Annotated in this window: 47 protein-coding genes and 1 pseudogene (1 of these 48 only partly in view); 16 read left to right on the forward strand and 32 right to left on the reverse strand. The window is 62.4% G+C overall.

Going from position 1 to position 57671, the window contains the following annotated elements:
* The first annotated feature begins 39 nt into the window (after positions 1-39).
* Both AKL29_RS36465 and epsC read left to right on the forward strand, forming a co-directional pair.
* A complete protein-coding gene (locus AKL29_RS36465; protein WP_050387590.1) occupies positions 40-612 on the forward strand; it encodes a flavin reductase family protein in 573 nt (190 codons plus the stop codon).
* Between the two features lie 117 nt (positions 613-729).
* A complete protein-coding gene (gene epsC, locus AKL29_RS36470; protein WP_050387476.1) occupies positions 730-1683 on the forward strand; it encodes a serine O-acetyltransferase EpsC in 954 nt (317 codons plus the stop codon).
* 9 nt (positions 1684-1692) lie between these two features.
* Here the strand turns inward: epsC and AKL29_RS36475 are convergent, their stop codons facing one another.
* The 5 genes and pseudogenes from AKL29_RS36475 to AKL29_RS36495 all read right to left on the reverse strand — a co-directional run bounded on the left by AKL29_RS36475 (position 1693) and on the right by AKL29_RS36495 (position 6907).
* Positions 1693-2562, reverse strand: a complete 870-nt coding sequence (locus AKL29_RS36475) for an ABC transporter permease (RefSeq protein ID WP_193395277.1) — start codon at positions 2560-2562, stop codon at positions 1693-1695.
* Positions 2555-3337, reverse strand: a pseudogene (locus AKL29_RS36480) (ABC transporter ATP-binding protein); the annotation flags it as partial. The gene AKL29_RS36475 and the pseudogene AKL29_RS36480, both read right to left, overlap by 8 nt.
* 25 nt (positions 3338-3362) lie before the next feature.
* Positions 3363-4418, reverse strand: coding sequence for an ABC transporter substrate-binding protein (locus AKL29_RS36485; protein WP_050387478.1), 1056 nt, complete (start codon positions 4416-4418; stop codon positions 3363-3365).
* A 25-nt stretch (positions 4419-4443) separates the two neighbouring features.
* Positions 4444-5373, reverse strand: coding sequence for a TauD/TfdA dioxygenase family protein (locus AKL29_RS36490; RefSeq protein ID WP_050387591.1), 930 nt, complete (start codon positions 5371-5373; stop codon positions 4444-4446).
* A gap of 97 nt (positions 5374-5470) precedes the next feature.
* The gene (locus AKL29_RS36495; RefSeq protein WP_050387592.1) at positions 5471-6907 is read right to left on the reverse strand and encodes an FAD-dependent oxidoreductase; all 1437 of its coding nucleotides are present in this window, start codon (positions 6905-6907) and stop codon (positions 5471-5473) included.
* 388 nt (positions 6908-7295) lie between these two features.
* Between AKL29_RS36495 and AKL29_RS36500 the strand changes: the two genes are divergently transcribed.
* The 3 genes from AKL29_RS36500 (at position 7296) to AKL29_RS36510 (ending at position 10120) form a co-directional block, all read left to right on the forward strand.
* Positions 7296-7859: a class I SAM-dependent methyltransferase gene (locus AKL29_RS36500; RefSeq protein WP_050387479.1), complete on the forward strand. Its 564-nt coding sequence runs from the start codon at positions 7296-7298 to the stop codon at positions 7857-7859.
* A 27-nt stretch (positions 7860-7886) separates the two neighbouring features.
* The gene (locus AKL29_RS36505; protein WP_050387480.1) at positions 7887-9227 is read left to right on the forward strand and encodes an LLM class flavin-dependent oxidoreductase; all 1341 of its coding nucleotides are present in this window, start codon (positions 7887-7889) and stop codon (positions 9225-9227) included.
* A 71-nt stretch (positions 9228-9298) separates the two neighbouring features.
* Complete coding sequence (locus AKL29_RS36510; protein WP_050387481.1) at positions 9299-10120, forward strand: MetQ/NlpA family ABC transporter substrate-binding protein; 822 nt, start codon at positions 9299-9301, stop codon at positions 10118-10120.
* On the opposite strand, the gene AKL29_RS36515 is transcribed toward AKL29_RS36510, so the two are convergent.
* Positions 10117-10875, reverse strand: a complete 759-nt coding sequence (locus AKL29_RS36515; protein WP_028333369.1) for an SDR family NAD(P)-dependent oxidoreductase — start codon at positions 10873-10875, stop codon at positions 10117-10119. The two genes, AKL29_RS36510 and AKL29_RS36515, sit on opposite strands and share 4 nt — an antisense overlap.
* Before the next feature lie 81 nt (positions 10876-10956).
* Positions 10957-12222 (reverse strand): ROK family protein, encoded by a 1266-nt coding sequence (locus tag AKL29_RS36520; protein ID WP_050387482.1) that lies wholly within the window; start codon positions 12220-12222, stop codon positions 10957-10959.
* Positions 12223-12463: 241 nt separating this feature from the next.
* Between AKL29_RS36520 and AKL29_RS36525 the strand changes: the two genes are divergently transcribed.
* From AKL29_RS36525 to AKL29_RS36540, 4 genes are all read left to right on the forward strand, one after another.
* Positions 12464-13429 carry a sugar-binding protein gene (locus AKL29_RS36525; protein WP_082190794.1) on the forward strand — a complete coding sequence of 322 codons (966 nt, stop codon included), beginning with the start codon at positions 12464-12466 and terminating at the stop codon, positions 13427-13429.
* A gap of 64 nt (positions 13430-13493) precedes the next feature.
* Positions 13494-15020: a sugar ABC transporter ATP-binding protein gene (locus tag AKL29_RS36530; RefSeq protein ID WP_050387483.1), complete on the forward strand. Its 1527-nt coding sequence runs from the start codon at positions 13494-13496 to the stop codon at positions 15018-15020.
* Complete coding sequence (locus tag AKL29_RS36535; RefSeq protein WP_028333373.1) at positions 15017-16078, forward strand: ABC transporter permease; 1062 nt, start codon at positions 15017-15019, stop codon at positions 16076-16078. Before AKL29_RS36530 ends, AKL29_RS36535 begins: the two co-directional genes overlap by 4 nt.
* A gap of 310 nt (positions 16079-16388) precedes the next feature.
* On the forward strand, positions 16389-17741 hold the full coding sequence (locus AKL29_RS36540) for a carbohydrate porin (protein WP_050387484.1): 1353 nt from the start codon (positions 16389-16391) through the stop codon (positions 17739-17741).
* A gap of 142 nt (positions 17742-17883) precedes the next feature.
* Here the strand turns inward: AKL29_RS36540 and arcC are convergent, their stop codons facing one another.
* The 8 genes from arcC to AKL29_RS36580 are packed head-to-tail and all read right to left on the reverse strand — an operon-like array spanning position 17884 to position 27576.
* On the reverse strand, positions 17884-18843 hold the full coding sequence (gene arcC, locus AKL29_RS36545; protein WP_028333375.1) for a carbamate kinase: 960 nt from the start codon (positions 18841-18843) through the stop codon (positions 17884-17886).
* Positions 18827-20368: an acyl-CoA synthetase FdrA gene (gene fdrA / locus AKL29_RS36550; protein ID WP_050387485.1), complete on the reverse strand. Its 1542-nt coding sequence runs from the start codon at positions 20366-20368 to the stop codon at positions 18827-18829. The genes arcC and fdrA overlap by 17 nt, the downstream gene beginning before the upstream one ends.
* Positions 20365-21615: a YlbE family protein gene (locus AKL29_RS36555; RefSeq protein ID WP_028333376.1), complete on the reverse strand. Its 1251-nt coding sequence runs from the start codon at positions 21613-21615 to the stop codon at positions 20365-20367. The genes fdrA and AKL29_RS36555 overlap by 4 nt, the downstream gene beginning before the upstream one ends.
* Before the next feature lie 10 nt (positions 21616-21625).
* Positions 21626-21817 carry a hypothetical protein gene (locus tag AKL29_RS36560; RefSeq protein WP_050387486.1) on the reverse strand — a complete coding sequence of 64 codons (192 nt, stop codon included), beginning with the start codon at positions 21815-21817 and terminating at the stop codon, positions 21626-21628.
* Positions 21818-21871: 54 nt separating this feature from the next.
* Positions 21872-22924, reverse strand: coding sequence for an oxamate carbamoyltransferase subunit AllH family protein (locus tag AKL29_RS36565; protein WP_157340700.1), 1053 nt, complete (start codon positions 22922-22924; stop codon positions 21872-21874).
* Positions 22925-22955: 31 nt separating this feature from the next.
* Positions 22956-25490, reverse strand: coding sequence for a branched-chain amino acid ABC transporter ATP-binding protein/permease (locus AKL29_RS36570; protein WP_050387488.1), 2535 nt, complete (start codon positions 25488-25490; stop codon positions 22956-22958).
* Entirely contained in the window at positions 25487-26362 is an 876-nt protein-coding gene (locus AKL29_RS36575; RefSeq protein WP_028333379.1) for a branched-chain amino acid ABC transporter permease, read from the reverse strand. Before AKL29_RS36575 ends, AKL29_RS36570 begins: the two co-directional genes overlap by 4 nt.
* Positions 26363-26400: 38 nt before the next feature.
* Positions 26401-27576: an ABC transporter substrate-binding protein gene (locus AKL29_RS36580; protein WP_430648908.1), complete on the reverse strand. Its 1176-nt coding sequence runs from the start codon at positions 27574-27576 to the stop codon at positions 26401-26403.
* Positions 27577-27755: 179 nt separating this feature from the next.
* Between AKL29_RS36580 and AKL29_RS36585 the strand changes: the two genes are divergently transcribed.
* The 3 genes from AKL29_RS36585 (at position 27756) to AKL29_RS36595 (ending at position 30923) form a co-directional block, all read left to right on the forward strand.
* Positions 27756-28754 (forward strand): polysaccharide deacetylase family protein, encoded by a 999-nt coding sequence (locus AKL29_RS36585; protein ID WP_410712150.1) that lies wholly within the window; start codon positions 27756-27758, stop codon positions 28752-28754.
* A gap of 54 nt (positions 28755-28808) precedes the next feature.
* Positions 28809-30020, forward strand: coding sequence for an amidohydrolase family protein (locus AKL29_RS36590; RefSeq protein ID WP_050387490.1), 1212 nt, complete (start codon positions 28809-28811; stop codon positions 30018-30020).
* 126 nt (positions 30021-30146) lie between these two features.
* Positions 30147-30923, forward strand: a complete 777-nt coding sequence (locus AKL29_RS36595) for a TetR/AcrR family transcriptional regulator (protein WP_244482619.1) — start codon at positions 30147-30149, stop codon at positions 30921-30923.
* A gap of 54 nt (positions 30924-30977) precedes the next feature.
* Here AKL29_RS36595 and AKL29_RS36600 read toward each other — a convergent pair whose 3' ends face one another.
* The gene (locus AKL29_RS36600; RefSeq protein WP_050387492.1) at positions 30978-32570 is read right to left on the reverse strand and encodes a gamma-glutamyltransferase family protein; all 1593 of its coding nucleotides are present in this window, start codon (positions 32568-32570) and stop codon (positions 30978-30980) included.
* Positions 32571-32803: 233 nt separating this feature from the next.
* Between AKL29_RS36600 and AKL29_RS36605 the strand changes: the two genes are divergently transcribed.
* A complete protein-coding gene (locus AKL29_RS36605) occupies positions 32804-34369 on the forward strand; it encodes a winged helix-turn-helix domain-containing tetratricopeptide repeat protein (RefSeq protein WP_050387493.1) in 1566 nt (521 codons plus the stop codon).
* A gap of 231 nt (positions 34370-34600) precedes the next feature.
* On the opposite strand, the gene AKL29_RS36610 is transcribed toward AKL29_RS36605, so the two are convergent.
* From AKL29_RS36610 to wecB, 5 genes are all read right to left on the reverse strand, one after another.
* Entirely contained in the window at positions 34601-35044 is a 444-nt protein-coding gene (locus tag AKL29_RS36610; protein WP_152977914.1) for a hypothetical protein, read from the reverse strand.
* Between the two features lie 85 nt (positions 35045-35129).
* The gene (locus tag AKL29_RS36615) at positions 35130-36110 is read right to left on the reverse strand and encodes a WecB/TagA/CpsF family glycosyltransferase (RefSeq protein ID WP_050387495.1); all 981 of its coding nucleotides are present in this window, start codon (positions 36108-36110) and stop codon (positions 35130-35132) included.
* A 4-nt stretch (positions 36111-36114) separates the two neighbouring features.
* Positions 36115-37101 (reverse strand): glycosyltransferase family 2 protein, encoded by a 987-nt coding sequence (locus tag AKL29_RS36620; protein WP_244482620.1) that lies wholly within the window; start codon positions 37099-37101, stop codon positions 36115-36117.
* Positions 37102-37105: 4 nt separating this feature from the next.
* The gene (locus AKL29_RS36625; protein WP_050387496.1) at positions 37106-39313 is read right to left on the reverse strand and encodes a GumC family protein; all 2208 of its coding nucleotides are present in this window, start codon (positions 39311-39313) and stop codon (positions 37106-37108) included.
* 12 nt (positions 39314-39325) lie between these two features.
* Positions 39326-40543: a non-hydrolyzing UDP-N-acetylglucosamine 2-epimerase gene (gene wecB / locus AKL29_RS36630; RefSeq protein WP_082190795.1), complete on the reverse strand. Its 1218-nt coding sequence runs from the start codon at positions 40541-40543 to the stop codon at positions 39326-39328.
* A 580-nt stretch (positions 40544-41123) separates the two neighbouring features.
* On the opposite strand from wecB, the gene AKL29_RS36635 reads away from it, so the two are divergent.
* A complete protein-coding gene (locus AKL29_RS36635) occupies positions 41124-42257 on the forward strand; it encodes a glycosyltransferase family protein (RefSeq protein WP_050387498.1) in 1134 nt (377 codons plus the stop codon).
* 109 nt (positions 42258-42366) lie between these two features.
* Entirely contained in the window at positions 42367-43911 is a 1545-nt protein-coding gene (locus AKL29_RS42485) for a hypothetical protein (protein ID WP_152977915.1), read from the forward strand.
* 16 nt (positions 43912-43927) lie between these two features.
* Here the strand turns inward: AKL29_RS42485 and AKL29_RS36645 are convergent, their stop codons facing one another.
* From AKL29_RS36645 to AKL29_RS36670, 6 genes are read right to left on the reverse strand one after another with little or no spacing between them, the layout of a single operon-like run.
* Positions 43928-44416 carry a hypothetical protein gene (locus tag AKL29_RS36645; protein WP_028333393.1) on the reverse strand — a complete coding sequence of 163 codons (489 nt, stop codon included), beginning with the start codon at positions 44414-44416 and terminating at the stop codon, positions 43928-43930.
* A 15-nt stretch (positions 44417-44431) separates the two neighbouring features.
* On the reverse strand, positions 44432-46003 hold the full coding sequence (locus AKL29_RS36650) for a lipopolysaccharide biosynthesis protein (RefSeq protein WP_157340716.1): 1572 nt from the start codon (positions 46001-46003) through the stop codon (positions 44432-44434).
* A complete protein-coding gene (locus AKL29_RS36655; protein ID WP_160321819.1) occupies positions 45966-47147 on the reverse strand; it encodes a hypothetical protein in 1182 nt (393 codons plus the stop codon). Before AKL29_RS36655 ends, AKL29_RS36650 begins: the two co-directional genes overlap by 38 nt.
* Complete coding sequence (locus tag AKL29_RS36660; RefSeq protein ID WP_028333396.1) at positions 47087-47740, reverse strand: PIG-L deacetylase family protein; 654 nt, start codon at positions 47738-47740, stop codon at positions 47087-47089. The genes AKL29_RS36655 and AKL29_RS36660 overlap by 61 nt, the downstream gene beginning before the upstream one ends.
* Before the next feature lie 5 nt (positions 47741-47745).
* Positions 47746-48540 (reverse strand): glucose-1-phosphate cytidylyltransferase, encoded by a 795-nt coding sequence (locus AKL29_RS36665; RefSeq protein ID WP_050387501.1) that lies wholly within the window; start codon positions 48538-48540, stop codon positions 47746-47748.
* On the reverse strand, positions 48537-49826 hold the full coding sequence (locus AKL29_RS36670) for a class I SAM-dependent methyltransferase (RefSeq protein ID WP_050387502.1): 1290 nt from the start codon (positions 49824-49826) through the stop codon (positions 48537-48539). Before AKL29_RS36670 ends, AKL29_RS36665 begins: the two co-directional genes overlap by 4 nt.
* A 208-nt stretch (positions 49827-50034) precedes the next feature.
* On the opposite strand from AKL29_RS36670, the gene rfbC reads away from it, so the two are divergent.
* Positions 50035-50565, forward strand: coding sequence for a dTDP-4-dehydrorhamnose 3,5-epimerase (gene rfbC / locus AKL29_RS36675; protein ID WP_028333399.1), 531 nt, complete (start codon positions 50035-50037; stop codon positions 50563-50565).
* 4 nt (positions 50566-50569) lie between these two features.
* Here the strand turns inward: rfbC and AKL29_RS36680 are convergent, their stop codons facing one another.
* The 5 genes from AKL29_RS36680 to AKL29_RS36700 form a co-directional block, all read right to left on the reverse strand.
* Positions 50570-51829, reverse strand: a complete 1260-nt coding sequence (locus AKL29_RS36680) for a DUF4910 domain-containing protein (RefSeq protein ID WP_410712182.1) — start codon at positions 51827-51829, stop codon at positions 50570-50572.
* 77 nt (positions 51830-51906) lie between these two features.
* Positions 51907-52977 carry an NAD-dependent epimerase/dehydratase family protein gene (locus AKL29_RS36685; RefSeq protein WP_050387504.1) on the reverse strand — a complete coding sequence of 357 codons (1071 nt, stop codon included), beginning with the start codon at positions 52975-52977 and terminating at the stop codon, positions 51907-51909.
* Between the two features lie 120 nt (positions 52978-53097).
* A complete protein-coding gene (locus tag AKL29_RS36690) occupies positions 53098-54081 on the reverse strand; it encodes a GNAT family N-acetyltransferase (protein ID WP_244482621.1) in 984 nt (327 codons plus the stop codon).
* A gap of 247 nt (positions 54082-54328) precedes the next feature.
* A complete protein-coding gene (locus AKL29_RS36695; RefSeq protein WP_244482622.1) occupies positions 54329-56290 on the reverse strand; it encodes a pectate lyase family protein in 1962 nt (653 codons plus the stop codon).
* 44 nt (positions 56291-56334) lie between these two features.
* Positions 56335-57671, reverse strand: the 3' portion of a protein-coding gene (locus AKL29_RS36700; RefSeq protein WP_244482623.1) for an O-antigen ligase family protein. The gene runs 40 nt beyond the window's last position; 1337 of the gene's 1377 nt are visible here — the last part of the coding sequence; its start codon lies off the right edge, out of view; it ends in the stop codon at positions 56335-56337.

Below are 57671 nucleotides of genomic sequence, written 5' to 3' on the forward strand. Positions count from 1 at the left end.
GAGGTCCAATCCGGCGAGGCAATGCAGGGGAGAATCCTGATGAGCAGGCCGGATATTCATCTTGTGGACGCCGACCACGAGATCGAGCGTCAATTTCGCCTTGTCATGCGCCGCCTCCCGGGCGGCGTTTGCATCATCACCGCAGGACAAGGTGAGGACATCACCGGCATGACGGTGACCTCGCTGACGTCGCTCAGCGCCAGCCCACCCCGGTTGCTGGTCAGCATCAACCGGCAGGCATCGTCCTTCGCACCGATCGCCCGCCATCGGCTGTTCGGCGTCAACATCCTCGGCTCCGACCAGCAGGTCCTGGCCGAGCGCTTCAGCGATGGCCGGCTGAAAGGCAGGGAGCGCTTCGAGGGCACCGACTGGACCCATGGAGCCTCGAGCGTGCCGTTGCTGCAGCGTTCGCTTGCGATGATCGAATGCCAGGTCGAGGAGATCATCGAGCGGCATTCCTATGGCATCATCGTGGGCCGTCTCGCCAGCATGGAATTGTCGCACCGGCTGTCCGGCCTCACCTACTGGAATGGACAGTATGTCCAGATCGATCACGAGGCCGATCTCGACCTATTGGCCGAAGTCAGCATTCCTCTGGCGCATGTCCGTTAGAGCGTTTTCAAGCGAAGTGGGTACCGGTTCGCATGAGGAAAACGCGTCAAAACAAGAATAGAGAGCCCCGTTCCGATGCAGTCGGAACGGATCTCTAGGACAGGGAAAGGCATAACTATGAAACGCGAAACGCCGCCACCATCGCCTCGGTCGTCAGCCGGCTCAGTCAGCCGACAACCGGCCCGCTGGCAGCTCGACCGGATCGTGGCCGAGCTGCGCACCTCCCGCGAGGAGACCCACAGCATCCGGCAAGACGGCGAGGCTCGCCGTGCCCCCTCGCGCGACGCGCTGGAGGCGATCCTCGACGGCCTCACCGAGGCGCTGTTTCCGCGCCACTACGGCCAATCCGACCTCGACGGCGAGAACATCGACTATTTCGTCGGCAATACGCTAAGCGCAGCATTGGATTCGCTCAGCGCGCAGGTCCATCGCGGCGCGCTGTTCGTCGGCGACGAGCTAGAGCCGGGCTTTGCGCACGAAGAGGCGATCGAGCTGACACGCGCATTCGCCACCCAACTGCCGTCGGTCCGCGGGCTGCTGATCAACGATCTGCGGGCGGCATTCGTTGGAGATCCGGCGGCGCGGAATTTTCCCGAGATCCTGATCGGCTATCCCGGGATGACCGCCATCATCCACCATCGCCTTGCCCATCTGCTCTACCAGATCGGCGCGCGGCTGGTGGCTCGCCTGATGTCGGAGATCGCCCACACAAGGACCGGCATCGATATCCATCCCGGCGCCCGGATCGGCTCTGGCTTCTTCATCGATCACGGAACCGGCGTCGTGATCGGCGAAACCGCCATCATCGGCAACAAGGTCCGGATCTATCAGGCGGTCACGCTCGGCGCCCGGCATTTCCCGACCGACGACGAGGGCCATGTGATCAAGGGCGACGCCCGCCATCCGATCGTCGAGGATGACGTCGTGATCTACGCAGGCGCAACCATACTCGGCCGGATCACGATCGGCCGCGGCTCGACCATCGGCGGCAACGTCTGGCTGACCAAGGACGTGCCGCCGAACAGCATTGTGACGCAGGCCACCGCACGAAACAGTCCGAGCGGCGCCTGAACCACGATCTCACGCCGAGACCTGCGCCTTCCATCGCATCAAGCGCCGTTCCAACGCCTCCAGGACGGCATTGAATGCCAACCCAATCACGGTGATCCCGATAATGCCGAAATACATCTGCGGGATCAGGAAGCTGTACTGGCTGTTGATGATGAGATAGCCGAGACCGGCCTTGGCGCCGACCATCTCGGATGCGACCAGCACCAGCATGGCTGACGCACTGGCGAGGCGAATGCCGACAAAGATCGTCGGAAGCGCCGCCGGAAGGATCACCTTGCGGAACAGCTGCTGCGGGGTCGCACCCATGGTCCGCGCCGACTTGATCAAGAGCGGATCGACCTGCTTCACCGCGGCGATGGTGTTGAGCAGGAGCGGCCAGGCGCAGCTATAGACCACCATCGTGACCTTCGAGAGCTCGCCGATGCCAAGCAGCAGGATGAACACCGGCAACAGCGCGAGCGGCGCGGTATTGCGGCAAATCTCGATGAACTGGTTCAGCAGATCGCCGAGCCTTGTGTACCAGCCGACGGCCAGCCCGAGCGGGACGAACAACGCGACCGACACCAGAAACCCGCTCAGGGCGCGGAGCAGGCTCGCGGAGGCGTCGTCATAGAGCTCGCCGGTTTGCGCGAGCTGCCAGCCTGCGGCGATGACTTCCGAGAAGGGCGGCAGAAACACCGCGTCGATCAAGCCGAGCCTGGGCGCGGCTTCCCAGAGCGCCAGAAGGGCGATCAGCAGCAGGGAGCGGCGCCCGAAAGCTGCCAGACCGCGGGTCGCGGCGCGGGCCGCGCTCACCAGCGGTGACCGCGCGGCCGCCGGGTGCTCGTCTCGCCGCCCATGCGCGAGCTCCAGCAATGTCAGCATCTCCAGGCTAGACATGAGCGACTTCCTTCACTTCACGGTCTACACGGCCTGCGCTGACCCTGCCCGCCGGTTGCCCCTGCTGCGCCTTCTGCACTTCCTCGCGGAGCAGGCTCCAGATCTCATGGCGCACGCGACCGAATTCCGGCAGCGAGCGCACGTCCTCGGCTTCGCTGCGCAAGGCCGCGGGGATATCGACGATCTCTTTGATCCGCCCCGGACGCGACGTCATGACCGCCACGCGCTGACCGAGCACGACGGCCTCGTCGATGCCATGGGTGATGAAGATGATGGTCTTGCCGGTGGCACGCCAGATCCGCAGCAGCTCGCCCTGCAGTGTTTCGCGCGTCTGGGCATCGAGCGCAGCGAACGGCTCGTCCATCAGCAGCACTTCCGGATCGTAGGCCAGGCTCCGCGCGATCGCGACACGCTGCTTCATGCCGCCGGAAAGCTCGTGCGGGTAACGGTCGGCAAAGCCGGACAGCCCGACCAAGTCGAGGAAGTGCCGCGCGATCTCTCCGCGCTGCTTCGGCTTGAGGCCGGCAATGTCGAGCCCGAACTCGACGTTCTGCGCGGCGGTGCGCCATGGAAACAGCGCATACTGCTGGAAGACGACGCCGCGGTCGCGTCCGGGACCGATGATCGGCCGGCCATCGAGCAGGATGCGGCCGCTGGTCGGCGTTGCGAGCCCGCCGAGCAGATCGAGCAATGTCGACTTGCCGCAACCGCTTGGACCGACCAGGGCGAGGAATTCGCCGGCGCGGACGTCGAACGTGATGTCCTCGAGCGCGGTTTGTCAAAGCTGATCTTGACCGACGTCATCGCGCCTCCGCCGTCTTTCCGGGACGGAAATAGTTGAACTCGTTGGTGTAGGTGTCCGAGGCCTTGATCTGACCCGGCTTGAGCAGGCCATCCCTGACCAGCCAGTCGACCCAGACCTGCAGCTCAGCATCCGAGATCACGCCGCCGTTGGACGCGACGCCGGTGCTCTTCCAGTACTTGATCGAGGAGGCATCCTCGTTGCGCTTGCGCTCCGCGATGATCCGGTTGAAGCGAGCCCGCACTTCATCGGGCGGCGCCGTCTGCGCCCACTGGATCGCGCGCGAGATCCCCTCGACCAGCTTGCGGGCCATGTTCGGATTGTCCTTGATGAACTTCTCCCGCAGCACATAGGCACCGCCGGTGAACTGTCCGAACAGATCGGTATCGTTGAAGAGCGAACGGATCCCGCCACGCTCCAGCGCCTTGTCGCGCAACACGCCGCTGAGCGCGCTCACCTCGACCTGCCCTTGCCGCAGCGCCTGCTCGGCGGTGACGGGTGGGACCGCCACCAATGTCACCTGCTTGACCTCGACGGCGCTAAGGCCGTTCCGCGCCAGATACTCACGCAGCACGAACTCCAGATGGGCACCAAGCGTATTGACCGCGACCTTCTTGCCGATCAGGTCGCGGGCCGTCTTGATCGGACTGTCGTCCTTCACATAGTAGCCGTAATAGGTGTTCGCGTCGGAGCCGTAGTAGCCGACCACCGCCTTGATCGGCGCCTTGGCCGCGATCAGCTTGATAATCGCGCCATAGAAAGCGCCGCCGACGTCGATGTCGCCCGTGACGACAGTCTGGATGTCCTGCGGTCCGCTGATGGTGTTGCCGATCCATTTGAGCTTGAGGGGCGCAAGGTAGCCGAGGTCCTCGGCGAGCTCGGTGAACGTCACCTGCCCGGCCCAGCCTTGATAGCGGATCTCGGTCTTCTCGAGCGGTGGCTCAGCGAAGGCCGGAGCGATCAGACCCAACGCAAAGGCGCCGGCCAGCAGCAATCGCGCCGCGCGGCGCGCGGCGGCTCGCCGCGCACGCAGAATTCGAATGATGGCTTTCATTGTGTTGCTCCAATAGGAGACATGCTCAGGCTGCCTTCGCCGACTGCAGCTTCGGCGATTTGATGCGCGTCACGCTGTGGCGGCCGTCGACGCTGACCGGAACCTCGCCATCGATGGTGGCGCGGCGCACCACACGATGCTGATCGCCGTAGTCATTGACGGCGTAATGCTGGGTCGCGCGATTGTCCCAGATCACGACGTCCCCCGCCCGCCAGCTCCAACGCACGGTGTTCTCCGGAGCCGTGATGCGGGACTGGAACAGATCGAACAGCTTCTGGCCGTCATATTTCGGCAGGCCGACAAAGCGCTGGACGAAATTGCCAAGCACCAACGTGTGCTCGCCCGTTTCGGGATGGACGCGCACGACCGGATGCTCGGTCTCATAGATCGTTCCGGTGAATACCTCGTCGAAATGCTTTCTGTCGGCGTCGGTGGCGCGAGACTTCACCGCGTAATCATAGGCATTGCTGTGAACCGCCCAGAGCTCGTCGGCGAGCTTGCGCAACGGCGCAGGCAGATCGAGATAGGCCGCCGCCGTGTTCGACCAGACGGTGTCACCGCCATAGGGCGGGATTACCACGCCGCGCAGCACCGAGATCTTCGGATAGGCATCGACGAACGTGACGTCGGTATGCCATTGGTCCGCGCGGCCGCCACCGCGCCCCGAATCCAGCTCGAGGATCGACGACGTGCCCTTGCTCGGACCGATGGTCGGATGCGGCACCAGTTTGCCGAGCCTGACCGCGAAGCGCTCCTGCTCGGCGTCGTCGAGGTGCCCTTGGTCGCGAAAGAAGATCACCTTGTGCTCGAGCAGCACCTGGTTGACAGCGCGGATGACCGCGTCGGGCAGGTCACCCGACAGCTTCACATTCTTGATCTCGGCACCAAGCCGGGCGGCACGCTTGACGATGTCGGCGCGCGGAATGACGTTGTCGATGGCGGTCGTGCTGCTCATGATGTTGGTCTCGTCGCCGCGATCCCCTGGACAAGGCTCCGCCATGCGCCGGTCGCGGAAACGACGGCGGAGATGAATGATGTAGTCGTGATCCTCGCTATTCCGCCGCGATGGGCTGCGGCGGTCGCCAGACAGCCGGTGCATAGAGCTCGGCGGTGAAATCCTCCGCGATCTCTCCGTTGATGCGCGCCTCGTGAGATGCAAGGTCGGCCAGGAACAGATCGCGGCTGATCCTGGCCGTGATCCCCGGAATGTCGCGCTTGAAGCTTGGAACGTCGCCGATCGGCAGGCCGAAGCTGACAAGTGCTGCCGGGTTGAAGACGTGAATGTCCTTCAGATACGGCGCGCGGCCCGGAACTTTCTCCAGATACTCGTGCCCGGTCCCGAGATAAGGATAGGCCGCCAGGCGATCGTCCTTCTCGTCGTCAGGCGGCACGAAGCGATTTCGCCACAGCAGGATTTCGTCGGCGAAGTCGCCGAGCTCTGACTGCGCGCCCAGATCGACGGAATAGCCTGTCCCCGCAATCGCGAAATCGAACGCGAAATCGCCCTGCGGAGTGATCGCGACCGGCCGCCCCCCCTTCAATTGCGCCGAGGTCCACGGTGCGCCCAGGTGCAGATGAAAATTGGGGAAGGCTACCGCGCGCGAGATCGCATCCGGCGGCGGGGTCGACCCAGCCTGCCTGAACCGGATCGCCTGATGCCAGCGCACCCCGTCGGGCAGGCTGCCATAATTGTCATAGGCTCCCGGGTAGCCGCGGATCCGAATGACCGGCAACGCGGCCACGGTTTCCCGGCGCGCAAACAGGTGAACGTCACGCGCTCCGGCCTCAAGGGCCGCGGCCGCCGCATCGAAGGCCGACGCAGCACTCCCGACCACCGCAACGGAGAGACCACGCAGCGTCCTGAAATCGATCTTCTCCGATGTGTGCGCATGGAATCGTTTCGGCAGGGCCCGCAGCGCGTCGGGGACATAGGCGCCCCCGCTACCCGCAAAGCCGGTTGCGAGCACCAGCTTGCGCGTGGTCTCGATGGTCGTGACCCCGCTCCGCTCCAGATGTAACCGTAGATGATCGGCTGCGGGCTCGATGCGGAGCAGCCGCGTACCGTAACGAATGCCGACGCCGGTCACGCGGCGATACCAGTCGAGATAGGCCGCCCAGTCGAGCCGCGGAATCCGATCGAGCGCGTCGAAGGCCGCCGCGCCATGGCGCGCTTCATACCATGCCTGGAAACCGAGCCCGGGCAGACCGAGCTCCGGACCTGGAAGCGTCTTCGGGGTGCGAAGCTTGTGCATTCGCGCGCTCGTCAGCCACCCGCCGGCCTTGCCGGCGTCGGCGGCGACATCGATCACCGAGACCTTGCCGATCCCGGCGCGCCGAAACGCAAACGCGAAGGCCGCGCCGGATTGGCCACCGCCGACCACGACGACGTTGTGATCGATTCCGTCGCGATCAGGCACCCAGTTCTGCGGGTCGGCCCCGATCAGCCGGAGGGCCTCGCGGGCGACGCTGTCGGGATCGGATTGCGGCATGAATGACCACCTCGCTTTGACGTTGCAAATCGTAAAAGCGATCGACATTCAGTCAATGAAACGAAATCAGCTTTGTTTTTGATAGCAGGCAATGTTCGCGTCGTGGACAACGCGGGCATTGAAATATTTGCGATGATCGCCGCCTGACCGATCACCTCATGTGCGTTGCGACGTGCGGGATCGGCGCGATCGATCGGGAGAACTTCCCAAATCATACGTCGCCGGGATCGGCGCGATCGCACTCATCTCCGGTGAACGACGAACTCGTCACGTTCATGCTCGCTTGCCGTGCAACAACGCAAATTCATTTCACCGCCGCCGACATAGAGTCTGACGCAACGCACGCGCCTGACGTCGACGCGCGGCGAGCAACGATGGATCTCTCGAAATGCCGCGAACTGCTGGCGACATCAGCCTTGAACACGATACTCCGGAGCTCGCCCGCTCCTATGATGAAGCTGGACTCGTTCAATTTCGCCACGGCAAGTTCCTGATCGGGCCGCTCGCCACGCTGCGGGAGATCCGGCGCGTGCTCAGGCCCGGCGGCCGCCTCGGATTGAATGTGCAGGATCCGTCCAGGCCGCACCAGTCGCGCCAGCTGCTTCGTCGCGCCATCATCGAGGCGGGTCTTGCCGGCGATCGCCAGGACTCGAACCCGGTGCTCGGATCGACCGACGAGGAGCTCAAATCGCAGTTCGCGGCACACGGCTTCGCCGGCTACCGCAGCGAGCTGCGCGCGCTGATCGATATCCACGACGATGCGGCATCGCTGCTGCAGTGGTCGGAAGCGAGCGCATTCGGAAATTTCCTCGAAGCGTTCACCCCTCACGAGCGCGAACGGGTGCGCCGCACCTTCGCGCGCCTTGTCGAAGAAAAGCGCACGCCCGAAGGTTTGAAGCTGGAGCGCTACCTGCGCTTCGCATTTGCGCACAAGGCGCCGTTCCACCAATAACGATCAGCAGAACTCACGAGATCCGAGATGAGCAAACAACAGCTTTCCCTTAATCTCTTTATTTATCCCGGCGGCCATCACGAGGCGGCATGGCGCTACAAGGGGTCTGCGGCGGATCGCATCCTTGACGTCAGCTATTACCAAGAGCTGGCGCAACGCGCCGAAGCGCAGAAATTCGACGCGATCTTCTTCGCCGACGGCCCCGCGCTCGCTGACAATGTTCGCTACGCACAACGCTTCCGGTTCGAGCCGATCACCTGGCTGGCCGCGATCGCCGTCGCCACGAAACGGATCGGCCTGATCGCGACCGCGTCGACGACCTATACCGAGCCCTACAATCTGGCGCGCCTGTTCGCGTCACTCGATCACCTCAGCGGCGGCCGGGCCGGCTGGAACATCGTCACGACCAGCACGGCACAGGCGGCGCAGAACTTTGGCTTGTCCGAGCATCCACCTCACCACGAACGCTACGAGCGGGCGCGGGAATATATCGATGTCATCACGCGGCTGTGGGACAGCTGGGAAGACGACGCCGTGGTGAACGATCCCGCATCCGGCATTTTCGCCGATATGGGAAAGATCCATCCGATCGATCACGTCGGAAAGCACTTCCGGGTGCGCGGCCCGCTCAACATCTCGCGGACGCCGCAGGGACGGCCGGTCTATGTCCAGGCGGGTTCGTCTGATGACGGACGCGCCTTTGCCGCGCGCTATGCCGAAGCGATCTTCACCGCGCATCAGACGCTGGCGAGCGCCCAGGAGTTCTATGCGGACATCAAGCGGCAGGCGCGCGCCTTCGACCGCAGCCCCGATCAGGTCAGGATCCTGCCGGGCATCAGTCCGTTCATCGCTAGCACGCAGGCCGAAGCCGACCTGTTGCAGGACGAGTTCAACGAGCTGATCCAGCCGGAATACTCGTTGACCCAACTTCGCCAGATGATCGGGCTCGACCTCTCCGGCTTCGACCTCGACGGTCCCTTTCCGCGCCACCTGATCGACACCGGCAGCGCCCGCGGGGTCGCCAGCCGTTTCAAGCTCGTGGTCGACATCGTCGATCGCGAGCAGCCGACGATCCGCCAGCTCGTGCAGCGTCTCGCCGGGGCGCGCGGCCACTGGGTGATCGTGGGCCCGCCGGAGAAGATCGCCGACAACATCCAGACCTGGTTCGAGAATGGCGCGGCCGACGGCTTCAACGTGATGCCGCCCTGGCTACCCGGCGGGTTCGATATCTTCGCCGAGCAAGTCGTGCCGATCCTGCGCAAGCGCGGCCTGTTCCGCGACGAGTACAGCGGCACGACGCTGCGCGACCATTACCAACTGAGCCGGCCGCAAAGCGTGTTTTCCGGATCGATCAAGGCGATCGCCTGACGTGATCGAAACCGCCGACCCCGCGTCAGCCGGATCGCTATTTGCCCACAGCCCAAGGATTTGAGAATTCAATGACCACTGCGCGCGTCCTGTTCCTTTCGACCCTGCTCATTCTCGGTGCTCTTACCGGCGCCGCCCTGCACGCGGAGACATCAGCCAAATCCGATCTGAAAGTCGGCTTCGTGCCGGGCCCCTACATCGACGAATTCAAGGTTGGCGTCGCGCCGGAACTCGAGAAGAAGGGCTACCGTGTCCGCTATGTCGAGTTTTCGACCGGGCTGGAAGCCAATAATGCAGTGTTCAAGGGCGAGATCGACGCCAACGTCATGCAGCACACGATCTTCCTGAACTCGTACAACGAGCGGCAGCAAACCGACCTCGTCGGCATCGTCCACGTCCCGACGCCCCCGATGGCGCTTTACTCGAAGAAGCACCCGGTCGGCTCGCCGATCAAGCCCGGCTCGACCGTGGCCGTGCCCAACGATCCCGTCAATCTGCAGCGCGCGCTCTGGATCCTGCGCGATCTCGGCCTCGTCGAGATTCGCGACTCCAAGCCGGTCGATGTCAGCGAACTCGACGTGATCAAGAACCCCGGCGGCATCAAGATCGTGCCGCTGGAAGCGGCACAGGCGCCGCGCGCGCTCGATGACGTTGATTTCGCCGCCATCCAGGGCAACTTCGCGATCTACAGCGGCTTGAAGCTGACCAATGCATTTGCCCTGGAGAAGATGACGACGCCCTATATCAATGTGGTCGCGGTGAAGCAGGCCAATGCAGGCTCGCCGTGGGCGCAGGACATCGTCGCCGGCTACAAATCACAGACGTTCAAGACCACGATCCTCTCCGACCGCTTCTATGACGGGTTTACCTTGCCGGATTACCTGAAGCGCTAGACCCAGCCACCATCCACGATATGGCTCTGGTTGGTGCAGGCACCGCTGTCATCGGCGGCAAAGAACAGCACGACACGGGCGATGTCATCAGGCACGAGTTTGCGCTTGAGGCATTGGCGCTGCATCAGCTCGGCCACGCCTTCAGACGTCAACCACAGATCCTGCTGCCGCTGGGTCATGATCCATCCGGGCAGGATGGAATTGACCCGTATGTTGTGCGGCCCGAGATCGCGGGCCAGCGCCCGGGTGAGGCCCTGAACGGCTGATTTGGCCGTTGTGTAGCAGGGCATGTTGCCCTGGCCGATCACCCAGCTCACCGAGCCGATGTTGACGATCGAACCGCCCCCTGCCTGCTTCATGTCCGGCGCGACCGCCTGGGCGCTGAAGAACTGGTGTTTCAGGTTGACGGCGATCCGCTCGTCCCAGAATTCCGGTGTGACATCCTCGATCGCGTGACGGTCGTCGCGGGCCGCATTGTTGACCAGGATGGTGACCGGCCCGAGCGCCTCGCGGATGCCGGCGACTGCGCGCCGCAGCGCGCCGATGTCGCGCAGATCGGCATGTTCGAAGTGCACGCGGGCTTGTGCCCCGAGATCGGACAGCAGCTGCTCCGACGACGCCAGATCGATATCGATGAATCCGACCCGCGCGCCCTGGCCGATGAACCGGCGGACGATCGCCTCGCCGATGCCGGAACCGCCGCCGGTGACCAGTACGGTCCGGTCCTTGAGACTTGGATAGATGGCGCCCTGCATTGGCATCCTCTCGATTTTGGCGCCTGAAGGGCGTCGGTTGCGTTGCTGCGGCTCAGGCAAGAGGGCCACAGATTCCGAAGTTCACTCGGTTGTCTCCATGAGGCTGCGGTCCACGACCCGCAGCGTCCGCCGCACCATGCCGTCGACGATGGTCGCCGACTCGCTTGGACGCACATATATCGCCGTGGACTTGAGCAGCCACGGCAGCACCGCCTGGTCGAGCCTCTCCTCATAGGCACTGCGCATCATGTCGAATGCCTGCAGGCCAGGACCTGCGAGGATGACATGATGCGGGCGCAGCACCGATATCGTCGTGGCGACCGCTTCGGCAAGCGCGTGGCCCGCCTGCTGGAACAAGTGCTCGAGACGGGAATCGCCGCTCCGTGCCCGATCGCGTAGCAGAGCCATCTGCGCCTCGGACGGCTGCTGCGACGCCGCCGGCGGCAGGTCGAGAAAGGTGCGGGCATCGCGGTAAAGCGCATAATCGGCAAGATGGGCCTCGATGCAGCCGCGCTGACCGCAGCGGCATTGCGGGCCGTTCAGCGCCAACTTGACATGACCGATCTCACTGCCCGCGCCGGCACCCCAGCGCGCTTCACCGTCGACAATGATGCCCATGCCGACGCCGTGGCCCACCATGATCGTGGCCGTGAGGCCCTGCGCCAGTGCCGGTTCGGCGGCAGCGAGGGACAGCGCGACCGCGACCGCGTCGTTCGCCATCACGACCTCGGCACCGAACGCCTGGCGGATCGGCTTGGCAAGATCGACGTCGGTGATCGACAGCGCCGGGCTCCACAGATGCCGGCCGGTATCGCCGTCGACGATGCCTTGCAGCGCTATTCCGATTCCGAGCAAGCGATGTCGCGGCGTGGCGGTCGCCTCAAGCATGGCGTCGATCTGTGCGATCACGAGCTCGCATAATGCGCTTGCATTGAGCGCGCGCGTCGCGAGTTCAAGTCGCGATTGCGCTAGGGCGGAGCCGCTGAAATCGGCGATCAGTGTCTCGACCAGATTCATGCGCAGCGAGACCGCGATGATGCGGCCAAATTCGGGATTCAGGGTCAGCAGGACTGCCGGCCGGCCGCGGCGACGGCCGCCATCCGTGTCCTCTTCGTCGGCGTCGTCGGGCCACAGCGTCGCCGCATCTGTCTCGGCTTCGCACAGCAGGTCTTCCGCCATCAGCTTCGACGTGATGGCCGAAATGGCGGGGAAGCTCAGGCCCGTGCTGCGTGCGAGCTCGACCCGCGGCAACGGCCCCTGGCGTCGCAGGACCTCGACGAGACGGCCGGGGTTCGATCCGCGGGCCAGGCTCGAAGCACGTCTCAACGGCTCGGGCTGTTCGTTCATATTGCGTTTTTTAATTCTCTTGATGAAATTATTCAACGCAGGCTACTCGTTTGCGGGTCAAAAAGCGCGGATAGCGACTGAAATACGTCACTCCTATACTGTTATTGGCTGAAGATGTGATCATTAACATCCTTGACTGGACATTTTGTCGCGCTAATTTATTCGTTACGTGAATAAAATAAGGCGTGAAAAGCGCCGAGCGTGAAATCCCCTCACCGGGGGTGTCGACAGGGAGGTGCATATGAATGTCTCAACCAGAAAATTGATCGTGCCGCTCTTGGCGGGCGCAGCCGCGTTCGCCATGGCGACGGGGGTAGCACAGGCACAGCAGAAAAAGACCATTGCGCTGGTGACCAATGTCGCGGCCGACTTCTGGACCATCGCGGGCCGCGGGCTTGAGAAGGCGCAGAAGGAGCACCCGGACTACAATATCGAATTGATCGTCACCAATGAAGGGACGGCGGCCGGCCAGCGGCGCGAACTGGACGATCTGCTGGTGCGCGGCGTCGCCGGTATCTCGATCTCGGTCGACGATGCACCGCATGCAACCGAAGAACTCAACAAGGTTGCGGCCAAGACCGTGCTAATCACCACGGACAGTGACGCGCCGCAGAGCAATCGCCTCGCCTATATCGGCACCGACAACGTCGCGGCAGGGCGGCAGGCCGGCGAGGAGATCAAGAAGGCGCTGCCGAACGGCGGCAAGATCGCGCTGTTCGTCGGAACGATGGACGCCGACAACGCCCGCGAGCGGGTGCAGGGCATCAAGGAAGCGATCGCCGGCACCAAGGTCGAACTGGTCGACGTGTTCACCGACCAGGTGGACTTCGCCAAGGCCAAGGCGAACATGGAGAACGTGCTCGTCAAATATCCCGACATCGCGCTGCTGTCCGGCCTGTGGAGCTACGAGACGCCGCTGATTTATGACGCGGTGAAGGCCGCAGGCAAGGCCGGCAAGGTGAAGATCGTCGGCTTCGACGAGGATCAGCGGACGCTGCGCGGCATTTCCGACGGCACGATCGAATCCACGGTCGTGCAGCAGCCCTACGAGTTCGGCTATCTCTCCGCCACCAACATCATCAAGACGCTGAACGGCGACAAGTCCTGGATTCCGAAGGACAGCAAGCTGATCGTGCCGACCGAGGTGATCAGCAAGACCAACGTCGCGGAGTTCGCCGCACATCTGAAGGAACTGCTCAAGAAGTAACTTCAGACGGCTTCAACGCCCGACCGACACAGGCCGCCGGGCGTTGTGCAGGAGGACATGCCGAATGGCGGAAACGCTGCTGGAACTCAGCGGAATCAGCAAGACCTATCCCGGCGTCAAGGCGCTCGACGACGTTAATTTGCGCGTCAATCGCGGCGAGGTGCTGGGCCTGATCGGCGAGAACGGTGCCGGCAAATCGACGCTGATGCGCGTGCTCGCCGGCGTGATCGCGCCGAGCGCTGGCGTGATCCGCATCGGCGGCACCGAGCACGCCCGGATGACGGTGACCGAGGCGATGCGATCTGGCATCGCCTTCGTGCACCAGGAACTGAACCTGTTCGAGAATCTCGACGTCGCGGCCAATGTCTTCATCGGACGCGAGAAGCTGGCCGGCGGCCCGCTGAAGCTGGTGGACAATGCGCAGATGCACGCCCGCGTGATGCCGCTGCTGGAACGGCTGGGCGCCGATTTCATGCCGGGCACGCTGGTCGAGAATTTGTCGATCGCGGAGCGCCAGATGGTGGAGATCGCCAAGGCGCTCTCGATCGACGCCCGCGTTATCATCATGGACGAACCGACCTCCAGCCTGACGATTTCGGAGACGGAACGGCTGCTCGAGGTGATTGCCGACCTGAAGACGCACGGCATCTCGGTGATTTATATCTCTCACCGGCTCGGCGAGATCATGAGCTGCGCCGATCGCGTCGTGGTACTGCGCGACGGGCGCACGGTGGGGGAATTGGCGCGCGACGAGCTCAGCCACGCCGCCATGATCCGGCTGATGATCGGCCGCGACCTGAAGGCGCTGTATACACCGCCGTCCTGCACGCCGCAGCCGCCGGGCTGCGATGTCGCCGGCGTCGTGACCACTGCCTTTCCTGACCGGCAGATCAATCTGTCCGTGCTGCGCGGCGAGATCCTCGGCCTCGCCGGGCTCGTCGGCGCTGGCCGCACCTCGCTTGCCCGCGCGGTGTTCGGCGTCGATCCGCTGCTGGGCGGCGAGATCCGGATCGACAACGCCCCGGTCCGCGTCGCCTCGCCGCGTGACGCGATCAGGCAAGGAATCTACCTGGTGCCCGAGGATCGCAAGAAATCCGGCCTGGTGCTGGAACTGCCGATCCGGGAGAACGTGACGCTCGCGAGCCTGCTGGATCATGCGCGGATGTGGCTGGTCAACGGCGCGGCCGAGCGCAGAATCGCCGAAGACCAGGCCAGGCGGCTGTCCATCAAGGCGCCGAGCATCGACATCGAAGCCGTCACACTCTCCGGCGGCAACCAGCAAAAAGTGGTGCTGGGCAAGTGGCTCTCCATGCAGCCGCGCGTGATGTTCTTCGACGAGCCGACCCGCGGCATCGATGTCGGCGCCAAGAGCGAGATCTACGCGCTGATGCGCAGCCTCGCCGACCAGGGCGTCGCGATCGTGATGATCTCCTCGGACATGGAGGAAGTCATCGGCGTCTCCGACCGGGTGGCGGTGATGCATGAAGGCAGTGTCAGCGGCGTGATCGAGCGCGACCAGTTCAGCGAATACAACGTGTTGAGACTGGCGGTCGGCCAAGCACTCGAAACCATGGAGGCCGCTGCGCCATGATGAAGAAGGAACTCGGCCTGTTCTTGCTGCTGGCGGTGATCTCCGCCATCACCGGCGCGATCAATCCGGCCTTCCTGTCGTTCGTGAATCTGCTGAACATGGCCAATCTGATCGGCCTGTTCGGTGTGTTCGCGCTGGGTGAAGGTCTCGTCATCATCACCGGCGGAATCGATCTTTCGCTCGGCTCGATGTTCGCGCTGCTCGGCGTCATCTTCATCGACCTGCTGACGACCTATCAGGTGCCCTGGCCGTTCGCGCTGCTGCTGGTCCTGATGGGCGGGCTTGCGCTGGGCGGCATCCAGGGCTTCCTGATCACGCGGCTGAAAATGCAGCCCTTCATCGTAACGCTGTGCGGCTTGCTGATCTATCGCGGCGCCGCGCGCTATTACACCAGCGATTCGACGCGCGGCTTCGGCTACGGCGACGAGGCGAGCACGCTGAGCAACATCGCCTCCGGTAATATTGCGGGCATCCCGAACACCTTCATCTTCCTGATCATCCTTGCGCAGATCCTCGGCGTCCTGTTGCACCGCTCGGTCTACGGGCGCTGGCTTTATGCCGTGGGCAAGAACGAGGAAGCGGCGCGCTTCTCCGGCATCAACACCAATCTCGTGATCGCGACCGCCTATGTCATCAGCGGCGGGCTCGCCGGCGTCTCGACCGTGATGTTCGTGTTCTACACCAACTCGGTCTCTCCGAGCTCGTTCGGCAACTTCTACGAACTCTATGCGATCGCAGCAGCCGTCCTCGGCGGCTGCAGCTTGCGCGGCGGCGAGGGCTCCATTCTGGGCATCGTGCTCGGGACGGCGTTGCTGCAGGTGCTGCAGAACCTCGTGAACATCCTCGGCATTCCCAATTCGCTGAACTTCGCGGTGATGGGGACCGTGATCCTGATCGGTGTGCTGGCGGATCAGCAATTGCAGGCCCGTCGACGGCGCAAGGCCGCGCTCGCAGGCCTCGCCCGCACTGCGCCAAGACCGAAGGAAAGCACAATTCTGCAAGGCGCGGCTCCGCATAGCGCGGCTGCGTTGCCGACGACGACGGGCGATCAGGCATGACAACTCGAAAAGGAAGGACCCGGACCGGGAATATGGTCGCGGCAGCTTGAGTAGAGGAACGAGGGGAAGGAGTTCGAGGCGCAAGATCAATCAAGCTCGCGGCGCTCGTATCCAGATTGGCGCGCAGGCCTGGCCCAGCTGAGCCGCAGGCAGACCCCTCGCCGCCGTCTTGAAGGGCTTTGCGCGCGCACGGATTCTATCTCTGGTTGAATGATCGATGCACTGAAACGACCACGTTACCCGCTGAAGGGCTTTGGGCGGGAACGTGGCACAAAAATAGACAAAGCCGGGGACGCTGGGAGCGCAGAAAATGTCACTTAGGTCTGTAAACACCGCGCGGGCGTGCGGCGTGGGGATGGCGTTGTTATCTCTGTTCAGCGGCGGCGGCGCGCATGCGGCCGATCTCATGACGAAGGCTCCGCCGGTGCCTTACACGGAGACCGATGATTTCTGGACAAGACCATATCTGTTCGGCGATCTCGGCAGGACGCAACTAAAGGAGCGAGGGATTTCGCTGGCCCTGACGCTGGGCGACGAAGCCGTCGGCAATTTGTCGGGCGGCAACAGGAACACCGCGACCCAAGCCGGACAGCTTTTCTTTCAGGCCAAGTTCGACATGGCAAAACTTGCCGGCATCCAGGGCGGCACGGTTGGCCTCACGCTGGTCGACCGCTTCGGCCGCAACCTGAATGACGAGGCGGGAATTCCGGCGCTGCAGCTGACCAACGAAGTGTTCGGCCGCGGCAGCATTCTTCGCCTGACCGAACTCTACTACTCGCAGAAGCTGTTCGATGATCGCCTTGAACTCAAGGGCGGCCGTCTTCCGGTCGGCTCCGACTTCTTCTTTGGTCTCTGCGAGTTCATCAACCTGACCTTCTGCGGCGGCCAGCCCGGCAACATCCAGGGTGGCTACATCTACAATTGGCCGGTGAGCCAATGGGCCGGTGTGGTGCACTACAACTTCGCCAAGGAATGGCAGCTTTCGGTCGGCGTCTACGATGCCAACCCGAACTACCTGACAACGTCGGACTCCGCGACTTACTTCCTGCCGGGTGTCCCCGGCTCTAGCCCCGCCTCGGGCGTGCTGGTGCCGGTCGAGGTGGTCTGGGCGCCGAGCGGTCCGTTGAACGGGACTTGGAGATTTGGCGGCTGGTATGACAGCGCATCGACAATTGATGGCGGCCTGCCTGGGATCATTGCGATCTCTCCGGGTACCGGCGGCGTCTCGGACCAGAATCTCGGAGATTCGCGCGGTCGTTACGGCGTCTACGAATCGATCCTGCAGCGGCTGACGGTTGAAGGTCCCAAGGCACAGGGCTGGTACACCTTCCTCAATACGACTGTCGCCGACCACCGCACGTCGTACCAGGATTACCAGATCGCATTCGGCTTCAGGCACACCGGAACGTTCGCCTCCCGCCCGGAGGACGAAGTCGGCTTTGCGGTCGGTACGACCCATGTGAATACGGCTGCGCTCACGCCCAACGCCGGAGGAAACGAAGTTCCGATCGAAGCCTGGTACGGGTGGCAGGCGACGGGCTGGATGAACCTGAAGTTCGACGCCCAGTATGTGATGCATCCTGGCGGGCGCGGGTACAATGCCGCCGGCATGAAGACCGACAACGCCTGGATTCTCGGTCTGCGCACGCTGGTGCACTTCTGAGCGGAGGTGGCCAGCATGCTTGAGCAAAGCCAGCCATGGTAACCCCTCACGACGCCGGGCTAGCAGTGCCGGAGTTGAAGGTCATCGGCAAGGAGTTCGGCGCCATTCGCGCGTATGGCGTCGCCATCGCATCTGACGAGCGCTAGGGAACAACGTGAGTCCCGGTCTCGCCGGTCAGCGCGGCCATTGCGCAATTGAGGTGGCTGATGATCGCTCGCTTTCCACCACCCTCGAGAAAACGGATGGCGGCATCGACCTTGGGCCCCATGCTTCCCGGCGGAAAATGGCCCGCGCGATGATAGGCCTTGATCTCCGCCAGGCTGACCTGATCCAGCTCCCTCTTGTCGGGCTTGCCGAAATTGATCGCGACGCGGGGCACCGCGGTCAGGATCAGCAGTTCCTCGATGCCAAGCACGTTGGCGATATGGGCCGAGGTCAGGTCCTTGTCGATCACTGCCGGCACGCCGGTGCGCACGCCCCGTTCGTCGCGGATCACGGGCATACCGCCGCCGCCGCCTGCGATGACGATCGTGCCGCGCTTGACCAGCGCGTCGACCAGCGAAATGTCGCAGACATGTTTCGGTTTCGGAGACGGCACGACATGGCGCCAGCCACGCCCGGAGTCCTCGCGCATTTTCCAGTTCAACTCGGCGCTGATGCGCTGGGCTTCCTGCTCGGTGAAAAACGGTCCGACGAACTTGGTCGGATTGGCGAAGGCGGGATCGTTGGCGTCGACCTCGACCTGGGTCAGCAGGCTGGCGACGTGCCGCCCGTTGCCATGCGCGCGCAAGACGTTCTCGATCGCCTGCATCAGAAGATAGCCGATACCACCCTGGCTGTGCGCGACGCAGATGTCCATCGACATCGGCGGGATCCGGCTCATCGTCAGCATCTGGCGCATCATGATCTTGCCCACCACCGGCCCGTTGCCGTGGGTGATCACCAGCTCGTTGTCGAGCTCGGCGAGCGGCAGCAGCGCCTCGGCCGTATGCCGGGCGACGGCCTTCTGCTCGTCCGAGGTGCCGCTGATGTCTTCGGGGTGGACGGCATTGCCGCCGATCGCGATCACGAGACGGCGCGGGACCTCATTGAGTGTTCGCATAGCGCGGCATCCTGACGTCGTTGACGGAAAGAGCGAGAGCGAGGTCGCAGGCATGGGCATTCGACGGCGCCACCACGATGCCGGCGTCCTCGAGCAGCCTGATCTGCGCCGAACGCACCTGGCGATCGAGCTCGGTCCCCGTCACCGACGCAACCAGGACCGGCGCGTCATCGGCGCGGCCCGCCACGACGGCCGCCAGATGCGCTGCCGGATTGGCATGTGCGCCGTATCCGATCACGAGATCGAGCAGGATGACGGCGACCGCGGGATCGGCCAGCGCCGCCCGCAACGCATCGTCGCGCACCGAGGGATCGATCATCGGATGCGGCCGGCCCTGGGTATGTTCGTCGGCCCCGAGGTCGACGATGCGGTCCCTCCCCTGCGCCTCCGGCTCGCCGAAATGCGGGACGCCGGGAATGGCGGCGTTGGACGCCACCTTGCGGCCGCCCGCGGCAAGGATCACCTGCGCCTCGGCACAGAGCGTGCCGCCGGCGAACAGCCCTTCGATGCGCTGCGCCGCCCTGCGTCGCTGCGGTAAACGCGCAGCCACGGCGGCAGCGTCGAACGTGCCCCCAATGCTCCGGCCGTTGCCCAGGGTTTTCTCGGCCGCTTCCCTCAATGTAGTCGCAAAGCGTGCATTTGGCGGCAGATCCGCCGCGGCGGCGCCGATGAAGCACACTGTGTAGGGCTTCGAGCTCCGGCCGACCCGACCGAGCACGGCCCTGGCGACGTCCGGATGCGGCGGCTTGGAGATGAGCACGACGTGATCGGTCTCGGGATCGGCATCAAGGGCGTCGATCGCCATCAATGTCGTGATGCCGCCAATCTCCTTCTTCAAATCCCGTCCGCCGACGCCGATGGCGTGGGAAATGCCTTCGCCCGCCTCGGACAGCAGGCACGACACCTCCTGCGTACCGGTCCCCGATGCGCCGATGATCCCGATCCTCCCGCGCTTCAGCCGGTTGGCGAAGGCGAGCGGCGCGCCGCCGATGATCGCGGTGCCGCAGTCCGGTCCCATCATCAAGAGGCCCGCTTCGCGCGCCTGCTGCTTCAGCGACAATTCATCCGCAATCGAGACATTGTCGCTGAACATCAGGACATGAAGTCCGCGGTTCAGCGCCTTGCGCGCTTCTGCCGCGGCGAACTCGCCGGGAACGGAGATCAGGGCGAGGTTGGCGGCGGGCGCGGCCTTGACGGCTGCGGCAATGCTGCGCGGCCGCCACGCCGCTTCGCCGGTGCTGCTCGTCTTGGGACGGTCGAGCGCCTTTTGCGCTTCGGCAAGCGCGGCGCTCGCCGCCGCTTCGCTCTCGGCCTTGATCGCGAGAATCAGATCATTGCCCTGGGCGATCACCTCGCCGTCGAGCAACCCGGCGTTGCGCAGGATCGCCTGGTTGGACGGCGTGCCCATCATCAGCGCGGCTTCGACGACGCCCGCCGCCGACGCGATCTCGCGCGACAACCGCATCAACGCCACCGAGTCGAGATAGAAGCCTTTACGAATTTCGTTCAGGACAAACGCGCTCATGACACCCCCAGATCTTCCGCAATGGCGAGGACGGCCTGCCGGAAGCAGGCCATCGGCGCCCGCACCACGCCGGCGCCGACCTGGCCGATGCCGGGCTCGCGATGCGCGATGCCGGTGTTGATGACCGGTGCAAGGCCGGTCTCCACCACCAGGCGAACGTCGATGCCGGTCGGCACTCCGGCAAAGTCGAGCGCGGGGATCGTCCATTCCGGATTCTGCCCGACGGTGATTTCACTCATTGCCCGCGTGAAATTGCCCGCCGACGACGGCGCCCCGGCGCCAATGAATCCGGCAACCGCCGGAGCTGCCGCCATCGCGAAGCCACCAAGCCCGACCGTCTCGACGATCGCGGAGTCGCCCATGTCGGGATTGGCATCCTTGCGCGAATAGCCCGGGAAATAGAGCCCTTCCGGCATTTCCACCGGCGCCGTGAACCAGCGATCGCCCAATCCGCTGACGCGGACCCCGAAGTCGGTTCCATTGCGGCACATCGCGGTCACCACCGTCGAACCGCGAATGCCGTTGGCGGGATCGGTCAGCGCCTTGCCCATCGCCATCGCGATGTTGAGAAAGAACTGATCGTTCTGCGCGATGAAGCCAATGCAGCTTGCGAGAACCTCGTTGTCGTTCGAGGTGCGCGCCAGCGCCGACCCGATCTCGCGCAGGAACACGCTGGAGCAGGCCAGGTTGCGCTGGTGCATTTCATCGCCCATCGAGAGCCCGCGGGCGATGATCGCCTTCAGGTCGATCCCGCCATGCGCGCGGATCGACCTGGCCAGCACCGGCCCGAAGACGTCACGCAGCCAGGCGAGGCGCGCCAGCACGCTATCGTCATTGCCGCCGAAGCGCATGACCTTGCCGAGGCCCTCGTTGATGGCGCAGTAGGCGCGGTTGCCGTATTTGACGTTCTCGACGACGAACACCGGCATGGAGACCGTGGTCATCCCGGTCATCGGACCGACCGCGCCGAAATGATGGTTGGGGTGGAAGGCGACGCCGCCGCCGGCCGCGAGTTCGAAGGCGGCTTCAAGATCCGGAGCCCAGCCTTCGAACACGATCGCGCCTGCCACTGCGCCTCGCATCGGGCCGCACATTCGGTCCCACGTGATCGGCGGCCCGGCATGAAGGATCATGCGTTCCTTCAACCCTTCCAGCACATCGCGTGCCGTAACGATATCGATCAGCCTGGGCTCACCCTCGAGGATGCGGGCCAGCGCCTGCTTGTTGGCGTCTTCGATCAGCTTCATGGCCGCGCTCTCACGTACCGAGCTTGGCGAGCAGCGCCGCCATTTTGGGATCGCCGTCGGCAGGAGGCGTCCAGTCGACCTGCACGACCTCGATATCGCAGTCCCGCAAGTCTTTCACAAAGCCTGCCAGCCCGACGTTCACCACGCTCGGCTTGCTCATCAACAGACGCCCGCTCGGCGTTCCTTCCTGCTTGATCACCACTCGCGGCCTCCCTATATCCGATGCGTCGATCTTAGTAAGAAAGTTTTTACTTTGTCAAACACGCGCAGCCTTTGGTCCGAATTCCCGTCGCGTCGCATGATCGATTAGGCCCCCTGCGATTGATCGCGTCGGCGGTCCGTTGCCGGCGAGACCGGCATGATGCAGCGCGCTGTCGTTGAGCAGGCGGCACTCGATCGCGCGCACCACCATCAACGCACCTGCAAACGCATCCAGTCCGGAGCTTTGCCCGATCCTCGACAGCGCCGCGACCGCGGACTTGATACGATTGACCCGTCCGCCAATCGTCGCGTCGATGGCTTCATGCAGCGCCGCCGCCGCGAAGCCGAGCCCGGCACTTTGCAGGTGGGCGGCACTGATCTCATTGGTGCGGCCGAGATGCGCGCGACAGGTCTTCCACAGCGCGTCGCGCGTCGCGAGACGGCCGAGGCCCGCGAGCGCGACCAGCGCGCCGCCGATCAGGTCGTCGCCGGATGGCGTGAGCCCGGGACCAAGTCCGATCAATTCGACGATCTCCGGGTAGTCACGCGGTGCACATCGCTCTCCACGAAGCCCGGCCTCGATCAATCGCTTGAGCGCGGCGAGCCCCGGCGCCGCAGCAGCGAGCACCCGCGACGGCCTTGCGGCCGGCTCCGCGCCACCCGACGACGCCAGTCCCTGCTCGACCGGCAAGCGACGCCAGACCTGATCGACCATCGCAAGCCCTGCCCGCAAACTGTCGATCGTCCATTCCGGCGAAGGCGGCGGCGCCCATACGGAGGCCGTCTCGAAACCGGCAAACCGCATACCGTCGACGAGCAGCATCGTGTCGAGGATCGCAACCTCTTGTCCGGGAACGAGCAGCCGCGGCTCGATCCCGGTGCACAGAAGATGCAGCGGGCCGGAGCCGAGGTCTTTGACACCGATGCAGATCCAGCGATCGTCGAGCACCGCATAAAGGCTGCGCTCGAACACCGCCGCAATACGGCCGCGCCGTCCGCTGCGCAGCGCGCGGCGGGCAAGCACGCCGACCTCGATCACGGCACCGCCGTCGAATCGTTCTGACACGGGCGCGCCGGGCAGGTCGCGAAACGTATTGCCTGGCCGCATCACACCGATCTCCCGTTGCGCAACCATGGCGTCAGGACGCGAGCACGGCGGTTCGCGGCACGCTACTGCCGTGAGCCTCTCCGCCGAGATAGGCGGCTTCAAGCGAGGGATCCTCCGCGATGATTTCGGCCGCACCGCTCTTCAGGATGGCGCCGGTCTCGAGCAGATAGGCCCTGTCGGCAAGCGCAAGGGCTTGCCCGGCCATCTGGTCGACCACGATCAAGGTCATCCCCTCGACGCGAAGCTGCTCGAACGAGGCGAACAGCTCGTCGACGACGAGGGGCGCCAGTCCAAGCGATGGCTCGTCAAGCATGAAGACCTTGGGCGCGGTCAGGAGCCCACGCGCGACTGCGAGCATCTGTTGCTCGCCGCCCGACAAAAGGCCCGCGCGATGATTGATGCGTTCCTTCAGGCGCGGAAAGCGGGCAAACATCGCGTCGATCTCCGCATCGAGATCAAGACCCTTGCGTGCGAAGGCGCCGAGCTGCAAGTTCTGCCGCACCGTCAGCTCGGGAAACACCTGCCGTCCTTCGGGTACCAGCACGATGCCGGCCCTGGCGCGGATATGCGCCGGCATCTTGTCGACGCGGCCGCCGGACAGCCTGATCTCACCGACCGACCGCGGCGGTTCGAGACCGGCAATCGAGCGCATCAGGGTGGTTTTGCCCGCTCCATTGGCGCCGAGTACGGCGATAGCCTCGCCGGGCGCGACGGCAAGGTCGATCCCGCCGAGCGCCCGTGACAGGCCATAAAAGGCATCGAGTGTGCGGACTTCGAGTGCCGTGCCTTGTTTCGCAGGGCGCGGCGCGCGGCGCCGCTCACCGGACGGCGCGTCGCCGAGATAAGCCTTGCGGACCAGCGGATCGTTGCGGATCGCCGCCGCATCGCCGATCGCAATGCGCTTGCCGCCATCGAGAACGACGATGAGGTCGCTCAGCGACATGATCATCGGCATATCGTGCTCGACGATGATCACCGCGATCCCGGTCTCCGCGATGCGACGGAGCAGAACCGTCAGCCGCTGCTTGTCACCCTTCGAAAGACCCGCGGCCGGCTCGTCGAGCAGCAGGGCCTTCGGACGCAAGGCGAGCGCCCTCGCGATCTCGACCAGTCGCTTCTCGCCATGGGGCAGCGCGTCCGCGCGTCTGCTCAAATCGCCGTCGACACCGGCAAAGCGCAACAGCGACCGCGCAAGGCGCTCCTGCGCGTCATTGTGCAGCGCCGACACGATGTTACCGAGCTTGCCGGCCGCCGCCGCCAGAAGGACGTTCTCGATGATCGAGAGCGAACCGAATAGCTGCGTCGTCTGGAACGTTCGCGCCACTCCGACACGTGCAAGCTGGTGCGACGGCAAACCGGTGACGTCGCGGTCGCCAAGCTTCACGGTGCCGGATTTCGGACGATAGAAGCCACAAAGCAGATTCAGCGCGCTGGTTTTCCCCGCACCATTGGGGCCGATGACGCTGGTCACCGTGCCGGTTTCGGCGGTAAACGAGACGTCCTGCACGGCGCGGACACCGCCGAACGAGATCGAGAGGTTTGTGACGTCAAGACGCGACGCGCTGCTGGTCCCGATGCCGAGGTCGGCGACCGGCTCGACGTCCCCCGCACCCGTATCGGCCTTCGATCCCGTCGGCAGGAACCTTGCCGCGAATTGCTCGATCAGCCCCATGATGCCAGAGGGCGCGACCCGCAGCACGGCGAAGAGCAACACGCCAAAAGCAAGCAGACGATACTCCGCGAGATCGGACAGCATTTCCGGCAGCAGCACGACGAGCGCTGCCCCGATCATCGGCCCCATCGCCGAGCCGGCGCCGCCGACCATGACGCCGAACAGCAGCAGGATTGATTGCAGAAAGGGGAACGAACTCGGACTGATATAGCCCTGGAGGGGCGCAAACAGCGCCCCCGCCAGCGCCATCGCTGCGGCCGAGATGATGAACGCCACGGTGCGGACCCGCACGAGATCAATGCCGATCGAGCGCGTCGCAACCTCGGTGTCGCGGGCGGCACGCATGGCGTAGCCCCAGCCACTGCGCTTCAAGCGCTCGAACAGGATGAGGCCGGCGAACACCAACACGATGCCCGCGATCGCCAAATGCCGCTCCGACAGTGGAAAGCCGAACACCTCCGGCGGCGCGGTCAGGATCAGGCCGTTGCCGCCGCCCGTGAGGTCGCGCCACTCGATCGTGCCGTGCTCGACGATGAAGCCGAAGGCGATCGTCACCATCGCGAGATATGGACCTCGCACGCGCAAGGCCGGCATGGCGAGCAGGCCACCGACGACGCTGACAAGAGCAATCGCTGCAGCCGTCGCCGCAAGATAGGGCCACCCCGCCTTCTCCATCAGAAGCACGGTCGTATAGGCCCCGATCGCCATGAAACCGATGTGGCCGAGCGAGATCTGCCCGGCGAGACCGAGCAGCACGTTGAGGCCGATACAGGCGATCGCCGTCAGCGAGATGGTCGCGACCAGGAACACGCCGTAGCTGTCGGCAACGGCGGCATAGAGGATGGCGGCGGCGAGTGCCGCGACGGCGGCGAGAACGGAGACGCGGGAGGTCATACCTTTTTCACTCCGGCTCGGCCGAGCAGCCCGTGGGGGAGGACGACAAGTATCGCGATCACCGAGGCGAATGTGATGATCTGGGTGTAGACCGATCCCAGATAGTTGGTCGCGAACACCTCGATCAGGCCGAGACAGAGCCCGGCCAGCATCACGCCCCAGGCGCTGCCGAGGCCGCCGATGATCGCCGCCGCGAAGGCCTTGATGCCGAACAGCGTGCCCATTTCGGAGGACACGTTGAACAGGGGCGCGATCAGCAGCGCCGCAACGCCGGCCAGCATCGCCGAGACCGCGTAGCTTGCCGCGATGGCGCCGCTGACGTTGATGCCCATCAGCCGCGCGGCGTTCGGGTTCTGGACCACCGCGAGCATGGCGACACCGTGACGCGTCCGGCGACTGAGCAGATGAAGTGCCAGCGCCAGCAGCAATCCGACCACGGGAATCAGGAGCTGCAACGGATAGACCCCGGCGCCCTCGACGATCTGGATCGGCTTGGCCGCCAGGACCGACGGAAAGCTGCGCGGCTCCTTGCCGAAGACGAACATCATCACGTTGTCGACGATGATGCCGACCGCAACGGTCGCCATCAGCCAGTTGTCGGAGCCGCGCTGCACGAACGGCCGAACGGCAAGGCGCTCAATCAGCAGGCCGTAGACCGCGCAGACGAGCAGAACGGCGGGAATGCCGGCCGCGGCCGGCCATCCCCACAGCACGAGGAAGAAGTAGCCGGCGACGGCTCCCAGGGTCATCGAGCTGCCCTGGGAGAAATTGACCGTGCCGGAGACGGCGTAGGTGACGTGGAAGCCAAGCGCAAGCAGCCCATACATGCTCCCAAGCGCCAGCCCTGTTATCACCGCGGGAAGAAATGACATCGATGACCACCCTGCTTGTTTGTCGGACGATCTCGCGGTCAGTTCCGCGCGAACGGCATGATGTGGTTGTCCTCAAACCGCGCCCAGATGTAGTCGCCCGCCGTTAGCGCATCGTGCTTGTCCTGCGCGAACGGCTTCTCATAGGTCTTGATCAAGCCGTCCACGCGGTCGATGGCGTAGAAACCGTCACGGACGGCGGTCGGTTCGGTGCCGCCCGCCTTTTCGATTGCTCGCGCAATGACCAGGATGGAGTCGTAGGCGTTGGCGACGCCAACCGCCGGCGTCACGTCCGCAGGCCCCTTGATATCCGAATACTTCGCCTGCAGCGCCGACATCACTCGCTTGCCGACGGGCGACAGGTTCCCGAAGAAGCTGTAGGTCTGGACGAAGATCACGTTCTCCGCGCTCGGCCCGGCGAGCTCGGTGAAACGGCCGCCGGCCGGTCCCCAATGCGAGACGATCGGCGGCGCCCAGCCCATGCGGTCGAGCGATTTCACCACCTGGGAGGACGGTCCGACGTTGCCGACCAGGTAGAGCGTGTCGGCGCCTGCCTGCTTCAAGCGCGACAGCTGGGAAACGACGTCGACGTCGTTGCCTTCAAACTTCTCGACGCCGGCAGGCTCGATTCCTGCGGCCTTCAATGCCGCCTTCAGCCCATGCTCGTTCGACTCGCCCCAGGGATTGTTGACCAGGATGAGCCCGGGCTTCTTCGCATTGTAGGTCTTGCGCGAGAACTGGACGATCGCCTTGTCGACCTCATCGTCCATGGCCGACACGCGGAACACGTAGTTGGACGGGGCGCCGTTCCGCGTGATGTTGGTTCCGGCGGCCCACGGCACGACGAACGGCACCTTGACGTTGTTGACGAACGGCACGATGGCAAGCTCGACCGGCGTGTCGAGGCCGCCGACCAGGACGGCGACCTTTTCGCGCTGAATCAGCTCGCGCGCGGCGATCAACCCTTTGGCCGGATTGCTCTCATCGTCGCGGCGGACGAGCTCGAGCGGACGTCCGAGCACGCCGCCCTTCGCATTGATTTCCTCGATGGCGATCGTCGCTCCGCGGGTGAGCGCCTCGCCGGCGCGCGCCGACTGTCCCGACAGGGCGGTCACCAGGCCGATCTTGATCGGTTCGGCCGCGCGCGCCGGACGCGAACGGCAACGCGGCCAGCAGGATCGTCGCTGCGGCGTGCCAAGCCGGCCAACGACGCGCAGGTCCGGACGAAACTATGCTCCTGAAGTTCATCTTCGGTGTTCCTCCGCTGATGGCGGCCTCGGCATCGAAGCCGCCAGTTCCTCCGCTGCCGCTTATGCGCGGACTTGACGGAAGTAAAAACTTTCTTCAAAAATATTCCGATGTCAAGCGAGCGATCAACCGCGCGGGGAAAATTCCGATGGACCCAAGGATTGTCGAGGCCCGCGACGTGTTGATCTCGATCGCGGAAGATGGCGACCGCCTGTCGCGCGGGGAAGCCGTGCTGCGCTCGGATTCTGTCGGACCGGCCCTCGCCGCTCACGGACGCTATCGCTACAGCGCGATCGCGCAACGCCCGGATTTCAATTGGCCGCAAGGACGGCGGCTTGCCGTCTACGTCGGTCTCAACCTCGAGCATTTCGCGTTCGGCGACGGGCTCGGTGCCGAGCTCTGCCCCGGCGGTCCGCATCCGGACGTCCTCAACTACGCCTGGCGCGACTATGGCAACCGCGTCGGCGTATGGCGCCTGATCGAGCTGTTCGACGAGCTGGAGCTACCGCTGTCGGTGCTTGCAAACAGCAGCATCTATCACTACTGCCCTGAAATCATGGAGGCATTTCGCGCCCGCGGCGACGAAATCGTCGGTCACGGCCGCACCAATTCCGAGCGCCAGGGTGTGCTTGCGCCTGACGAGGAGCGTCAATTGATCGCGGAAGCGACCGATGTCATCGCACGAGCCGAAGGGCGGCCGCCGCGCGGCTGGCTGGGGCCCTGGATTTCGCAATCACAGGTCACGCCCGATCTACTGGCCGAAGCAGGCTACGAGTACCTGCTCGACTGGTGCATGGACGATCAGCCGGTGTGGTTCTCGACGCGGAACGGCGGCCGCATCCTTTCAGTGCCCTATCCGCAGGAGTTGAACGATATCCCCTCAATCGTCGGTCGCAAGGACTCCGGCGAGCAGTTCGCCGCCATGATCACCGACACGTTCGAGGAGATGCTGGCACAGTCGAAAGGGCAATCGCTCGTCATGGGAATTGCACTGCACCCCTATCTGGTCGGGCAGCCGCACCGCCTGCGTCCGCTGCGCCGCGCCCTGCAAACGATCCTGGCGCGTCGTGACGAGATCTGGATCACCACCGCTGGAGGAATAGCCGCGTTCTCGCGCGCGCTGCCCGATGGCATCGTCCCAACATGATGGAAACAAATCGGGCCCGATCGCCTCGCCGTTGCAACGAACCGGAGACGACCAGTGAGCACTGCCGACACGCTATTTCGAAACGCCCGATTGGGCGATGGACGCACCATCGATATCGCCGTGCGCGACGGCCGCATCACCTCGATCGCGTCGCACTCGCAATCGCCGGTCGCGGCCGGCGAAACCCTTGATCTAGCCGGACGCCTGGTGCTGCCGGGGCTGGTCGATGGTCATATCCACCTCGACAAGGGCTTCGTCGGCGACGATTGGAAGTCCCACCGCCCCTGCACCGCAGGTTTCAGCGTGCGCGAGCGCGTCAAGTTCGAAAAGGGAGCGCTTGCCGGCGCCAGGCCGATTGCGGTGCGGGCGGCGGCGCTGATCGACCTCTGCGTCGCGCACGGCACGACCCGGATGCGCAGCCACGTCGATATCGACCTTCAAGTCGGGTTGCGCAATCTCGAGCAGGTCATAGCCGCGCGCGAGGCGTACCGCGACAAGGTGTCGGTCCAGATCGTCGCCTTTCCGCAAAGCGGCATCGTGACATCGCCGGGCGTGGCCGGACTGCTCGACGAGGCGGTTCGCGCCGGCGCAGACCTGGTCGGCGGCCTCGATCCGGCGGGTTACGATGCCGACATCGACGGGCATCTCGACGTCATCTTCGGCATTGCTGACCGGCGTGGGGTCGGCATTGACATTCACCTGCATGACGGCGGCTTGCTCGGTATCTTCGAGATCGAGAACATTGCACGCCGGACGAAGGCCCTCGGGCTCGGCGGCAAGGTCACGATCAGCCATGCCTATGCTCTCGGCGAGGTGCCTCGAGACGTGGTTCAGCGCACCGCGCAGCTGCTCGCCGAGGCTGGAGTCGCCATTTTGACCAACGCGCCCGGAGCGCATGCGTTTCCGCCGGTGTTGCTGCTGCGCGATGCCGGCGTCAATGTATTCGCCGGCAATGACAACATCCGCGATTCCTGGTGGCCCTACGGCGACGGCGACCTCCTGGAGCGCGCCATGATCGTCGGCTACCGCTCCGGCTTCAGCACCGATGCCGACCTGGCGGCGGCGTTCAACATGGTGACCACCAACGCCGCGCAGGCACTCGGCCTCCCGGACTATGGGGTGGCCGAGGGCGCGGCGGCGGACTTCGTCGTGATCGACGCCCAGCACGTGCAAGAGGCCGTGGTGGCCCGGCCCAGGCCGCGCGACGTCTACAAGAATGGGCGCCTCGTCGCGCATGGCGGCACGGTCGTGACGGCGGCGCGTTGATCTGGATGTGGAGACCGAAACATCCGGAAGGTTACCCCTTGACGAGCCACCGCAATAGCGATCTCAATCCCGCGAGCCTGCACGGCAGGGCCCCGCATCCCGTTGAACATGATGGGCGGGGACATATTGTCCGCGCTGGGCTCGTACAACCTGAGAAAAGCTTGTCCCGTGACTGAAACGACAGCATCGACCAACCCGGCCCGTAGCGCCACGCGCGGCAGACGGGCACGCGATTCCGCGTTGACCAAGGAAGCGATCCTGCACGCGGCGACGTTCGAATTCTGCCGCAACGGCATTGGCGGAGCTCGGGTTGAAGCCATCGCGAAACGCGCCAAAGCCAACATGCGGTTGCTGTACGCCTATTTCGGCGACAAGAACGGCCTTTATCTCGCCGTGCTCGAACACGTCTACACCGAGATCCGCGCGGCCGAACAACAACTCAAGCTCGACGACCTCGATCCGGTCGCAGCCATGCGCGAGCTGATCAACTTCACGTTCACTTTTTTCGGGGCGCACCAAAACTATATTGCCCTGATCAACAATGAGAACCTGCAGCGCGGGCGCAACCTGCGCAAATCGCGCAAGATCGCCGACCTCACGCTGCCCTTGGTTGCGAGCATCGAAAACATCCTTCGCCGGGGCCTCGCGGTCGGGCTCTTTCGCAGCGACGTCGATCCGGTTCAGCTCTACGTCACGATCACGGCCATGAGCTATTTTCATGTCTCCAACCGCTACACGCTGTCGGCGATGTTCGACAAGGATCTGGGAGAGCCGGACTGGCTGGAGAAGCGTCGCCATCACGCGCTGGACGTGATCATGACCTGGTTGACGGCGACGGCGGCCGCAAGCGAGGGAAAACGGAAACCGTCCGCAGCCAGAACACCGGCCGGCGCCGCACGCTAGCTCGCGCGCGGCAAATTCCGAACAGCCTGCGGGTGAGCGCTAAGGGTGCTCGCTTCACCGGGCAGCGACGACGCCGTCGCTGCGGGGATCGGTGGCGCCCTCGAGCAGTCCATCCGGGTGCCAGACGATTGCGCCGGCGTGGCCCATGAATTCCTCGAACGCACCGACCACCTGGATATCGTGGCCGAGCGCCCGTAGCGCGTCGATGACGGCAGGATCGAAACGCGATTCGACCTTGAGATTGTTGTTCTCCTCGCCCCATGTGCGACCGAGCAGCCAGCGCGGCGCGGTCACTGTCGACTGAAGATCCTGACCGTGCAACGCGTAGCGAGTGAAGATCGCGGCCTGGGTTTGCGGCTGCCCTTCGCCGCCCATCGTGCCGTAGGACAACAGCCGGCCGTCGCTGAGTTCAGCCATTGCGGGCTGAATGGTGTGGAACGGCAGCCGCCCAGGTTCCAGGCGGTTGATATCGGTCTCGGCGAGACCGAAGCTTGTCCCACGGTTCTGCCAGGTGACCCCGCTTTGGGGCAGGATGACGCCCGAGCCAAACTCCCAATAGATGCTCTGAATGAAGCTGACGCTGAGGCCGTTCCGGTTGGTCGCAGCAAGCCAGACCGTATCGCCCTGGGCCGTCGGGTCAGGCCAGCGCGCTGCATGATCGACGGCAACGGTCTTTTCGAGCGCCGAAATGGACTCGTCGGTGAGGAACCCGGCCGCCGACCGCGCCATGTGGTCGGGATCGGTCACGTAACGATTGCGGATGCGGAACGACGCCTTCGTGCTCTCGACCAGCCGGTGCAGATGATCGACCCCGTCCGCCTCCTTCGCCATGCGCCGGGCATAGAGCGCAAGAATCAACAGCGAGGCCAGGCCCTGCGTCGGCGGCGGCATGTTGAACACCTTGTGCCCGGCCACATCGACCGACAGCGGTGTCACCAGTGCGGCTCGATGCTGCTCCAGATCGGATAGGCGGAGCGGGCTGCCGAGCCGTTCGAGATCAGCGGCCATCGAACGCGCCAGGTCGCCGCGATAGAAATCGGAAAGGCCGGCTTGCGCCAGCTGCCGCAACGTGGCCGCGACGCGCGGCTGCCGCAACCGTGCGCCGACTGCAAGCGGAACGCCCTGCGGCAGATAGACATCGGCAAAGCCCGGCACATCCTGCAGTTCAGCGCGCTTCTTCGAGGTGTTGTCGTGCAGGGTCTGGGTCACGGCGACGCCATCGGCGGCGTAGCCGATCGCAGGTTCGAGCAACCGCGACAGCGGCATGCGCCCCCCATGGCGATCGCGGCTGAGCTCATAGGCCTTCTGCCAGCCATCGACGGTCCCCGCGGCGGTGAGTGCCGCGAGCGGTCCGCGGCTTGGGATGGTGCTGCAGCCATGCTCGCGATACCATGCGCGGCTGGCGGCCTTCGCCGACCGTCCGCACGCCTGGATTCCGACCGGTGCGGAACCCGCCCGGCCGACCAGCCAGAAGCTGTCGCCGCCGAGGCCGTTCATGTGGGGATAGACCACCGCGATCGTGGCGGCGGACGCAATCATCGCCTCGACCGCATTGCCACCTTCGGAGAGGACGGCGAGCCCGGCCTGCGCCGCAAGATGATGCGGCGCGGTCACCATTCCGCTATAGCTTCGCTTGGTCTGCAGCATGAGCGCGTTCTCCGAAAGCAGCAGTTTGTAATAATATTCTTACTTACATTGTCAAGCGGCCGTCGCCTCGCCGTGGCGGCGCGAACGGCTGGCGGAGGTGCCGCGCGTGGTGGATCGAGGCGAAAGCGGAAAATCGGCCGCGCAAAGCTGCGCGGCAGCGGGGCGGGTCGCCGGATTCCCGGAGGTCCCGAATCTGTTCCGAAAAAGAAGCAAAAAATGTAGTCTCCTGAACCATGGCGACGATCCACGAATTCGGCCCCTACCGCCTCGACGCGGAAGCCGTGATGTTGTTTCGAGCGTCCGAACCGGTCGCGCTCGGGCGGCGCGCGGTGACGCTGCTTCGGCTGCTTGTCGAGCAGGCCGGAACGCCGGTTTCCAAGGACGCATTGATGCAGGCAGCGTGGCCGGGGCTTGCGATCGAGGAGAGCAACCTGACGGTGCAGATCGCCGCTCTGCGGCGGGTATTTGCCGACGTCGAGGGCGGCGCGACCTGGATCGAGACCCTGCCGCGCCGCGGCTACCGCTATGTCGGGCCACTGGTCGCCGCCGAATCCGGCGCCGGCCTGCCCGCCTCGCCGGCAGCGACGGTGCCGGATGGGCCGTCACTTGCGGTGCTGCCGTTCTCGAATCTCAGCGGCGATCCCGCGCAGGAATATTTTTCCGATGGAATCACGGCAGACATCATCGCCGAACTGTCGCGCTTCCGCTCGCTGTTCGTTGTCGCCCGCCACTCCAGCTTCGCTTACAAGGGCAAGACGCCTGAGATCAAGCAGGTCGGCCGCGAGCTCGGCGTCAGGTACGTGGCCGAAGGAAGCGTACGCAGGATCGGCAGCCGGATGCGGGTGATCGTCCAGCTTCTCGATGGCGCCAGCGGTTACAATCTCTGGACCGAGCGCTACGACCGCGAACTCGAGGACGTCTTTGCCCTGCAGGACGAGATCGTCCGCGCTATCGTCGCAGCCCTTCCGGGCCGGCTCGAGGACGCCGGCCGCGAGATCGCCAGACGCAAGCCGACCCCGAGCATTACCGCCTATGACCTGGTTCTGCTGGGCAACGAGCGGTGGCGTCAATTGACTGTGAAGGGCATGGCGGAAGCCAGGCAGTTTTTCCGGGACGCCGTCGCGCTCGATCCGCAATATGCCTGCGCTCACGTCAACATTGCCTGGACGATCGTCTGCGACGCGTTTCTCGAATCGCCCGGTACGGCGAAGCTCGACGACGCGCTGAGCGAGATCGAGACCGCGCTCGACATCGACGGCGGCGACGCCTGGGCCCATGGTGTCTTCGCGCAATTGCTGTTCCTGCGTCGCGAGGACGCCAAGGCCGAAATCCATTTCAGCCGGGCGCTCGCGCTCAATCCAAACGACGCCGACGTCGCCGCCGTTTTCGCGAACATTCTGGTCTACTGGGGACGGTGGCGAGAGGCCCTCACCTGGATCGGTGCGGCCAAACAACTGAACCCCTTCCCGCCCAATCTGTACCACTGGTACCACGCGCTCGCGCTCTATTCGGGGCGCCAATACGATGAAGCAGTCAAGACGCTGATGGAGGCGCGATCCCCCGACCGTTGGTCGCACAGTCTGCTTGCCGCCTGTTATGCGCAGATGGAGCGGCACAACGAAGCGCGATCCGAAGCCGAAGCGTTCGTCACGGAACGTTGTCGTGAAATGAGCGCGAACGGCGCAACGCCGCCAGCGAACACCCTCGATCTCGTTCGAGCGCGGGCCGAAAGGTACAGAATTTCAGCCGAACGCGAGCACTTCCTCGACGGCTTGCGCAAGGCCGGCCTATCCGGCTGAGCCGTAACGAGGGTCGCAACAGGCTGTTCGAAATTGACCGACAACGGTGCTCCGCCTCGACTTGCTTCGACCTCAAATTTCTGAGCCGCCGCTGCTGTCCGGATTGTGCAATGGTGGAGGATCGACGCTTGGCGTGGCGGAATTCGTAGCCCGTGGTAGCCGGGGAGCGCCGCCGCCATTCCCCAACACTCAGAAAAACGCTTCCAATGCGCGCTGTGCCGAAGCAGCTCTTTATAGAGGTCGAGGACGAAGGGGAGCGTGCCCGCGGAAAACCGCAGCCTCTGATCTTTGAATCTTTTGGATCTGGCCTGGGATCAGCTCGATCTGAGGAGATCGAGCATGCGAAAACTCCATGAAGGCATCTGCGGTTTCGAACATTTGATCCACGAGCCCGCGATGCTCTGGTTCAATGATGGAGTAAATGTCGGGTTTGTCGCACCTCCACCATCCTGACCATAGTTCCGCTTTCTTCTCATTGGGATCAAAAATAAGGATGAGCGCCCCTCCGTCCTCATAGATGAACTCGGCGGGCACGCAGCCGTGTTTGATCAGCGTTTGCAGAACGTGGCAAAACTCATACCCGAATACGTACACATCGGGCTTTAGCTTAACGACTATGGGTTGGCCTGCGTTATCGTACCCGAAGGAATCGGTGCTGCTTGGCGGTTTAATCACTTTGATGCTTCCCGCGCTTGCGCCATGAAGCGAATCGCTGAGCTGCCTGCTTGGGATCACTGATCCTGGTGGGTCAGCCGATACGTCAGGCGCTCACCTCGATACCCTTGAGAGCATTAGCCGACCGTGCCCGACGCTCTGAGATACGTCGCTCTATGCCGCGCCGGCGATCGGGCATCGGAACCCGCGAATCCCGCACGTTGCTCCTTCGCCGGACAAGAATTCGCCGATCAGCTACCCTGCGTTCCGTACCCACGTTTCGGTCGTCTCTCCGCACCACGCTTGTCGATCCGGCGATCGCTCTCTCCGGACGGGCGGCGTAAGCCCTGCGCGCCACCACGTCGCGGAGCGCCAGCCAGATGAACTCGCTGTTGGTGGAAAGATATCGCCGCCATAATTTGCGCGGCTCCATCATCAGGCGCCAGAACCACTCGAGACCGAGCGATTGGAATAGCCGAGGAGCGCGCCTGATAAAGCCGGCCAAGACGTCGAAGCTGCCGCCTACCCCCAGGATGACGGGAACTTGCAGCCGATCCCGATAGCGTTCGCTCCACACCTCTTTGAACGGGGACGGCAAGCCGATAAAAAGAATGTGGGCGCCGCTGGCTCGTATCTCATCGACGATAATTTCGTGCTCGTCCGGACCGAAGTAGCCGTTCCGAAAACCAGCGATCTTCAGCTGTGGAAAGCGCGCCTCGCAGACGCGCACGAGCTTTTCGACGACTTCCTGGTGCGCCCCTAGAAAATAGACACAAAGTCCGTTGGACGCGGCACCCCTTAAAAGTCCTTCCATCAGATCGATGCCGGCCACGCGTTCCGGCATGTGTTGACCTGACGCTCGTATTGCCCAAACCACCGGCATACCGTCCGCCACCGTCATATCTGCCGCGGAACATGCGTGCGCCAACTCCACGTCTCGCCGCATCATGCAGAGATGCGACGCGTTGATCGTCATCACGACGTGAGAATTGTTCGAGCGGAGACAGATATCGACACAGCGCTGCGCCGCCTGACCGAGCGTAACCGCATCAAATTCGACGCCCAATAGGCTCGCGTGTTGCTTCATCTGCTCAACTCCCCTGCGGCGATTGCCGGCTGGCTTGCCACCGAGCCACTTGCTCGGCGTCCAGGCGAGCCGTCGCAGCTCGTTTACCCAGTCTCAGGCACGCGTGCTGATACGTACGAAGAAAACGTCTGAACTCGGGGTCATTATAGCGCGGCAACCCCTTTGCCCAGCTGCTGAAGTAACCCCAGAGCATCGCGACGCTTCCGATGAACATTGGGTGCGCGCGAAGGCGGGAAGCCGCCACCGCCAGATAGTAAAAAGGCGAAGTGCCCATGAAATACTGACCGAAGCCAGCACGAATTCTGCCCGCCCAGATGCTCTTCTGGCTGGCCCCTTGCGGACGAAGGTGGACGAATCGAATTGGCTCTGAATCGACGCTCTCCGCGATCCAGCCCAGCATTCTGGCGCGGTGGCAATCGATGCCATCCCACATGACCTGTCGCACGAAACCCCCGATCTGCTCGAAGCACTCAACCCGATAGAATTTCGTCATCCCAACCGACATTTCGTCACCGCAGATCTCGGGCACGAGATCGCCGGTTTGGGGATGAACGAACCAGGGTTTGCCCGAGGTCGTCCCGACGCGCGGATTGCCTTCCATCCGCTGCATCAGCAGTTCGAAGTAGCGAGGCGGCAGGATGAGATCCATATCTAGCTTGCACAAATAGTCGAAGTCGCCGAGCGGCACTTGATCAAGACCATCGTAGAACGCCTCAATCACGCCGGGCCCTACCCGCCGGTGGCCGCGGTCCTGACGGCGCACGACGCGCAGATAAGGCAATCGCGCCGCATACTCTTCCAGGATCCGTGGCGTCTCGTCGGTAGATCCGTCGTCAACGACGATCCACAGCGCAGGCGGCACCGACTGTGCAGCCACGCTATCCAGCGTGTGGCGGAGATAGGGCCCCTCATCGCGGCAGGGCGAAATCAGCACATACCTGCGCGGCGCTACGCCGTGCGGGGACACTGAAGCGCTGTCAAGCTCGTCCACAGGTCTACTCCCGGTAATATCCTTCGGACCTGACGCCATTTCTTGCCTCGATGGTTCTAAGCTCGACGGGATCGATCTGGTTGAGCACAATGGTCGACACGCGCTCACGGATGAGCTGCGTTACCGACAAGGCTTCAAGCACGCTTGTGCGCTTGGTCTGACCGCATTCCACAACGAAGACGAACTCGTCGATGAAGCGTTCGATCAGCCTTGCATCGACGACCGACATGATCGGCGCCACCTCCACTACAATGTAGTCATAAGACTTCCGTGCGACCGCAAGCAGGTTTTCCATCTCCTGCGACCCCAGGAGTTCAGCAGCGTTGGGAATCCGAAGGGTGCAAGCATTCGGCAGGACATCCAGCCCCGAATGCGGCCGCTTGCAAACAAACTCGCCAAGACGGGACGGATCTTCCAGCGCTTCGAAAAGCCCGACCTTCGCATCCGGGGAAAGTGCAGTCGTGAGATTCCGGAGATGAAGGTCGGCATCGATCAGCAGCGTGCGCGATCCAGAGGACGACAATATGAGCGCGGCAAGATTGGCGGCAACGACAGTCTTTCCCTCTTTCGAAACCGCCGACACGACGCCGATGACCTTTCCCCCGGTCGAGGCCGACGAATGGTCGAGCATCGCCTTCACATTGCGAAGACCTTCCGCGAAGCGCGAGAAGGGGGCAGCAAGGACATGCTCCTCGATTGGCAATTGACCAGCATAGACGAAGGGCAGTCCGATGCACCGCGTCTCGGTTACCTGTTCGACGGCCTTGGGCGTACGGAACACATCCGCCATCCATTCGCGTCCGAAGGCAGAGCCTATGCCGAGAAACAGACCGAGAACAATGCTGCCTGCCGCCACGATGAGGGTTTTCTTGGAACTCTTGGTCAGCGGCGGAACTGCTCTCGTGATGATCTGCGCACTTTGGGCCGGAAGCGTCTCCGCCTGCGCCGCCTCGATCTCCTTATGCTTTTGCAGGAATCCGCTATAGAGATTGCGCAGCGCCTCGGCGGCGCTCTCGAGTTCGCGCAGCTGGCTTCCGGTTTCCGCGGAAAGCTTTGCGGCGGTGTCTTCGAGTTCGGTCTGTCGCGCCTTGGCGACTTCGTATTCGCTGGCGTAGGAATCGGTAATGCGCCCCTCGTCGGACCGAATGGCGGCGTCAACGCTGTTGAGCTGCGCACGAAGCTTGACGACAGCCACGTGCTTGCGACCGACGCGAGCTTCCATCTCCGCAAGCCGAGACGTAAGGTCGCGCTTTTGCGTGCGGAGACGTGCAAGTTCGCTGTTGTTGAGCGCGAAGTTGATGACTGCCGCTCGCTTGTCGTTGAATAGTGCGTCCGTCGACACGGCCGACGGAATCCCGTTTGCCTCTGTCCGCTTGATCCGGTCGAGGCGTTCCTTTGCCTCGACTGCCGCGAACTTGGCATTCATCAGCTGGGTATTCAGACTTGCCAAGAGCTCGGTATCCTGAGCGCCAGTGCTGCTGAGATTGTTAGCCGTCTTGAAGTCCTGCAGCGCCTTGTCCGCATCGGCCACCTGCTTCTTCAGCTCGATCAGCCGCTCCTGCAGCCACTTGCTCACCTTCTGCGTTGACCTCAATTTTGCGTCCTGAAGGGATGCGAGATAGCTATCCACGATGCCGTTGGCGATCTTCGCGGCCTTCTCCGCACTCTGCGACTCGACCGTCACATTGATGACGTTGGCGACATCCTCTCGCGCAATTGTCACGCGCTTCAACAGGGCTTCGAGAGCAGCTCGTTCAGCGGCCGCATTGGCTTCCGCCGTGCTGGAGTTCCCGTCTGCGGCGCTGCCAAGCGCAGATCGCCCGGCAAACTCGCTATCACTGGCCAGACCCAGCGAGCGAATAACCGGAAGCAGGACCCTGTCTGATGACAGTACGTAGAGCTGGCTGCCGACCTCCACTTCGTCCATCGTCGGCTGATCCACGATCTTGTTGGTCTGCAGATAACGATTGAGACTTCGATCGATGAGGATGCGTGCACTGCTCTTGTAGGGCGCCTTCATGACAACAACGGAAGCCACGGCGACCGCCAGCCCAATCAACAGTCCGATAACGGGCAACCGCCATTCGCGGCGTAGAACGTCAACGACGTCCCACAGGCCGAAAGTCGGCCGGGCCACCGCTGGCACAGCGTAATCCTCAGCGAGCTGCTGGCCGTATTCCTGAATAACCAATTGATTGGTTCTGGTGTCCATGGCTTCGTTTGATCAGTGCGCCGGTTGGGAGAGTGGTGGTGTCGGCCGCGACTGCATCTCGGCAGTCGGAAAGCCATTGACGCTCGTGATGTGATCAGTTGGACGTTGCGGCCGACGGACGTTCAGAAGATCACGCACGATGAGTTTGCTGGCTCGCCCGTCACCGAATGGATTGGCACCGAGAGACATGGCTTCGTGCTCCGTTGGCACATCAAGCAGGCGTTCGACGCCTGCGACGATACGAACCGGGTCGGTGGTGACCAGGCGAGCGACGCCGGCGTCAACGGCCTCCATCCGCTCGCTGGTATCTCGCATGACGAGTACCGGCTTACGAAGCGCCGGTGCTTCCTCCTGAATCCCACCGGAATCGGTGAGGATGAGATACGAGCGCGTCATGAGGTAGACGAACTCGGGATAGTTGAGGGGCTCGATCAGGAAGATATTCGACGCATCGCGCAGATGGTCGAATACCGGCCCGCGCACATTCGGATTCAGATGAACGGGATACACGATTTGAATATCGTCCCGCCGACTGATCGTCTTCAATGCCTCGCAGATCTGCCGGAACCCGGATCCAAAGCTCTCGCGCCGATGTCCGGTCACGAGGACGAGCCGCTTCGAGGTATCGAGCCATGAGTATTTCGCTTCAAGCGACCGGCGAAGCTCGCCCGGTTGAGAGATATTTGAAGCCATACGAAGCAGCCCGTCGATCACGGTATTGCCGGTGACAATGACGGCGTCTGGCGGATACCCTTCCTTCAGCAGGGCAGAACGCGCACGCAACGTCGGCGCATAATGCCTCGTCGTTACGACGGCAGTGACCCGCCGATTGGCCTCCTCCGGCCATGGACTCATGAGATTGCCGGTTCGCAATCCCGCTTCGACATGCCCGACACTGACCGACCGGAAGAACGCGGCAAGTGCAGCCGCCGTACTGGTTGCGGTGTCGCCCTGTACAAGAACGTAGTCCGGATTGTAGTCGGCGATGATCGGATCGATTCCAGTCATGACCGCGCTGAACACCTCGCTCAACGACTGGTTGGGTCGCATGATGTTCAGGTCGTAGTCAGCCTTCAACGAGAAGGCCGACATCACGTCGTCGAGCATCTGACGATGCTGGCCCGTTACGCAGACGCGCGTGTCAATTCCTTCTGCTTCGCCCAGCGCCAGCACAAGCGGTGCCATTTTGATCGCCTCTGGACGAGTACCAAATACGCTAAGAATACGCATGAAGCTCGACGCCGCCTGTGTTCAAAAATTTTGTCGTGTTGAATATTCTTGCCGTGTCGAAATGATGCGGCACGCTACCGGATTTTCCCGACGCGTTCATCGCCAACGTTGGCTCGGCGCATGTTAAATGAAATTTATAGCTAATTCTCGGAGTTGCCGCGGAGCGCGTTGCGCATCATCGATGCCGGCTGTTGTCAGGCGGTTCCAGATTTAACCTTTTCGGGTTAACGCGCATTGTCCGCTGACGTTCTTCCCTACTGCCGGCGAGTTCCAGATTTAACTTCTCCAGGTTAACGCGCATTCGCTGTACCGTTCGCAATCGTCGTCGGTGCATCCCGTGCTTGCATTCGCAACAGCTCGGCGAGAGTGCAATCGCGCGTGCAATGAATTCCGATGACAGACTCGCATTATCCAATTTCGGGAAAACTTGGACAAAACAAGATTAAATAGCGTATGTGGACTTGCGTAGATTGGCACCGTTCGTGGCGACGATCACTGCGCAACTCGCTCCTGGTCGGGGGATTCCGGAAGTCGTGTGGCCGGCACTTTCCGGCATTTGATAGATCGGAGGCAGCGCCTCGTGGAAGGCAAGGTTTTACTCCTCTCGCAGCGTCGGATTTCCGATCTTGTCGCATTTTGTCTCAGCTATGAGTTCGAGGACAATTTGGCGGCGATGACGCGCGCCGATCGGTTCGATGTTCAAGATCGCGCTGCATTGGAGTTCTCGCGGCGGGTCTACAAGTGGACGCGCCTTGCATCAGGATCGACCAAACTGGCAGGTGTGCTGGCACCCTCCCCGCCGCAGCTGCGGCTGCAACGCGATTACGAACTGTTCTTTCCGATCTTCAGCAATGCGTATCAACTCCACGCGCTCGCGGCGATTCCCGACTGGCGCAAGCGGTGTCGCAAGGCGGCGTGCTTCATCACTGAAGTCTGGGCAGACGAAATCCCGGAGTATCTGATCGAGCTCCTGTCCGGATTTGATCATATATTTGTCGGCCTGCATCACTGCGCATCGCAGATCGCGCGAATAGCAGGTCGACCGTGCAGCTATCTGCCGTTGGCGGTCGACGTTGAGCGGTTCGCGCCGAAACCCGAGCAGCAGCGATCGATCGCCGTGTGCAACATCGGGCGTCGTTCGGCGACGACCCACGCCGCGTTGCTGGCCGGCGCCGAGAGAGAGCGGTTCTTCTACTACTACGACACTGTGGCGGCGAGCGGTTCGAACCGAAAGGAAAGGACGTTCCGGGTCGACAATCCGGAAGAACACCGCATCATGATTGCGAATATCTTGCAGCGCAGCCGCTATTTCATTGCCAATCGCAGCCACGTCAACAACCCGGAGTTCACGGCTGGCCGAGACGAGATTTCCGCTCGCTATTATGAAGGTGCTGCAGCCGGGGCAGTGATGGTCGGAGAAGCGCCGCGCACCGAAGAGTTTGCACGGCAGTTCGACTGGCCCGATGCTGTCATTCACGTGCCCTTCGAGTCGCCGGACATTTGCCAGGTCCTCGAAGCGCTGGACGCAGACCCGGCGCGACTGCGAGCGGTTCAGAACGCAAACGTCCGGGAAGCCGCGCTGCGGCACGATTGGCTCTACCGTATACAGACGGTATTCGACATCCTCGGTATTGCTCACACCGACCAGATGAGCGCACGAGCCAACCGTCTGCGCCAGATCGCCGGATCCTTTGAGCTGCCGGCAGCCGCCTGAAATCGTCACCTCGAGTGATACGGAGCAATGCGACATTTCCGCCGGTTTATGGTTAACGCCCTGTTAAGCGGCGGCTGCTACATCCCAGCAGGTAGGCGATCCTTTTCATATGATCGCCAAGGTGTCGCGAACGTCCGCAACGGCGGACAAACGTCAAGCTGCGTATCCAGGCATGAAACGCTCCAGTCAGCTCCCCTCGGCTCAGGCGGCCATCCTCAATGCGCCGCCTTTGCCACGTCAGGCAGACAGGCTTGCTGCACCTCTGCGACGGCGTGGCGCCTGGACACAATTCGTCGAAGCCCGCCTGCGCGAGCCCGTAAATCCGGAACGAAATCCCGCCGAGCCGCCGCCAGACAGTCCGACCGACAAGCAACCGACGATCCTCGGCGACGATCCGAGCTCGCCAAGCGGTGGGCCGACGAATGAAGCCCACCAGCTCGCCGACTTGGAACACCTGCAGCCGATTGCGCTCCCGCAGGATGAGGTCAGTCGGCGGCTGAATGAGGCCGCGGAGAACATCGGCCGTCGGACAAATGTGGCTCCGCCTGATGCCGGACCAGACGACGAGTCCGCCCCCCCTGCGGCCGATCCAAACGATGTTTCAGCGGAGGAATCCGACAACCCCACGCAGCCAGCGCCATCGGACTCGCATGCCGGCTCAGCGGTAGCCACGTACACGCCTGAGGCAGATGAAGGAGAGGGATTCCGTCCGGCCGCGGACCCAGGTCCGAACTCGGTGCCGCCGGCGTCAATCCGTCCAGCAGTGCAACCGCCCGTGCACACAAGCACTGCCGAGGCGAGCGTCGCGGTGCAGGAACAGCAGATCATACTGATCGACAAGCTCATCGCGGAAGAACTTCAGAGCTCGCCGCGGGACCGACGTTCGGTCAGCAGCGAATGGAAAGTGCGCAACTTTGTATGGTTCCTCGCTCCAACAACGGTTCTGCTGGCGATTGGGACCGGAATGCTCATGCGGGGCAATGTTGCATCCCTGTTCAGCACAGCATCCCAGGTTGTCAGCCATTCGAACGCGACGCCCGTTCAGCCGCCACCGCAAGGCAGACGCAAGCTGAAACCTGCAATTGCCACCTTCGTACATCGTGCTCCGATCGAAGCAGCCGCAACGGCACCACCCGCACGTTCACTGCCGACGACATACGGGATTTTTGCGTCAAGCAACGGGCGGATGATCCGGCTCGAGCCGATGAACATCCGCCTTCCCGACAGCCGGATCGCCGTGTCGGTATTGACCACGAAGCCAGGCACCGTTGTGGTGCCGCACGGCCCGCTTTCGTTTGTCGTGTATCAGCGCGAGCTTATGACAAGCGCACCCGACAACGCACAATTGCGCATTCTCGCCCAGGTCGCACGAACACCGTCGTCACCGGCAGTCGCTATGGCCAACGATGCCTGGGCAATCCGGTCCGTTTCCGTCGACCTGACCGTAGCGCCGGTCCCTGAAAGCCGCGAGATGGTCGAGCTGCAGCCAGTGAACCCCGATCTCGTCCTCTCACCCGGCCGTTACGTGCTGGTTTTCAAAAACCAGGCCTACGACTTTGTCGTAGCCGGCAAGGTTACCGATAAGGCCCATTGCCTCGAGAGGGCGGAAACGCCGGACGGCGACAGGTTCACCGAGTGCCGCAGGCTCCCGTAATATAGGGCGGCCGGTCCTAGGGCGGCGTCGACGCGACCGCGGCCGGCGGCAACTTCGTCGCTTTCGCAGTGGCGGCACCGACGCTGAGCTGGCCGGTCCTACGCCAAAGCAGCAGCCCTGCTCCGCCGCCGATCGTACAGATCGCAAGCAACATAATTTCCCCGCGCCCCAATCCAGGAGAGATCAGCGCGTAGGGCAGCATGCCCAGACCCATCCAGAAGAGCTTTTGCCACTGGTAGGAGTCGTACCTCTTGCCAAGGTTGCGCCGCTTGAACCATAGATCTTTCGCTTCGCGCGAAAACGGAAGAACACGTCGGCACACGGCCGGCACGAGGCGAAGCGCGAGCAGCAGAGCAAGGAACATCGCCAACACGACCACGATACGATCGTCGCCGCCGGACAGCAGTCGGAACACCGGCAAAATGCAAAGGCCGAGGCCGATCCTTAGCAATGCCCCGGCGGACCAGGTGTCCAAGTTAATCAGGAAGCGCTCAAAGGACGTCATAGGCGTAATCCAAGATTAGGAGTTGACTTGCAGTCGTACGATGCCGAAATCGCGTAGCAAGGACCACGCGAGTTGCAGTGGCCGCGTGATCCTGAAGACACCAACCACGACGGTCAGGTAGGCCGTCACGCAGATCACGCTCGCGACCGGGATTCGCAGCAACCGCGGCAATTCCAGCAGAAATGCCTCCTGTATCGAGAAAGCAACCGCGACGGCGACCAGCGCAGCAATGGTCTGCGGCGCAGTCGCGCGCAGGACGTCCCCGATGCTGATCCCGACCGGCCTGCCGGCGTAGACGAGCGCAGGAACGAACAGCACGAACATGGTGACCGTGTAGGCGATCGTCACCCCGACCACGCCGAACGGCAGTCCGGCTGCAAGCGCAACCAATTGGCAGATCGCACTGAAGATGCCCCATCGCATCCATCGATCGGGACGTCCGACCGCAACATGAACCCAACCGAGAGTTCGCTCGATGCAGTCGGCAATGCCTCGAATTGCAAGGATACAGAGCAAGGGGCCCGCGGGAGACCATTTCTCTCCGAGAAGCACGATCACGATGTCATGAGCGCTCACGGCCAGAGCGGCGAAGGCAGGCCCCGAAAAGTAGCAAAGCAGTGACAGCGCGCCTTCCCAGGAGCGCTTCAGTTCGGCTGCACTGTGCTGGAGCTTGCTCAGTCCCGACACCGCGATGTTATGCAGCGGCTCACTGAGAATCGACAGCAGGTTGTTGTAGATCGTGAAGGCGTTCTGAAAATAGCCAAGCGGCCCTGCACCGAGGAAATACCCCATCGCGATTCTGTCCGCCGAACGAGCGAAGTAATCCGTCATGGTGAAGCCGGTCACTCCCAGCCCGAACCGCAGCAGTTCCTTGACCATTGGCGTGAGCCTGGGCCTGCCCGGTATCCATCGACAGGCGGTCCAGGCTCCCACGACGGTCAAAGCCGACGTTATGATCGGCTTGGCGATCAGCGCCCAGTAGCCCCAGCCCGAAAGCGCCAGTCCGACGCTTGCAGCGCTTCCAATGATGTTCGCCGATATGTCGATCATCGCGATGCGGCGAAACTGCATTGCCCGACGCATCAGCGCATAGTGCTGCGTCGACAAAGCCATCATCAGGAAGGTCACCGACAATGCCAACGCCATGCCCGCGAGCGATGGCTCGCCGAAGGCACGCGCTATCCACCGACCGGACGCAGCCAGCACGACAGCCAGCACGACGCCGATCAGCACATTCAGCCAGAACAACGTGCTGACCTCGGCTCGTGAGATGCTGCTCCGCTGGGCGGAGGCCTCGCTCATCCCGAGATCGACGAAAAGGGGCGCGAAGCCGATCAGGGCCAGCATCATGGCCACCAACCCGAAATCATGCGGTCCGAGCAGCCGCGCCAGTACGATCGTCGAGGCCAACTGAACGAAGATATTCAGTCCGCGCGCAGCAATGAACGCCACGCCGCTGTGCAGCGACCTGCGGCCAAGGCCTGAGTATGGCTTGTTGTCCGCAAAATACTGATCGGTACGTTCGTTCCGCTGCACGCGTCGTTCCCGTTCAATTCGCTGGATTCTGGCTTTGAGGTACCCGCTCAAGCCAGATTTCCCGCCAATAGGGATAGATGGCGCGCGGGCAGAAGCGGCGGCAGATCGCATAGCGCGCCTCACACACGACATCCTTCAGGATGATCGCGTCCGTCTTGAAACGGACCATCTTGCACGAACCTTCGTCGATGATCTGCTTTTGACGCCTCTCGACCTCGTACTCGCGTTCGGTGAACGGTACCATCTCCGGATCGAAATACAGGCCGCGGTTGCGGTAGTTGCAGTCCAGTGTTTCGAGGATGTCCTTGTACGGCTTGACGCGCACGACGTCGCCCGCCTGCAGATCAAGCCGGGACTGCGGGACCTTGCTCCCTTCCGGCACGCCGAAGGGCCTGATCGGATAAGGTACGCCACCTCTGAAGCGTTGGAATGTGTCGTAGATCCAGCGCATCGCGGTGCCGATGCCCAGCCCTGCTTCGGTGACCGTACGCCAGACCGAGAACGTCAATCCGGCGACGAGGTCCTGCAGCCGAACGTTACCGGAAGCGTAGTCCTCGACATACTGTCGCGGATCCCACCACTTCAGGGGCTGCGTGGCGAATTTCACCTGCGTGTTCTGGCAAACGTAGGTCGGCTCGGTTTCGCCCACCTTCGGCGGATGCTTGATCGTGCTCCACAGCGTTTCCTCGCTGCAGCCGCCAGACCCGAACGGCTTGCCCGCGCCATTCGGCGACGGCCCTTTCTCGCCCGCCGGCTTCAACCAGGCGTCCTTCCAGAATATCAGACAGGCCGCCTCGCAGCCGTCATGAGCCGCGCCGTTGCAGCGGATGTTCTCGAGATGGACCGTGTTCAGCATCTTGCGGCCGCCGATACCGAGCGCGGGATCGCAGGTCTTGTGAGCTCGCTTGCCGACGCGGAGCGTCTTGCCGCAATACTTCAGCATCTCGGGCATGAAGGGCATTTCCTCCAGGCGGCCGTTAGCATCCAGCGTCGCGAGAATCTCCTCCTTGCTTCTGACCTCCACCAGGTCACCAGCGCGAAAGATACTTGAAAATAGCGTGCTCATATCGTGCGCCTTGAGATATACCCTGCAATCAGAAATTCGCCGGCTGCGCGACGTCCGCGCAACCATCGTCAGATCAGTGTCAATTTTCGCCCGAAAAATGCCTCGGCGAAGCGTTCCGCAGCCCTGCACTCCATGCCCCGAATCCGTGCGAGGCCGCGAAAGGTGTCTGCATCGAACCACTGCTTGGATCGCTGCGTCCCGAAATGCTTGAGCAGGAGTTCAATCTTACGATCGAGCGCCGCCGCCGATACCGGCATGTAAACGTTGGGTTGACCGAAGTCGCCATCCCACTTCGGAATCTCATATTCCAGGATCTGATGATCGCGAAACGTGTTCCAGGTCAGGCGGCAGACCTGGCGATGGTCCTGATGGGCATCATCCCTGCGATGCGTCAGAATGACGTCAGGCTCGACCCGCCGCTTCAGCGATTCAAACCATTCCTTGATGGCTTCTCCCCTCTCCGGGAAAAATCCATCGGGAAACGACAGCACCTCGACATTCGCGGATGCAGCCCCGGACAAGAAGTCAGCCGCCGACGCTCTGGCCTCAGCCTCCCGTATGGCGCCACCGCTTAGAACGCACCAATGCACATCCAGCTTGATACCGCGCTCGATCAGCTCCAGCAGCGTCGCTCCCGCGCCGATTTCGATATCATCCGAATGGGCGCCAAAGCACAGGATCGACAGATGGTCTCCGGGCCTGGCAAGCTGCAATGCTCTCATTCCGGTTAAGCCGCGCTGGCTACCGACGAGTGATTCAGCCGCCACGGCGTGTCGCCGCGCTCCACCATGTCCTCCAACACTTGTCTATCGCGCAAGGTATCCATGGCGCGCCAAAAGCCGTCATAGCGATAGGCCATGAGGTGACCGCCCTCGATCAAACGGTTGAACGGTTCCTGGACGAGCTCTTCTCCCTCCTTGATGTAATCGAAGATTTCGTTACGGAAGATGAAGTAGCCGCCGTTGATCCAGATCTCGGACTCCTGACTGGAGCGAATCCGCTGCACCGACCCGTGAGCATCAAACTCGGCAAGGTGGAAGCTGATCGGTGGATGGATCGCCACGAAGCAACCGATCTTTCCGCTTTCCTTGAACTTCTGGATCATGTCAGGTAGCGGCGCGTCGGTCAGCCCGTCGCTGTAGTTCGCAAGGAACATCTCTTCGTCCTTGACGAGATGGCGGACGGCCAGCAAGCGCTGCCCGATGTTGCGCCATGTCCCCGTATCCACCAGCGAAACCCGCCAGTCCGGTTGATGTTCGCCGATCAGCTCGACCTTTTTGCCGTACTCCGAAATCACGCAGTCGCTGTTCGCAGTCGCGCGATAATTCAGGAAGTAATCCTTGATCACGTTCGCCTTGTAGCCAAGGCACAAGATGAAATCATTGTGATTGTACTGGCTGTAGTACTGCATCACATGCCAGAGGATCGGCTGATGGCCGATCGGGACCATCGGCTTCGGTATACTTTCCGAATACTCGCGGATCCGCGTACCGAGACCGCCGCAAAAAAGGACAACCTTCATGGCGCAACCTCACGCGGATCAATGATTTCGACGTTAGGAATCGGAACGATGAACTTGCAGCCCCAGTCCGCGACATGCCGCATTTGCGCAACGATTTCCCTCTTCAAATTCCAGGGAAGGATGAACAGGTAGTCGGGACGCGCCTCGTCGATGGCTTCGACCGGCAGGATCGGAATGTGCATGCCCGGCGTATAGCGGCCGTGCTTGTAGGGGTTGCGGTCCACGGTGAAGTCGAGGAAGTCGGTTCCGATGCCGCAGTAGTTGAGCAGCGTGTTACCCTTGCCGGGAGCGCCGTAGCCGCAGATCCGCGCCCCCTTGTTCTTGCTCTCAATCAAGAACGACAGCAGTTCGCGCTTGGTGCGATGAACCCGCGATGTAAACTGCTCGTACTGCCCTATGTCTTCCAGGCCGATCCGACGCTCATGGGTCAGCAGTGCGGTCACCGCGGCGGAGACGGCGTGAGTCGCATCGGCGCGGCAGAGGTAGACGCGAAGTGAGCCGCCGTGCGTTGGGATCTGCTCGACGTCGAAAACTTTCAGATCATGCCGCCGCGCGAGACGATCGATCGTTACCAACGAGAAATACGAGAAATGCTCGTGGTAGATGGTATCGAACTGATTTTCGTCGATGAGCCGCTCAAGATGCGGGAATTCGAGCGTAATCACTCCTTGCGGCGCGAGCAGGCACGCCATTCCGGCGGTGAAATCGTTTAGATCCGGAACCTGTGCCAGCACGTTATTGCCGATAATCAGATCGGCCCGCTTGCCATCCGACACCAGCTTCCGCGCGAGTTCCAGGCCGAAGAACTCGACCATTGTCGGGACGTTTTTCTGCCTTGCAACTTCGGCCACGTTGGCCGCCGGCTCGATTCCCGTGACCGGCACCCCGAGCGGCAGGAAGTGCTGCAACAGGTAGCCGTCGTTGCTCGCGATCTCGTAGACGCGGCTCTCGGCACCAAGGTTCAGCCTGGCCTTGATCATCTCACAGTAGCGCCGCGCATGTTCCACCCACGACGTCGAGTAAGACGAGAAGTAAGCATACTCGGTGAAGATATGCTCCGGTTTGACGTATTCCTGGAGTTGCACCAGGAAGCAGGACCCGCAAACCACGGTGTGCAGCGGGTAGTACGGCTCCATGGCGTCGGTCTGGTCGGCTGTGAGGAAACTTTCGCAGAGAGGCGACATTCCCAGGTCGACAAATGTCGATTTCAACGTCGCGCCGCACAGACGGCAGTTACCGTGAGAGGATTTCGACCGAATCGATTCGAATCTCGAGTGAGCGTTCATTGGGCCGTACCATGAATATAGGATTGCCGAATATGAGATTGCCGGCGCTTAAATCGGGCTCGTTAGATTGAATTTTATCGTATGAAAGCGAACAATATGAAGCGATATCGAACAACAAGGTAAACCACGCAGTTGCTGAAAATTTTAGTAAAATTGTATAGAATTGGTCGTCGACAATTGGCCTCTCGGTCGGGAGTGGATGCGTCCCATGCGCTTTGAAGCAACAGGACTTGACGGAGCGTGGCTCGTCAAACTCGAGCCTGCACACGATGAGCGCGGCTTTTTCGCGCGCACATTCTGCGAAGACGAGTTTCGCGCATACGGGCTCGTGACCAGATTTCCCCAGCACAGCATCTCGAGCTCCTCGCGCAAGGCGACATTGCGCGGAATGCACTTTCAGAATGAGCCGCACGGCGAGGTTAAGCTCGTGCGCTGCTTGAACGGATCGATTTGGGACGTCATCATCGATCTGCGTGCGAACTCGCCGACCTTTCGTCAATGGCGCGGCTTCGAGCTTTCAGCGGAGAACGGTTCGCAGCTCTACATCCCCAAGGGGTTCGCGCACGGCTTTCAAACCTTGAGCGACAACGTTCAGGTCAATTATCTGATTTCGGAGTTCTACGAGCCTTCGGCTGCTAACGGCGTCCGATACGACGACCCGATGTTCGGCATCAGCTGGCCTCTGGCCATAAGCACGATCTCCGATAAGGACCTGAACTGGCCGCGCCGGGGTGCGTGAGCGCTTACTGCACAGGCGCGAGGAGTCCGTGGCGCTCGAGCACTTTTGCTGTCTTCAGAATGACCGGGAACGGCAGGTCGGCACGCCTGGCGATATCAAGCAGAGAATGATGCCCATCGGACAGATTTAGGATCCACAGCATCGCCATGTTGGCTGCAGCGGCGTCCTTGTCACCGCCGATCGCACCATAGAGTCCGCGTCTGCCCAGTTGCGGTTCGCCTTTCGGTGACGTGTTATAGTAGCTGCGGTTGCCTTCGAGCAGGTCGATGACTTCGGAAATGATGCGGAAAGATTCCCCGAGGTGCTCCGGCCGAATGAAGCTCAGGTCGTCGGCCGAGGTGTGATACTGCGGGATGGCGCCGAAGCGGCTGCGCTGAAACAATCCCACCGGCAGGTTGAACCCCGGCGAGCAGTATTGCCGCTCATCATAACCGTAGGGCGAAAACTCCAATATCGTCGGCGCCAGTTTGGAATGCTGCAGCGTGTGTATCATTGCACGGTCGATTTCGGCATCGCCCTGCCTGCTCTTCTTGTATGTCGGACCGGCGCCGTCTCCGACCATTGATACCACGAGGCCATGCTTGATACGAGACACACGATGCTCGTTGCGGGCGAGCCAGGTGATCGCGCCAATCGTTCCCGGCGCAAAGAGAAACCGATAGCTGTATCGCGTTCGCATCTGAGAGATGCGGCTTGCGATCTCCGCGAGCAGGGCCAGGCCCGAACAGTTGTCATTGGCAAGCGAGGGATGGCAAACATGCGCCGACAGAAGCACCTCGTCGTCTGACTCTCCCTGGTGAAGATACTCACCATAGGTCAAATGCCCGTCGGCGAGGGTCGAGTCGATCACGACCTCGTAGCTATCCTCCCGCAGTTGCTCCAGCTGTCGGTGGGCCATGCAGAAAGCCCAGTTTTCCTGGTAGTAAGACGTTCGGTATGGGACCAGGTCCGGCTGATCGGGCAATGTGAAGACGTGGGACTTAAGGTCGTCCAGCGACATGGTGCGGCACACCGGCACGCTGTAGCTCATGACGTGCAGGTTGGATTCGTTGAAATCCACGACTTTCCGGCCGCGCGGGTCCTTGATGTACGCGTCCCGGATGTTCCACTCACGCGGCACGACCCAGTCGAGAACGGGTGTACCGGTCGGCACCTCGTGGACATCAAGGGAGATGTGCGCACCGATCTCCCGAAGGGTCTGCCGCACACCGTCACCGGTAATACTGCGGCAGATCGGGTAGATCCTTTCCGCAAGCGCAAACATCCTCGCGCCTGCACTTGTGACGTCGTCTGCCGCCGACACGCCGTCCTCCTGGTGTGTCAAATCGATCGGCGCGTGTATTAGTTCGCGACGAGTGCCGATTGCCCGACGCCCTGCCTCGACTTTACATGGCGGAGATCCGCATCGAGCACGCCGTCCGCCAGCAGCTTGTTGACGTGGCTGATGCGCTGATACCGGGGACCTTCGAACTCTTCGAGCGTGATGCCCGAGGCCCGGTAGGCCTTATAAAGCTGCTCCGCGCCCATCTTCGCATCCCATCGCGGCTTGAACTCCGGCAGCCGGGTTCGGATCTTTTCGAAGCTCACCCGATAGGACCGCGTGTCGGGGCCAGCGCCATCGGCGAATTCGATCTGACAGCCAGGGACAACATCGGCGACGATCTTCGCGAGATCGCGGATCTGGTAGTTGTGCGCCGTCTGGCCGACGTTGAAGGCTTCATTGAACACCGCCGCCTCGGGAGCTTCCATCGCCGCGACAAAGGCGCGGGAGATGTCCTCAATGTGAACGATGGGCCGCCAGGGCGTGCCGTCCGACTTCAAGAGGATCTTTCGCGTTGTCACCGCCCAGGCGACGAGATTGTTCAGCACGACATCGAATCGGAGCCGGGGAGATACGCCGTAAGCCGTTGCCGGTCGCAGGTAGACCGGACAAAATCCGTCACCGGCGAGGCCGGCAATATCGCGCTCCGACTGCACCTTGGATTCGCCATAGGCAGTCACCGGGTTGAGCGCTCCGGTTTCGTCGATCATCCCGTCGCCCGCCTTGCCGTAGTTGCTGCAGGAGGATGCAAACACGAACCGTCGCACACCGGCTTGCTTGGCCAGTTGCGCGAGGCGCACGCTGGCTACGTGATTGATCTGGTCGGTAAGGCCAGGTCTCAGATTGCCGAGCGGATCGTTCGACAGCGCGGCAAGATGCAGGATCGCGTCAAAAGCCTTCAGGTCCGCAAGTTCGACGTCTCGCGTGTCCTTGCAAATGGCCGGCACATCCACGATCGACCCGCCCTCTGCAAATGTGCAGCGAGAGTACAGATCGCTGTCGAGGCCAACGACTTCATGCCCGGCACGCCATAGCATCGGGGTGAGCACTGTACCGATGTAGCCGAGATGTCCGCTCACGAGAACGCGCATCTTAACGCCTCCAAATTTATTCTGTTTCTATCCCCCCTGCTTATTTCAAAATCGCTCACTGATGCACGTGTTTGTAAAACCTTAGTTAATGGCACGCTTGAAATAGCGGGAACGATCCGCTCAAGACGACGGGAAATGGTTGAGCCGTCCGCCATGATCGTTGACGTCGCCGGTTGCGGCGCCAGCCGAGAGACGCCGCAGCAGCGCTTGGGGAACTCTGCGTAGTTGCCGGTGAAGCCGGTAACGAGTGGTGGAACGGCTGACGTCGAAACGATTGGCCAATTCTCCGCCGAACGCCACAACGAATTTGTATCGCGCCTCGTTCTCAATTCCGCCATCGAAATCGAAATGAAGGCCCCGCTCGTGCGCCAGCTCGATGCCACTCCAGAGGAGCAGACTTACTGCGCCTGGATGGGCAATGCTCCTGTCCCGCGATGACAGGAAATAGTGCACGAACTTGTGGTCCCAGACAAAGAAGACCTGGGCGTGGACGTTGTTGTTCGAGTCCACCGCCGCGAGGATCCTGCATTGCTGTCGCTCGCTCGCGGCGGCATAGACAGCTTCCAATCGCGAGAGGTCGAAATACGATTTCGCGCCCTCCAGGTTAGCCTGGTAATACTTCACGAAGTATTTTGGGGACGTGACTTCGCGAATGGCAAGCCGTTCCCGCGCGCGTCGTATCACGTTCTTCGTCTTGTCGCGCAATCCCGACCAGAGCTCGTCTCGGGAGATCGTGCATTTCAGCATGAAAGTCGGATGCGCCCGCACCTCGTAGCCGCACGCGAGGAACGCGGCCACATCGCTGAACCCGGTATCGAGCGTCATCTCGACGTGATCGAAATCCGCGACCTGCTTGAGCAGGTCAGTGATGACCGCATGCGCCAACCGCATGCGTGCTTCCGTCTTGCCGGACTGCAGCGTGACTGTCGGCCCGAGAAAGCGCGTGATTTGAGGCATCTCGCATATGTTCATCCCGCCTTCAGTACGCGTGACGAACCGGAGAGAACCAACAACGCGCCCGCCACGCGAACAAGTGACTTCGCGCCAGCCACCGGGAGCCAGCGCATCCAGCCACCAATCCTCGTGAAAGACCGATTTGCGCATCAAATTCCTCTTCCGGAGACTAACCGGATAGCGAATCGGCAATCTGATTAAACCAAAACGTGCAGAAATGCCCAAGGTCCGCGCGGATCAGAAGGCCTTAGCTTCTATTGTAGTTAACGACGTCTGCAGCATTTAAATCGGGGCGCTCGCCTAGTTAGCCTCTGAGTTCGTCGTCGGTCAGGTGACGCATTGACGCAATACCGCGCCTGTTCAAAACATATTTAATCATTGCCCACGAGGCATGTGCTCACTGCGAACTTTTGCGTGCCGATCCATCCAAATTCGGCTGCACGAACGGCGTGCCGGCGTCATAGCGCGCTTTGGCCGGAAGCACATGAAGCTTCGTCTCTCCGACCGGGTCCACCCAAGGCCAATCGTATCCGCGCCCGACATCGAAGAACGGGGGGCGGCTTGCGAGGTACATGGAAGCAGGCAGGGCGCGATCCTCGCTTCCGGAATCCCAGTGCGTTTTGTTGGTGAGGTAATCAAAATTGCCATATCGAATCGTGGACATCGCAACCTTTGCGTCCGTCGGATATGGCTTCACGGCGTCCCAGCCGAGCATCCAGACGCCGGGCTTTGCATCGGTAAAGCGGGTTTCATACGACCAGCCGTCCATCTGACCGGGAACCCCGAGCACGTTTCCTATGAAAGACATCCAGTAGGAATACGCCATCAGGCCGGCGGCGCGCCGCGGCCCATTGCGGGGCTGCGACATATCATCGATGGTCCCGCCAGCCTGATTGTCGAACGCTGCCCGGACGCCGCGTAGATAGTTGCGGAAAAACGTGTGATAGATGCTGTTGCCGTGAGTGTCGTCGCTGTCGGCGTTCTGAGCGTAGTTGCCCTCGAACAAGACGTGATGGGCGCCCACCATGTGGCTGGCGTTGAGCCCGGTCTCGATCCAGGCTCCATTCGTATTGATGTAACCCATGTCCATGTAGTTATAGCCGACCACGGAGCCCGCCCCGGCGGAACGCGCCACCACCAGCTTGTTGGCCCTCACGGCAATTCCATTCTCGATCAGAACTTCCGACGATCCGGCGGAAAGACTAATGGCATATCCGCCTCCGCCGGGTTGAGCCCAGGCCGCGTCGTGCACGTAGAACTCGCGTAGTTCGACCCGGAAGGAGTTGTGAATTGCAAAGCCTTCGCCGTGCCAAACCGAATTGTCGACGTTCTTCGCCCACGAAGAAGCAGCCCAATTGAAGCGAAGATTGCCCGCGTCGCCCCCCTTGAGCGCCAGATCTTCGACGCCCGCGTGCTTCACATGCGGCTGCGCGAACCGTGACAGTTGAGCGGCGTTTGCCTTCCGATAGCTGATGTGAATTGGGGTCGTGAAGGTGATCCTGGAACCGGAGACGGTGCTGATCTCCTTGACCTCGGCAACAGGCCGATCAGGTCTCCCGAACCACGATCCAGCGCTTTGCGGCGTCGATGGAAACGCATCGGGTGCAAAGTCATCGACAAACTGAATCGCAGGTTTGTGCTTTTGCCAGACAACCCTGAAATCTTCCGACGCCCAGATCTGCCCTCGCCCCTGCGGGTCGACACGCCAATCGGCGGCCGACGCCTCGTCGAGCAGCACGATCTGTCCAGGCACAAAGCCCGCGGCGTCGTCGACCTCGACCGTTCTTTCGCCCTTTATTGCATCATTCCGAAGGTTCGCCGATCGCACGGCATTGACCGTATCGCTCGTGCTGGAGAAAAGCGACGGTCCCACCACGACCAGCGGAGACGGCCTGGCACCGACTGCGTCATTGAAAGGTTTCGCGCCATCCTGCTTTTCGAGCGTCGTCCGGCCCGGACCGGAGCCGCGCAGGGTAATTGCCTTGTTGAGCAGCAGGAAATTGCCGCCATTGATCAGAAACCGTCCCGCCGCCAGTTGCACGACCTGCCCTACCGGGCATGCGTTGATTGCGCCCTGGATTGCCGCAGCGTCATCGAGTGTGCCGCCACGAGGCGACAGCGTCGCGCAGATGGTTTTTCGAGAGGGTATCCCACCTTCAGCCATCAGGCCGGGTTGCCAGGTCGTCCCGCGATCTGAGGGCAGTATTTCCATCGAGTCGAGAGCAAATGCGGACGAATGGCTTGAGCATGCAACGAAGATCATCGTTGCAGCCAAACACCGCCAATGCCGCCGCAGGGCCGCCCGCATCGTCTCGTGACCAGGGTTGCGCCGCGTCGCGATGACCTTCCGGTTGAACATGCATCCTCTGACTTGCAGCGCCAAACCGACTGGCTTCGCGCCTGCTAGCGTGACCTCACGACGTTAACGGGAGTAGACGGCGGCCTGAACCGCGGTCCGTGGATGCGCCGCATTGCTGGGCGCCTGGCTATCGCCAAATTTGCCGCGGGACGCGCCTGCCCCCAATATCTGGCAGCTTCAACCGCGGCTATAACGAACACCACCCACAGCATTTCGAAGCCGCGCATCCATGTGCTCTCGAGACCGTTCGTAATGGCAACGTAGAGAACGATCGACAGCAGGATCCATGCCCGCGAAACATCAAAACGCGCCAGGCGACCAATGCCGTGTATCGTCGCAAGGATGAATCCGACAAGCAGGAAAAATCCCGCATAGCCTAGTTCAAGCAATGTGTCTTCATAACCATTGTGGGCGTTGGGCATCTCCTTGACCCAGCCCGGCGCTTCCACGATGCTCGGCGCGTCGGGTCCAACCAGCCAGAACGACTGATAACCCCAGCCCAGCAGCGGCTTCTTTACGATTTGCATATTTGCAAAATCCCAAATGATGGTACGGCCCGTGAAAGTCGAATCGCCGTACAGCATGTACGACACGCGATTCATGCTGATGCCGGTGACGAACGAAAAGACCATCCAGCAAATCGGTATCGATACGACAATCACCCACACCGGAACGCGGGTAGCCCTGGAAAGCTTGAGCAAGGTCCAGGCGAACGCCGGGACAAGCACCGCAAGTGCAAGCGCCGTCTTTGAATTGCTCAGCAGCAGCAGCGCGACAGACATGAGCGCGGTAACGATGCCGAGAACCCGTCGCCGTCCGGGATGAAGCAGCTCATGGAGCGCAAGCAGGAATGCAACGGCAGCGCATTCGCCTAGATAGTTCTTGCCCGAGAAATAGCCCGGGTAGCCCCATGTGGCGTACTTCACGTCGATCGGCGGCCTGCCCATGACGAACAGCATGTTCAGCACGGCAGCGATAAAAAAGCACCAGAACAAGCCGCGTAGCAGGTCGGTCGATCGAGTGGCAACGATCGCCGGGAGCGCGATCGAGGCAATGATCATGGCCTGCTGCGCAAATCTGATCCCTGAAGCCTCCGGCTTGAATGCCCAGGCAACGCTCGCCCCCGCCAGTGCAAGATAGGCAAACAGTATGATCAGGATCGGCGGAAAGCGGAGTCGCGACCGATTGCGCAGCGCAACGACGAGCGCGACTGCGGACAGGATCGGCCAAAAGATTTTGCTCTCTGGTCGAGCTTCCAAAAGACAAGCCGAGTCCGTCGGACTACAGGTCACGAGGATCAGGGGAAAAGCAATCGTGGCATAGACGCAGGCCAGCAACGGGATGATCGCGTATCCATCGATTACCCGACCGGACGAAGCCG

This window comes from Bradyrhizobium pachyrhizi (genome assembly GCF_001189245.1).
Classification (GTDB): Bacteria; Pseudomonadota; Alphaproteobacteria; order Rhizobiales; family Xanthobacteraceae; genus Bradyrhizobium; species Bradyrhizobium pachyrhizi.

Coding starts and splice junctions, on each gene's coding strand:
- AKL29_RS36490 (WP_050387591.1), bottom strand. CDS start 5,373: ATGAGCAGCACGACCGCCATCGACAACGTCATTCCGCGCGCCGACATC.
- AKL29_RS36540 (WP_050387484.1), top strand. CDS start 16,389: ATGTCACTTAGGTCTGTAAACACCGCGCGGGCGTGCGGCGTGGGGATG.
- AKL29_RS36555 (WP_028333376.1), bottom strand. CDS start 21,615: ATGAAGCTGATCGAAGACGCCAACAAGCAGGCGCTGGCCCGCATCCTC.
- AKL29_RS36680 (WP_410712182.1), bottom strand. CDS start 51,829: ATGTTTGCGCTTGCGGAAAGGATCTACCCGATCTGCCGCAGTATTACC.
- AKL29_RS36585 (WP_410712150.1), top strand. CDS start 27,756: ATGGACCCAAGGATTGTCGAGGCCCGCGACGTGTTGATCTCGATCGCG.
- AKL29_RS36515 (WP_028333369.1), bottom strand. CDS start 10,875: ATGCAGGGCGCCATCTATCCAAGTCTCAAGGACCGGACCGTACTGGTC.
- epsC (WP_050387476.1), top strand. CDS start 730: ATGAAACGCGAAACGCCGCCACCATCGCCTCGGTCGTCAGCCGGCTCA.
- AKL29_RS36500 (WP_050387479.1), top strand. CDS start 7,296: ATGCCGCGAACTGCTGGCGACATCAGCCTTGAACACGATACTCCGGAG.
- AKL29_RS36485 (WP_050387478.1), bottom strand. CDS start 4,418: ATGAAAGCCATCATTCGAATTCTGCGTGCGCGGCGAGCCGCCGCGCGC.
- AKL29_RS36600 (WP_050387492.1), bottom strand. CDS start 32,570: ATGCTGCAGACCAAGCGAAGCTATAGCGGAATGGTGACCGCGCCGCAT.
- AKL29_RS36615 (WP_050387495.1), bottom strand. CDS start 36,110: ATGAAGCAACACGCGAGCCTATTGGGCGTCGAATTTGATGCGGTTACG.
- arcC (WP_028333375.1), bottom strand. CDS start 18,843: ATGCGAACACTCAATGAGGTCCCGCGCCGTCTCGTGATCGCGATCGGC.
- AKL29_RS36690 (WP_244482621.1), bottom strand. CDS start 54,081: ATGCGCAAATCGGTCTTTCACGAGGATTGGTGGCTGGATGCGCTGGCT.
- AKL29_RS36530 (WP_050387483.1), top strand. CDS start 13,494: ATGGCGGAAACGCTGCTGGAACTCAGCGGAATCAGCAAGACCTATCCC.
- AKL29_RS36570 (WP_050387488.1), bottom strand. CDS start 25,490: ATGACCTCCCGCGTCTCCGTTCTCGCCGCCGTCGCGGCACTCGCCGCC.
- AKL29_RS36665 (WP_050387501.1), bottom strand. CDS start 48,540: ATGAAGGTTGTCCTTTTTTGCGGCGGTCTCGGTACGCGGATCCGCGAG.
- AKL29_RS36465 (WP_050387590.1), top strand. CDS start 40: ATGAGCAGGCCGGATATTCATCTTGTGGACGCCGACCACGAGATCGAG.
- AKL29_RS36505 (WP_050387480.1), top strand. CDS start 7,887: ATGAGCAAACAACAGCTTTCCCTTAATCTCTTTATTTATCCCGGCGGC.
- rfbC (WP_028333399.1), top strand. CDS start 50,035: ATGCGCTTTGAAGCAACAGGACTTGACGGAGCGTGGCTCGTCAAACTC.
- AKL29_RS36575 (WP_028333379.1), bottom strand. CDS start 26,362: ATGTCATTTCTTCCCGCGGTGATAACAGGGCTGGCGCTTGGGAGCATG.
- AKL29_RS36695 (WP_244482622.1), bottom strand. CDS start 56,290: ATGTTCAACCGGAAGGTCATCGCGACGCGGCGCAACCCTGGTCACGAG.
- AKL29_RS36625 (WP_050387496.1), bottom strand. CDS start 39,313: ATGGACACCAGAACCAATCAATTGGTTATTCAGGAATACGGCCAGCAG.
- AKL29_RS36510 (WP_050387481.1), top strand. CDS start 9,299: ATGACCACTGCGCGCGTCCTGTTCCTTTCGACCCTGCTCATTCTCGGT.
- AKL29_RS36475 (WP_193395277.1), bottom strand. CDS start 2,562: ATGTCTAGCCTGGAGATGCTGACATTGCTGGAGCTCGCGCATGGGCGG.
- AKL29_RS36525 (WP_082190794.1), top strand. CDS start 12,464: ATGAATGTCTCAACCAGAAAATTGATCGTGCCGCTCTTGGCGGGCGCA.
- AKL29_RS36605 (WP_050387493.1), top strand. CDS start 32,804: ATGGCGACGATCCACGAATTCGGCCCCTACCGCCTCGACGCGGAAGCC.
- AKL29_RS36660 (WP_028333396.1), bottom strand. CDS start 47,740: ATGAGAGCATTGCAGCTTGCCAGGCCCGGAGACCATCTGTCGATCCTG.
- wecB (WP_082190795.1), bottom strand. CDS start 40,543: ATGCGTATTCTTAGCGTATTTGGTACTCGTCCAGAGGCGATCAAAATG.
- AKL29_RS36520 (WP_050387482.1), bottom strand. CDS start 12,222: ATGAACGAACAGCCCGAGCCGTTGAGACGTGCTTCGAGCCTGGCCCGC.
- AKL29_RS36670 (WP_050387502.1), bottom strand. CDS start 49,826: ATGAACGCTCACTCGAGATTCGAATCGATTCGGTCGAAATCCTCTCAC.
- AKL29_RS36685 (WP_050387504.1), bottom strand. CDS start 52,977: ATGCGCGTTCTCGTGAGCGGACATCTCGGCTACATCGGTACAGTGCTC.
- AKL29_RS36565 (WP_157340700.1), bottom strand. CDS start 22,924: ATGCGGCCAGGCAATACGTTTCGCGACCTGCCCGGCGCGCCCGTGTCA.
- AKL29_RS36535 (WP_028333373.1), top strand. CDS start 15,017: ATGATGAAGAAGGAACTCGGCCTGTTCTTGCTGCTGGCGGTGATCTCC.
- fdrA (WP_050387485.1), bottom strand. CDS start 20,368: ATGAGCGCGTTTGTCCTGAACGAAATTCGTAAAGGCTTCTATCTCGAC.
- AKL29_RS36495 (WP_050387592.1), bottom strand. CDS start 6,907: ATGCCGCAATCCGATCCCGACAGCGTCGCCCGCGAGGCCCTCCGGCTG.
- AKL29_RS42485 (WP_152977915.1), top strand. CDS start 42,367: ATGATCGCCAAGGTGTCGCGAACGTCCGCAACGGCGGACAAACGTCAA.
- AKL29_RS36645 (WP_028333393.1), bottom strand. CDS start 44,416: ATGACGTCCTTTGAGCGCTTCCTGATTAACTTGGACACCTGGTCCGCC.